General features: G+C 42.3%; 53 protein-coding genes (2 of these 53 running past the window's edge). 15 read left to right on the forward strand and 38 right to left on the reverse strand.

The window, feature by feature from the left end:
* The 4 genes in view from CWC29_RS09600 to CWC29_RS24080 are tightly spaced (at most 2 nt apart) and all read left to right on the forward strand, a layout consistent with a single transcriptional unit that may run on beyond the window.
* Positions 1-2,699, forward strand: partial view of a non-ribosomal peptide synthetase gene (locus tag CWC29_RS09600; RefSeq protein ID WP_138522363.1) — the 3' portion only. Its footprint begins 1,981 nt before the window's first position; the window shows 2,699 of its 4,680 coding nt (coding positions 1,982-4,680); its start codon lies off the left edge, out of view; its stop codon occupies positions 2,697-2,699.
* A gap of 2 nt (positions 2,700-2,701) precedes the next feature.
* On the forward strand, positions 2,702-4,300 hold the full coding sequence (locus CWC29_RS09605; protein WP_138522361.1) for a carbohydrate-binding protein: 1,599 nt from the start codon (positions 2,702-2,704) through the stop codon (positions 4,298-4,300).
* A 1-nt stretch (position 4,301) separates the two neighbouring features.
* Entirely contained in the window at positions 4,302-5,621 is a 1,320-nt protein-coding gene (locus CWC29_RS09610; protein WP_138522359.1) for an MFS transporter, read from the forward strand.
* Positions 5,614-6,252 carry an acyltransferase gene (locus CWC29_RS24080; protein WP_138522357.1) on the forward strand — a complete coding sequence of 213 codons (639 nt, stop codon included), beginning with the start codon at positions 5,614-5,616 and terminating at the stop codon, positions 6,250-6,252. The genes CWC29_RS09610 and CWC29_RS24080 overlap by 8 nt, the downstream gene beginning before the upstream one ends.
* Before the next feature lie 130 nt (positions 6,253-6,382).
* Here CWC29_RS24080 and CWC29_RS09620 read toward each other — a convergent pair whose 3' ends face one another.
* The 6 genes from CWC29_RS09620 to pgi all read right to left on the reverse strand — a co-directional run bounded on the left by CWC29_RS09620 (position 6,383) and on the right by pgi (position 16,914).
* Positions 6,383-7,876 carry a tryptophan halogenase family protein gene (locus tag CWC29_RS09620; RefSeq protein WP_138522355.1) on the reverse strand — a complete coding sequence of 498 codons (1,494 nt, stop codon included), beginning with the start codon at positions 7,874-7,876 and terminating at the stop codon, positions 6,383-6,385.
* Positions 7,877-7,878: 2 nt separating this feature from the next.
* A complete protein-coding gene (locus tag CWC29_RS09625) occupies positions 7,879-9,423 on the reverse strand; it encodes a tryptophan halogenase family protein (RefSeq protein ID WP_138522353.1) in 1,545 nt (514 codons plus the stop codon).
* Positions 9,424-9,517: 94 nt separating this feature from the next.
* Complete coding sequence (locus CWC29_RS09630) at positions 9,518-12,049, reverse strand: TonB-dependent receptor (RefSeq protein ID WP_128725267.1); 2,532 nt, start codon at positions 12,047-12,049, stop codon at positions 9,518-9,520.
* A gap of 808 nt (positions 12,050-12,857) precedes the next feature.
* Positions 12,858-13,568 (reverse strand): 6-phosphogluconolactonase, encoded by a 711-nt coding sequence (gene pgl / locus CWC29_RS09635; RefSeq protein WP_095729954.1) that lies wholly within the window; start codon positions 13,566-13,568, stop codon positions 12,858-12,860.
* Positions 13,568-15,037: a glucose-6-phosphate dehydrogenase gene (gene zwf, locus CWC29_RS09640; RefSeq protein ID WP_128726549.1), complete on the reverse strand. Its 1,470-nt coding sequence runs from the start codon at positions 15,035-15,037 to the stop codon at positions 13,568-13,570. The genes pgl and zwf overlap by 1 nt, the downstream gene beginning before the upstream one ends.
* 230 nt (positions 15,038-15,267) lie before the next feature.
* Positions 15,268-16,914 carry a glucose-6-phosphate isomerase gene (gene pgi, locus CWC29_RS09645; RefSeq protein WP_138524442.1) on the reverse strand — a complete coding sequence of 549 codons (1,647 nt, stop codon included), beginning with the start codon at positions 16,912-16,914 and terminating at the stop codon, positions 15,268-15,270.
* A 381-nt stretch (positions 16,915-17,295) separates the two neighbouring features.
* On the opposite strand from pgi, the gene CWC29_RS09650 reads away from it, so the two are divergent.
* A complete protein-coding gene (locus CWC29_RS09650) occupies positions 17,296-18,333 on the forward strand; it encodes a LacI family DNA-binding transcriptional regulator (protein WP_138524440.1) in 1,038 nt (345 codons plus the stop codon).
* Between the two features lie 54 nt (positions 18,334-18,387).
* On the opposite strand, the gene CWC29_RS09655 is transcribed toward CWC29_RS09650, so the two are convergent.
* On the reverse strand, positions 18,388-18,969 hold the full coding sequence (locus tag CWC29_RS09655) for a nucleoside deaminase (protein WP_128726546.1): 582 nt from the start codon (positions 18,967-18,969) through the stop codon (positions 18,388-18,390).
* A gap of 41 nt (positions 18,970-19,010) precedes the next feature.
* Complete coding sequence (locus CWC29_RS09660; RefSeq protein ID WP_138524438.1) at positions 19,011-20,405, reverse strand: aminotransferase-like domain-containing protein; 1,395 nt, start codon at positions 20,403-20,405, stop codon at positions 19,011-19,013.
* A 95-nt stretch (positions 20,406-20,500) separates the two neighbouring features.
* Here CWC29_RS09660 and CWC29_RS09665 point away from each other — a divergent pair, with 95 nt between their 5' ends.
* Complete coding sequence (locus CWC29_RS09665; protein ID WP_138524436.1) at positions 20,501-21,883, forward strand: pyridoxal phosphate-dependent decarboxylase family protein; 1,383 nt, start codon at positions 20,501-20,503, stop codon at positions 21,881-21,883.
* Between the two features lie 17 nt (positions 21,884-21,900).
* Here CWC29_RS09665 and CWC29_RS09670 read toward each other — a convergent pair whose 3' ends face one another.
* From CWC29_RS09670 to CWC29_RS09710, 9 genes are all read right to left on the reverse strand, one after another.
* Positions 21,901-22,743 carry a hypothetical protein gene (locus CWC29_RS09670; RefSeq protein ID WP_128726543.1) on the reverse strand — a complete coding sequence of 281 codons (843 nt, stop codon included), beginning with the start codon at positions 22,741-22,743 and terminating at the stop codon, positions 21,901-21,903.
* A gap of 15 nt (positions 22,744-22,758) precedes the next feature.
* Positions 22,759-23,580 (reverse strand): hypothetical protein, encoded by an 822-nt coding sequence (locus CWC29_RS09675; RefSeq protein WP_128726542.1) that lies wholly within the window; start codon positions 23,578-23,580, stop codon positions 22,759-22,761.
* 126 nt (positions 23,581-23,706) lie between these two features.
* On the reverse strand, positions 23,707-24,087 hold the full coding sequence (locus tag CWC29_RS09680) for a nuclear transport factor 2 family protein (protein WP_138524434.1): 381 nt from the start codon (positions 24,085-24,087) through the stop codon (positions 23,707-23,709).
* A 9-nt stretch (positions 24,088-24,096) separates the two neighbouring features.
* Positions 24,097-24,504, reverse strand: a complete 408-nt coding sequence (locus CWC29_RS09685; protein ID WP_138524432.1) for a GFA family protein — start codon at positions 24,502-24,504, stop codon at positions 24,097-24,099.
* A gap of 13 nt (positions 24,505-24,517) precedes the next feature.
* Positions 24,518-24,970 carry a GNAT family N-acetyltransferase gene (locus CWC29_RS09690; RefSeq protein WP_138524430.1) on the reverse strand — a complete coding sequence of 151 codons (453 nt, stop codon included), beginning with the start codon at positions 24,968-24,970 and terminating at the stop codon, positions 24,518-24,520.
* Positions 24,971-24,985: 15 nt separating this feature from the next.
* The gene (locus CWC29_RS09695) at positions 24,986-25,273 is read right to left on the reverse strand and encodes a hypothetical protein (RefSeq protein ID WP_128726538.1); all 288 of its coding nucleotides are present in this window, start codon (positions 25,271-25,273) and stop codon (positions 24,986-24,988) included.
* The gene (locus CWC29_RS09700; RefSeq protein WP_128726537.1) at positions 25,274-25,663 is read right to left on the reverse strand and encodes an HIT family protein; all 390 of its coding nucleotides are present in this window, start codon (positions 25,661-25,663) and stop codon (positions 25,274-25,276) included.
* A gap of 205 nt (positions 25,664-25,868) precedes the next feature.
* A complete protein-coding gene (locus CWC29_RS09705) occupies positions 25,869-26,324 on the reverse strand; it encodes a GNAT family N-acetyltransferase (RefSeq protein WP_138524428.1) in 456 nt (151 codons plus the stop codon).
* A 179-nt stretch (positions 26,325-26,503) separates the two neighbouring features.
* Complete coding sequence (locus CWC29_RS09710) at positions 26,504-27,025, reverse strand: DUF7691 family protein (protein ID WP_128726535.1); 522 nt, start codon at positions 27,023-27,025, stop codon at positions 26,504-26,506.
* A gap of 466 nt (positions 27,026-27,491) precedes the next feature.
* On the opposite strand from CWC29_RS09710, the gene CWC29_RS09715 reads away from it, so the two are divergent.
* Positions 27,492-28,193 (forward strand): hypothetical protein, encoded by a 702-nt coding sequence (locus tag CWC29_RS09715; RefSeq protein ID WP_128726534.1) that lies wholly within the window; start codon positions 27,492-27,494, stop codon positions 28,191-28,193.
* 12 nt (positions 28,194-28,205) lie between these two features.
* Here the strand turns inward: CWC29_RS09715 and CWC29_RS09720 are convergent, their stop codons facing one another.
* From CWC29_RS09720 to CWC29_RS09730, 3 genes are all read right to left on the reverse strand, one after another.
* Complete coding sequence (locus tag CWC29_RS09720; protein ID WP_138524426.1) at positions 28,206-29,552, reverse strand: DUF2254 domain-containing protein; 1,347 nt, start codon at positions 29,550-29,552, stop codon at positions 28,206-28,208.
* 134 nt (positions 29,553-29,686) lie between these two features.
* Positions 29,687-31,069, reverse strand: coding sequence for a Na+/H+ antiporter NhaC family protein (locus CWC29_RS09725; protein ID WP_138524424.1), 1,383 nt, complete (start codon positions 31,067-31,069; stop codon positions 29,687-29,689).
* Positions 31,070-31,299: 230 nt separating this feature from the next.
* The gene (locus CWC29_RS09730) at positions 31,300-31,719 is read right to left on the reverse strand and encodes a hypothetical protein (RefSeq protein ID WP_138524423.1); all 420 of its coding nucleotides are present in this window, start codon (positions 31,717-31,719) and stop codon (positions 31,300-31,302) included.
* A gap of 241 nt (positions 31,720-31,960) precedes the next feature.
* Here CWC29_RS09730 and CWC29_RS24085 point away from each other — a divergent pair, with 241 nt between their 5' ends.
* Positions 31,961-32,203 carry a hypothetical protein gene (locus tag CWC29_RS24085; RefSeq protein ID WP_328820801.1) on the forward strand — a complete coding sequence of 81 codons (243 nt, stop codon included), beginning with the start codon at positions 31,961-31,963 and terminating at the stop codon, positions 32,201-32,203.
* On the opposite strand, the gene CWC29_RS09735 is transcribed toward CWC29_RS24085, so the two are convergent.
* From CWC29_RS09735 to CWC29_RS09800, 13 genes are all read right to left on the reverse strand, one after another.
* A complete protein-coding gene (locus tag CWC29_RS09735) occupies positions 32,121-32,513 on the reverse strand; it encodes a GNAT family N-acetyltransferase (RefSeq protein ID WP_235956558.1) in 393 nt (130 codons plus the stop codon). The genes CWC29_RS24085 and CWC29_RS09735 overlap by 83 nt on opposite strands.
* A 31-nt stretch (positions 32,514-32,544) precedes the next feature.
* A complete protein-coding gene (locus tag CWC29_RS09740) occupies positions 32,545-32,919 on the reverse strand; it encodes a GFA family protein (protein WP_138524419.1) in 375 nt (124 codons plus the stop codon).
* Between the two features lie 140 nt (positions 32,920-33,059).
* A complete protein-coding gene (locus tag CWC29_RS09745; protein WP_138524417.1) occupies positions 33,060-33,527 on the reverse strand; it encodes a DUF4265 domain-containing protein in 468 nt (155 codons plus the stop codon).
* A gap of 345 nt (positions 33,528-33,872) precedes the next feature.
* Positions 33,873-34,193: a DMT family transporter gene (locus CWC29_RS09750; protein WP_138524415.1), complete on the reverse strand. Its 321-nt coding sequence runs from the start codon at positions 34,191-34,193 to the stop codon at positions 33,873-33,875.
* Between the two features lie 119 nt (positions 34,194-34,312).
* Entirely contained in the window at positions 34,313-35,521 is a 1,209-nt protein-coding gene (locus CWC29_RS24090; RefSeq protein WP_138524413.1) for a VWA domain-containing protein, read from the reverse strand.
* Entirely contained in the window at positions 35,509-37,794 is a 2,286-nt protein-coding gene (locus CWC29_RS09760) for a DUF5682 family protein (RefSeq protein ID WP_193554561.1), read from the reverse strand. Before CWC29_RS09760 ends, CWC29_RS24090 begins: the two co-directional genes overlap by 13 nt.
* A 9-nt stretch (positions 37,795-37,803) precedes the next feature.
* Positions 37,804-38,883, reverse strand: a complete 1,080-nt coding sequence (locus CWC29_RS09765) for an ATP-binding protein (protein ID WP_128726526.1) — start codon at positions 38,881-38,883, stop codon at positions 37,804-37,806.
* A 106-nt stretch (positions 38,884-38,989) separates the two neighbouring features.
* Entirely contained in the window at positions 38,990-40,501 is a 1,512-nt protein-coding gene (locus CWC29_RS09770; RefSeq protein ID WP_138524411.1) for a DUF5691 domain-containing protein, read from the reverse strand.
* Positions 40,495-41,886 carry an SWIM zinc finger family protein gene (locus CWC29_RS09775; RefSeq protein WP_128726524.1) on the reverse strand — a complete coding sequence of 464 codons (1,392 nt, stop codon included), beginning with the start codon at positions 41,884-41,886 and terminating at the stop codon, positions 40,495-40,497. The genes CWC29_RS09770 and CWC29_RS09775 overlap by 7 nt, the downstream gene beginning before the upstream one ends.
* A 121-nt stretch (positions 41,887-42,007) precedes the next feature.
* The gene (locus CWC29_RS09780) at positions 42,008-42,529 is read right to left on the reverse strand and encodes a P-loop NTPase family protein (RefSeq protein WP_128726523.1); all 522 of its coding nucleotides are present in this window, start codon (positions 42,527-42,529) and stop codon (positions 42,008-42,010) included.
* 380 nt (positions 42,530-42,909) lie between these two features.
* Positions 42,910-43,743: a rhombotarget lipoprotein gene (gene rhlP, locus CWC29_RS09790; RefSeq protein WP_128726522.1), complete on the reverse strand. Its 834-nt coding sequence runs from the start codon at positions 43,741-43,743 to the stop codon at positions 42,910-42,912.
* Between the two features lie 162 nt (positions 43,744-43,905).
* Positions 43,906-44,301 carry a hypothetical protein gene (locus CWC29_RS09795; protein ID WP_138524409.1) on the reverse strand — a complete coding sequence of 132 codons (396 nt, stop codon included), beginning with the start codon at positions 44,299-44,301 and terminating at the stop codon, positions 43,906-43,908.
* A 107-nt stretch (positions 44,302-44,408) separates the two neighbouring features.
* Entirely contained in the window at positions 44,409-44,966 is a 558-nt protein-coding gene (locus CWC29_RS09800) for a hypothetical protein (protein WP_128726520.1), read from the reverse strand.
* Positions 44,967-46,034: 1,068 nt separating this feature from the next.
* Here CWC29_RS09800 and CWC29_RS09805 point away from each other — a divergent pair.
* From CWC29_RS09805 to CWC29_RS09830, 6 genes are read left to right on the forward strand one after another with little or no spacing between them, the layout of a single operon-like run.
* Positions 46,035-46,820, forward strand: a complete 786-nt coding sequence (locus tag CWC29_RS09805; protein WP_128726519.1) for an iron-containing redox enzyme family protein — start codon at positions 46,035-46,037, stop codon at positions 46,818-46,820.
* On the forward strand, positions 46,813-48,084 hold the full coding sequence (locus tag CWC29_RS09810; RefSeq protein ID WP_128726518.1) for a pyridoxal phosphate-dependent aminotransferase: 1,272 nt from the start codon (positions 46,813-46,815) through the stop codon (positions 48,082-48,084). The genes CWC29_RS09805 and CWC29_RS09810 overlap by 8 nt, the downstream gene beginning before the upstream one ends.
* A gap of 45 nt (positions 48,085-48,129) precedes the next feature.
* Positions 48,130-49,869 carry an FAD/NAD(P)-binding protein gene (locus CWC29_RS09815; RefSeq protein WP_138524407.1) on the forward strand — a complete coding sequence of 580 codons (1,740 nt, stop codon included), beginning with the start codon at positions 48,130-48,132 and terminating at the stop codon, positions 49,867-49,869.
* A gap of 24 nt (positions 49,870-49,893) precedes the next feature.
* Positions 49,894-50,424, forward strand: a complete 531-nt coding sequence (locus CWC29_RS09820; protein WP_128726516.1) for a cupin domain-containing protein — start codon at positions 49,894-49,896, stop codon at positions 50,422-50,424.
* Positions 50,424-51,179: a sulfite exporter TauE/SafE family protein gene (locus CWC29_RS09825; RefSeq protein ID WP_128726515.1), complete on the forward strand. Its 756-nt coding sequence runs from the start codon at positions 50,424-50,426 to the stop codon at positions 51,177-51,179. The genes CWC29_RS09820 and CWC29_RS09825 overlap by 1 nt, the downstream gene beginning before the upstream one ends.
* An 18-nt stretch (positions 51,180-51,197) precedes the next feature.
* Entirely contained in the window at positions 51,198-51,794 is a 597-nt protein-coding gene (locus tag CWC29_RS09830; RefSeq protein WP_138524405.1) for an O-methyltransferase, read from the forward strand.
* A gap of 129 nt (positions 51,795-51,923) precedes the next feature.
* Here CWC29_RS09830 and CWC29_RS09835 read toward each other — a convergent pair whose 3' ends face one another.
* From CWC29_RS09835 to CWC29_RS09845, 3 genes are all read right to left on the reverse strand, one after another.
* Complete coding sequence (locus CWC29_RS09835; RefSeq protein ID WP_128726513.1) at positions 51,924-52,751, reverse strand: TolB-like translocation protein; 828 nt, start codon at positions 52,749-52,751, stop codon at positions 51,924-51,926.
* 94 nt (positions 52,752-52,845) lie between these two features.
* Positions 52,846-53,085 carry a hypothetical protein gene (locus CWC29_RS09840; RefSeq protein WP_128726512.1) on the reverse strand — a complete coding sequence of 80 codons (240 nt, stop codon included), beginning with the start codon at positions 53,083-53,085 and terminating at the stop codon, positions 52,846-52,848.
* 391 nt (positions 53,086-53,476) lie between these two features.
* A complete protein-coding gene (locus CWC29_RS09845) occupies positions 53,477-54,427 on the reverse strand; it encodes a TolB family protein (protein ID WP_138524403.1) in 951 nt (316 codons plus the stop codon).
* Between the two features lie 367 nt (positions 54,428-54,794).
* Between CWC29_RS09845 and CWC29_RS09850 the strand changes: the two genes are divergently transcribed.
* Positions 54,795-56,003: a porin gene (locus CWC29_RS09850; protein ID WP_128726510.1), complete on the forward strand. Its 1,209-nt coding sequence runs from the start codon at positions 54,795-54,797 to the stop codon at positions 56,001-56,003.
* A 223-nt stretch (positions 56,004-56,226) separates the two neighbouring features.
* Here CWC29_RS09850 and CWC29_RS09855 read toward each other — a convergent pair.
* A protein-coding gene (locus tag CWC29_RS09855) for an IS3 family transposase (protein ID WP_408004171.1) occupies positions 56,227-57,305 on the reverse strand; the annotation gives its coding sequence in 2 pieces (ribosomal slippage) (positions 56,227-57,053 and positions 57,053-57,305; 1,080 coding nt in all).
* Positions 57,306-57,354: 49 nt separating this feature from the next.
* A protein-coding gene (locus CWC29_RS09860; RefSeq protein ID WP_138524301.1) for a DUF4303 domain-containing protein crosses the window boundary here: on the reverse strand, positions 57,355-57,671 show its 3' portion. Its footprint extends 229 nt past the window's final position; 317 of the gene's 546 nt are visible here — the last part of the coding sequence; its start codon lies beyond the right edge, outside the window — the gene reads right to left on this strand; its stop codon occupies positions 57,355-57,357.

Genomic DNA, 57,671 nt, shown 5'->3' on the forward strand with positions numbered 1-57,671 from the left:
AAGACTTATCGCCTTGTACCGCAATAGATTCACTTGCTTATGTAATTTATACCTCAGGTTCCACGGGTAAACCCAAGGGTGTTACTGTCTCCCATCTTGCATTAAGAAATTTTATAACCGCGATGCAAGAAACATTTGTACTAAGTACCAATACCCGTGCACTAGCAGTGACTTCGATCTCATTTGATATTCATGTATTGGAATTATATCTACCGTTACTCAGTGGCGGCAGGATCCACCTAGCAACCGCGGAGCAAGGCAAAGACCCTCAACAGTTACAATCGCTTATCGATAGAGCAGGTATTAATTTTATTCAGGCAACTCCGACTTCGCTCGGTATGCTTAAGAACTTTAATGTACAATTTAGTGCTAATACCACAGTGCTAAGTGGTGGAGAAGCGCTGCCATTGGAGTTGCAACACTACCTCAACCAACAAAATGTTTCTCTTTGGAATATGTATGGGCCAACTGAAACAACGGTGTGGTCATCAATTGCATTATTAAAGCATGATGATGACATCCATCTAGGGAAGCCCATTGCCAATACTCAATTTTATGTTGTTAATAAGCATCACCAAATATTGCCAAGAGGTGCCACTGGTGAACTGCTCATCACTGGCGATGGGCTAGCTAATGGCTATTTGAATCTCCCCCAGCAAACCGCTGAGAAATTTGTATTACTCAATATCACTGATACCCAAACTAGCGCTTATAAAACTGGCGACTTAGTGAAAATTGATAGTAAGGGACAACTGATTTACCAAGGACGTATAGACCAACAAATTAAGCTAAATGGTTTTAGAATAGAAATTTCTGAAATAGAAAACACTATCTCTCAATACCAAGGTATTGACGCCGTAGCCGTGGTGCTGAATCAGGCTAATATGCTAACTGCCTTTATCGTTACCCAATCGCCCAAAGATATAAATCTCATCGCATTGCGCCAGTATATTGCAGAGCGATTACCACACTTTATGCAACCCGCTGAAATAAGGGTACTTGAACAATTACCGCTTACACCAAATGGCAAAACAGATAAACTCGCACTGTCTAAACGAGCGCAGCTCGAGAACAATACCCAGCATACAGATGGCATGTTGCAAGGCTACTCTAAGACACTGCTTCAACTTTGGCAAAATAAGTTACACCTAACCACTTTTGATCCGTTTAAGTCCTTTTTTGAACTTGGCGGCAACTCAATTCAATTGATCGATCTCGTTGCGACCATCAACCATGAGCTCAATCTATCTATTACAATAAAAGCCTTTGTTAGTAACCCTTGTTTGGATCATATGGCCATGCTTGTGGGCCAAGCTCGGTCTGATGCATTAGACACGATAAACCTGACTGTAGATGAATCTAGTTATGTAGATAGTGACGCAATACAGATACCTAGCCTGCCTAATCGTCAACATCTACTGGCAATGGGTGGTAAAAATCACCTTTGGGTAGTCAATCATACTATGGCACTAAAAGACGAAGATCACACGCTGACTTATGCGTTAGTTTATCGTGCACTTACCCTACTTATCGCTCACCACCCAGCATTCAGAACTACGTTGCATCCCGAGTCGCAAACTGAATATATTCAAAGTGTAAAAACCACCTTATCACAAAAAATATGCTTTGACTTATCCCACTTGGATGTCGACCAAATCGCCCCCTTTATCACCAAAGAGGTGAATACGATTCGTTTAGCATCAAGTTTATTAAGACTCTTTTATATTAAGAAAAATGGCAGTGTGTTCCTTACCTTGTCATTACACCATCTTATTTTTGATGGTTTTAGTATGGAGGTCTTTGCAAGAAACTTAGAGTTAGTTGTCTCAGCATTGAAAGCCGAAGAAACTACATGCAAACTTCAAAAAGACCCTTATATTAACTTTGCCCGTGCATATCAAGACTATTTTAGTCAACCCTTGAGTTCGGGCGTGTGGCAAGAAGACCTTGTGTTTTGGCAACAAGCTGCCAAGCGGCAAAATCAAAGGATGTTTTCCGTAGAGCAAGTTATGAAGGCTAATCAAGGTAAATCCCAACGTCATACAATTACTGCGCTACCACTTCAACTCAGTGATCACATTAAGCAGGTTTCAAAACAGCTTGGTGTTTCACAAGCGAACTTACACACGGCAGCAATCGCCCGCGCACTGCAACAGAGCCTCACACTGAGTACTGTCTCTATCGAGCTCTCTCAGTTTAATCGGTTTAATAGACATATTGATGTTGCTACAGAAGCGATCGTTGGCTATCTCATTTCGCCAATAACTTTGATACTTGGAGAACAGGCATTTACATCACTAGATGCGACTATTTCGTCTGTAGATAGCTTTTTAACATCTGCTCCTCACAATGCCACGGGTTACTATGCATTATCACATTTGAACCCAGATCCTAAGGTTCAACATGCCCTCCCAATATTGCAAACCGCTGACTTTAACTTCAACTACCAAGGTGAGTTAAATACATCGACAAACCAGAATATCGTCACCGAGCTGGAAGACTGGCACATCAAACTAAAGCAGACCATTCCATTCGTTATTTCGGATGAAACAACATCAAGCCCATACAGTTTGTACATTTCAACCTATTTTGAGCAAGGCCAGCAACGAGTGTTTATCGGCTATAGCGCGCAACTGTTTGACGAACAACAAATCACAACTCTGACAGAACAATATATAAATAATCTAAAAGGAATGTAGCAATGAAGTATTTTTATTTAATGGTGTTCATATTTTGCAATTTTGCAATTGCGAATACCAGTAATACGGAGTTTAAACTCAAAGGGTATTACGATTCAGATTTTTATCACCAAAAGTTAGGGCTAACAAAATCGCAGTTTGACTCAATCGCAAATCAACTGTTCCTAGTTGTTGATCAAATGGGTAAAAAATCTGTTGATGAGTTAATCCAAATAGCATATTTGGAAAACCCACAAAGCGAAACAACCACTGCACTTGCAGCAGTAAGATACCTTTCCAGCTCGTTAATGGCCAACAACACACTTACAGCAGAGTCATTAGAGCACAGTATTGTAGCCCTCTATTATCTTGAGCGACTTAATACCATTTCAAAAAAACATGCTTGGGCAAAACAGGTCCGAATAACGCTTGGTAGAGAGGTGAATAAGGTGCTTGAATACGAGGCACTTACCGTGAATGAACAGCTGGAATCGCATGCTCAGTTTCACCATGCTTTCAATGTGCAGCCCGAGCACGGAGTTGCAGCTGGACTTGCTTTGGTGGATAGCTTAATTGCCGATCCTGGAAATGTGATGACCTTAACTTTAGTGACAGGTTCAAGACTTTGGCTAGGCGGTGAAGTGTCATATTCTGATCCAAATACGCTGTATTACTTTATTCTAACGAGTTTCTACAGTACCAGAGCTATTCTTTTATCTCACGAATTAGAGAAACAGGCAAATCAGTCCGCAAGCACAAAGAAGACTATGAGACTTTCTTCAATTCTTGGTGGCTGGACTACCTTACCTAGACGCTGGCTTGCAGAGATACACCACGATCCACTCAGCCAATCACTGATAGAGCAAGAGCATCACCAGTGGTTTTCTATCAACCCAGGGTTTCATTCGATAACGCTCGCCTCTAGTTACTTTAATGAAGATCCTCGATTTTTTTGGGGCTATGGCTACTTGATGCAAGGGTTAGGTATTTGTAATCAAAATCTACTGTTTAGAAGTTGTGCTGACGACCCCCGGTTTTCATTTAATCGACTGGTTTTCTTAACCACAATTATTGACTATTCAATAAAAGCAGGCGATTTTGATACAGCGCAAATGCTATTAGGGGCGAGGTATTGGCCCGAGTTCCATTGGAATGACTGGTCTCAAGGTCATGCTCCATGGCAACTAAGAGAGCAAAATATGCAACTGTTACATGAACAGTGGAATAATGCTGATGCATCAGACGATCTCCCTTTGATCACTACGATGAAAAGGCAATGGGGTGATAATACGATGACCTGCCAAACATGCCACCAAGAACAGAATCGCAGTTGGACAGCTGAAGAAAAAGAGCGAGCACGTACCCCCTCACCTAGTGTTGAGTATTTACAGTTTTGGCCTGAAATATCAACCAGCTGGACCGGAGACCAACACACCACATTAAAATGTGACAATATCAATTCATGGCAAAGTAATACGGTTTACCGAGCGAAACAGCAAGTTGTTTATCAACATGCGTTATTTGAAGCAAAATGGTGGACACGAAATGAGGTACCGTCAAAATCAAAACAGTATGATGTATGGCAGTTTGTTGGGTTTTGCCAGACTGGCAGCGTAAAATAATATGCAGCTACTGTCCAAAAATAGTAAATTTCACCTCCATTGGGTTGGCGTTATGCTAACCCAGATAGGTGCATACTTTACGCTTATCGCCCTTCCTTGGTTGACGCTGTCTGTTGCGAATAATAACCCAACAACACTTGCCATTATCATGGCTTGCTTTGGCATACCTCATAGTATTTTTATTTTGCTAGGTGGCTCGATTGCCGATAAGTACTCTCCGCTTTTCGTTATCAAATTATCACGCTTCGGCTTTGCATGTTGTACGTTGATATTTGCACTCGCGCTTTACTTCATCACCCCAAGCATCTGGCTACTAGTCGGCTTTGCAATCTTCGCAGGTGGATTTTCAGCGCTCGGCTTCCCCGCAAACCAATCGTTTATTCCACGAATTGTGCAACATGACGATATTTTGAAAGCCAATGTACTTACGATGGGAAGTAGCTTTGTAATCCAAGCTTGTGCACCCGTAATGGCGGGATTTTGCTTATTATGGATTAAACTATATTTAGAACGTCATGGATTGGTGAATAGCAATATTGATCATCTTACTTTTGCTTTTCTCCTTGATGCAGCTTTGGTGTTTATAGCGGCCTGTTGCACCTTGAAAATCAATCTAGGAGAAAAGAATGAGACCAAAGCTCTATCAAAAACACATACTTTATTTCAAACAGTGCAAACGAGCTTCCACTATAGTTTTACACATCAAAATCTCAAAATCATTCTGTTGTACTTGATGCTCATTTCAATCCTGATCCATGGCCCACTCTTAATCTTGCTTCCATACCTTGTGAAGGTGACTTTGAATATGGATGAATCAGCACTGAGCTATTTATTGGCAAGCCAAGGAATAGGCACTTTTGTCGGCGCAACTTTAGTCGCAGTTTGTAAGCCGAATATGCAAAATCTCGGAAAATATATCTTATGCTTTGACCTCATTACCGCGATTGTGTTTATTCAACTTGGTTTTCAATCATCTCTCGTTTTGCTATGTCTAAGTTTAGTCACGATTGGATGTGCTGCTGGGTTTACCGTGGTTGCAGGTACTACTTGGTATCAGGTGAATATTCCTATAGAGAAGCTGTCTGGCGCCATAGCATTCGTGCTGTTCGCAATCCACGGATTGATCCCACTTTCTTCCATGCTGATTGGTACTCTGATAGAACTATTTAACGTCGCACAGATCACTACCTTATTTGGTACGTTTACTGCCATCATTTGTTTTGTTGGTTTACTTTCTCCCAAGGTAAGAAATATGGGTAAGGTCCTATCTGTAGATACCGAATCTAAAAATGCACCTCAGGACATAACAAGTAATGCCTAAATACCTTAATCATCCTTTTCCTAACAAATCCAAATCATGGTTGGATCTGTTACAAGGAAACACGCAACTTTTTGCTTCAAAACCAGAAATATTAGGCAAGCCTAAGTTCAATTATGTTGAGGTATACGAAATCGATGACACGCTCCCCCCAAAAGTTAATGTTGAAGCATTTGCAACTTCAATCCGTATAGGAAAAAATGCCTACTTAGACTCTAGCAGCGCAGCCGCATTTCCGAATGATATCGTCAAATTAACCGCTGTAAAAAGGCCTGGTCACCAGCCTGGTAAAATCTCTATTGGTGATAATGCTTGCTTACAAGGAACAGCTATCGTTAGCTATCAAAGCGTCAAGATTGGTGATAATGCTTTATTTGGGCCAAACGTCATCATCATGGACTGCGACGGTCACACCTTGAAAAATAGAAATGCTCCGGATGAAGTATCAAGACTAGTAGCAAGACCTGTATCTATAGGCAATAACGTTTGGATAGGCTATGGCGCGATCATCAATAAAGGCGTAACAATTGGAGACAATGCGGTCATTGGAGCTGGAAGTGTCGTAACAAAAGATGTGCCTGCCAACACGATGTTTGCAGGCAACCCCGCTCGGTTCATTCGGCAGTTAACATAATACCGATGATATTCATCCTTCTGCCGATTTGATTGATGAGCTGTAATATCAGCTCCATTAATAGTTATTAGTAAAATTCATAAGGGGTTAATAAAGCACAAAGTCGGCTACAGTCTCTTTGCTAGATACTTCACTGGGTGTTGTCGCTAGCAAATAGCTCAGCCTGGTCAATAAATAGGTCCGCTGTGTCCTCACAATAAGCTAAGGCTTTTGTTGCAAGCGAGTCCAGTGTTGTTCCGGCCTCAATATCCAAATCGGATAACCCCATTCCACATAAGATGCTATACCATGATGCTTTCGCATATGCCGAATCTCCGAGCAATTCTTTATACGAGGATTCGAAATCACCGGAGGAAGTCCAAGCTTGTAATATCGCATTTAAATTAGCTGAGATACTGTTATTTTCTCTACAGTCTTGCCAATACTTTCCTTCCTTGGAATTTATTTTATAGTGACACACGACGTAATCTCGCACGCTATCAAATTGATCGTTTATTTTTTTGTTAAGTTTTTCTGCGCTATATTCATTTTCGACACCATTAATGTATGACATCACTGTATATTGTACTAGCATAAGTGCTGTTGCTTCTAAAGGCTCAATAAAACCTTGTGATAGCCCAACGGCTAAACAGTTTCCTAAAAAGTGTTCATTAAGCCGGCCAACTCGCATTTTGATATGTCTTGCATGACACCCTTTGCCCTGTTCCGGCAATAAGCTTCTTAACTCATGCTCAGCTTCATCACTAGACAAATATTTACTTGAATAAACATAGCCATTACCATCTCTATTGCGTAACGGTATTTGCCAACGCCAACCACAGCTCATCGCGGCCGAGATAGTTTTACTTTCTAATTGCTCAGTAACTTTTGGTGTTTGAATAGCCACTGCAGCATCGTTAAACAACATATCGCTATAAGAATGAAAGTCTCTTTTTAAAGCTTTATTTACCAAAACCCCAGAAAAGCCTGTGCAATCTACAAATAGTTCCGCCGTAACGGTCTGTTTTGTATCGAGTACTAAAAAGTCAATATTTTTGTCGCTGTGGATTACACTATCGACCGTCGCTTCTTGATAAATTACACCTCGCTCAATGCTTTTTTCTTTGAGGTAATCACCTAGTAATGCAGAATCAAAGTGATAACCATAATCAAGCTCAATGGGCAAAGGCTTCTTTGTTATTATCGCTTTGTGTTTTTTCGCCAGTGATGCTGCTACAAAAAAGTTGTCTGGCAGTACATTAACCCGCTCTCCTTGTCGCCATTTTTTTGCTTGTTTTACAAAAGCTGTGCTTGTTTGGCTATCCAGAGCTGAAAAAAATGGATGAAAGTAACTCTCATAGCCCTGTACTGTTGACCAGTTTGGAAACTGAATGCCGACCTTGTAGGTTGCATTGCACCTTTGCATCCACTCTTTTTCATCGATATTTAGTGATTGAAAAAAATATTTTAATGCAGGTGTTGAGCCTTCGCCTACACCTATTACAGGCACATCAGGTGACTCTATCAATATAACTCTTGTATTAACCCAATGAGACTTAAGTAAAATAGCGCTCATCCAGCCTGCAGTGCCACCACCTATAATCGCGATACTTTTGGGCACACTGTTGCTTATTCTTTCATTCATAATTACACCTTAGGAAACTTGTACTCTTTTAGTTTTTCTATAAGCTCCCTGTGATTAGGCAGTTTTTCCTGCACTAAGGTTCTATATTTATTAACTTCCGCAAACATAGCGCGTGCTTTTTTTGTTTTCTCAGCACTGAGTCTACTCGAATCAACTTCTGTCTTAAAACCCATACCATAAAGTACATATTGGTAACTATCCATGACAAATGGTTCGAAAGCACTAGCAAAATCATACTTACTTAAAGGGTTATTCTGCCAATGGGCTAGTTTACTTCTCAGCTCGTCAGGAATACTGTTAATATTTTTATTATCTAGCCAAAACTGCCCATCAGTTCTTTGAGACAAAACATAATGCATTTTTATAAACTCAATGGTTTTATTCCACCGAAATAAAAAAGATTGATTAAATTGCTTCTCTATAAACTCAAATTCATGCTGTGAATGAGGAAATTTGTCACATAACATATTTACAGCGGCTTCCACTAAAAAAATAGCTGACGCTTCTAATGGCTCTACAAACGCAGCGGAAAGCCCAATAGCGACACAGTTTTTGTGCCAGAATTTTTCTCGATAACCAACTTGAAATTCTAAATGCTTCGCAGAAATGTCGTCGGTATTAATACCTGCGTACTCTCTAATGCGTTGCTCTGCACAACCCTTACTGATATATTTATCACTATAAACAAACCCGATCCCTCGCCTAGATTGCAATCCTATATCCCAAATCCAACCCTCAGGCTGAGCAGTAGAAATCGTTTCACAAGCAATAGGACTGTTGGGGTTTTCATAAGGAACTTGCAAAGCAACAGCTCTATTTACAAATAAAGTATGCGATAGGTCAACGAACGGTACTTTCATTGCGTCACCAAGCAATAAACATTTAAAGCCTGTACAGTCGATGAATAGGTCGGCGTGTAATTTTTCACCCGTGACCGTTTCTACATATTCAATACTACCATCACTCTGAACGCTAACATGTCCAATATCAGCGATAATGTGTCGGACTTTCATTTTGTTTACAGCTTTATCTTTTAATAGATTGGCAAATTTAGCTGCATCAAGGTGATAGGCATACCCTTGTAGCCCTTCATATTGAGGTGTCGTGATATTTTTAGGTGCTTTACCCTGCTCACAGACATCTCCTTGCATACTGACAGCTTCAGAGTATGGTACTTCTCCAGCAATACCGCTCGACCAAAAGGGTGCAAGGTTAAACTCCCAAGGATCGTAAAGTGATGTAAACAAATGGCGGTAATAAATGTCCTCGTTTTCATCAGCCACTTTTTTCCAATTTACAAACTTAGCGCCCTGCTTGAAGGTTGCATCACAGGTATTTAAAAATTCAGTTTCACAGATATCAAGAGTTTTTAGCGTATCTCTGATCGTTGGCCAAGTCCCCTCACCCACACCAATAGTTGGAATATTGGCTGACTCAACAATACTCACTTCTATGTCACTGCCGCTATCAATAAATTGTTTGGCAAGTCTAGCTGCTGTTAACCAACCGGCGGTACCACCTCCAACAATTAATACTTTTTTTACCATGCCACTACTCACTTATTTACCTAATCTACTTTAGCACTATCTATAAAAAAGGAAGGCCTAAGCCTTCCTTCTCTTTTTGGCAAACCTAATTTGCTTAGAAACGGAATGAAGCACCAACGAAGTAGCGTCGACCATTCTCAGCGTTGAATTTAGTATTGTTAGTTATACCTGCTGTGGTGTGCTCAACTTCATTTAAAAGGTTAACGGCTTCAAAAGAAACGTCAATGTTTTCCGTTACATGATAAACAATTGACGCGTCTAAATAGCCTCGAGAACTAGCAACATCTGGAGTACCAAATGTAGAGCCATTGAAGAACTCATCACGCCAGTTATAGGCTAAGCGTGCTGCAATTAGATCGTTTTCGAAATAACCTGAAATGTTGAATGTATTTCTAGAATTACCAACTAAGTCAGCTTTCTTACCATCTTTATCTTCGCCTGAAGCATCTGAGTATGTGTAGTTAGTTACAATACCAAAGCCATTACCAAAGTCCTGCTGATACTGAACTTCAATACCCTCAACATTACCATTACCACCATTTTCTTGAGTTGTTACAGTCCATATTCCCGGATTATCAGCGTCTGGAACAAACTTCTCTACCGTCGCAGGCAGTACGAACGACTCTAATGATTTACTAAAGAATGTAACTGAGAGCATTGAAGACTCGTTAAAATACCATTCAGCACCAAAGTCAAACTGAGACGCTCGGAATGGATCTAGCTCAGGGTTACCCTGGTTCACAAGCTGTAATGTAGGATTGGAGCCTGAGTACGCTGGACTCAAATCAGTATACTTTGGTCGTGCAAGTACTTTTGCGGCAGCGGCGCGGAGAATCACATCTTCTGATAAATTATACGCGATATTTACACTTGGTAGCCAATCGGAGTATTCGCTTTCATGCTCTACTAGTTTAGTTAGAGAAGGGTCATAAGCAATTGCAGTTAAATCAGTTGAAACATGGCGTAGACCTATGTTCCCTCGATAGTTTTCACCACTAAAGTTACCTTGAACATAAAAGGCCAAATGATCTTCTTCTAGCTTGGAGTAACCAGTTCGGTCTTCAAATTCAGAAACACCGGCGTCAGAATACATAAAGTTAAGCAATTTTGCGTGGTCTGGTTTTAAAAACTTATCAACCGTTGCATCAGGTCCTGATTCCGGAAGCATTGATTCTGTCAGACCACCATTAAAATCTGCCACTGTTTTATTGTCAAAAGCACTTTGATTTGTGAAATTTGATGCAATTTTCTTTTGACCAGTTTCATGATCCCTTACTTTAAACCCTGCTTCAATCGAAGTGAAGTCACCAGAGTCTAGGTGATATTTAATATCTGCTTGTAAATACGCTTCTTCATCATACTTGGGGCTTCGACTAAATGAAGGGGCCATAAACTCATCATTTGCTAACTTCAGAGCTGAAGCATCTGTTCCGTCTAGGTTTAACCAACGGTGACCCAACCCTTTTGAAGTAATTTCAAACTCAGCATCTGAATATCCACCCCACTGTGCACCAACTTCTTTATCAGTGCCGCCTGTTGCTTCTGTTTTACCAAACTGTACAGTTAGTGTGTAGGCATCCGTTTCGTAGTTAACCGTAAAGTCTAGTACCTCTGTTTCCATCGTGGCTTCACGATAGTAAGCATCGATCACAGCATCATAATCAGTGGCGCCGTCAGTTCTATGAATACCTTTAACCGGCAGATCATCGTTAGTAGCAGTGACCTCTAAATCCGCACCAGAACGCCCAGGCATAATCAAGTAGTTACTATTTTGGTTGTTTGCCTTTAGCTCTGTAGTGAAATAGTGAGCAACCATATCTAGCGAATCATTAGGTGCCCATTGAGCAGTAATGTCATATGCCGTGCGCTCACGTTCCTGATCAAAATGCGCAACACCATTACCCCAAGTCCAATAGTTCTCACCTTGGTGACGGACAGTATGACGCTCGGCAGAAGAAATAGCTCCTAGAATACCAAAAGTCTCATCTTCATTTTTCCAGCTTGCTAAACCTGAAAAAGCAGGGTCTGTACTCTCTGATAGTTCGGAATACTGTGCTTCAACAGAGCCAAAAAAGCTATTAGATTCCAAATCTAGAGGTTTGCGTGTACGCATGATTATAGTACCGCCCACACCACCTTCATCTAATTTTGCTTGAGGCGTTTTATATACTTCTAGACCTGAAACCATTTCAGATGGCATCAGCTCAAAGTTAAATGAACGACGGGCTGGATCTAAAACGTACCAACCTGTTGACGCAACCGATTGGCCATTTAATTGTGTTTTGGTTAAATCAGGATCAGTACCCCTAATGGAAACTTGAGAACCTTCACCAAAATCTTTGCTAATTTGTACACCAGAGATACGCTGTAGAGAATCAGCGATGTTCTTATCTGGGAAGTCACCAATATCTTCAGCAGTCACCGCATCAACAACGGAGTTGGCAAATCTTTTCGTGTTCATTGACGCTTCTAAAGAGCGGCGAATACCGCGAACTTCAATGACTTCTACGTTTTCTTGTACTTGATTTTGACTTTCTTCTGCAGCAACAACGCCTGAAAAGCCCGCACCTAGTGCGATGCTGACGTTAACTGCAAGTAAGCTTTTTTTGAAATTATTAGCTAACACAGGATTCCCCTTGAATCATTTTGTTGGTTTTTTAAATCACTTCTGCCCAGTGATGATGACAACGCTGTCATCTAATAACAAACCATACACCCTAAATTACATATTCGCTACAATTTTTTTGGCCTGTTATTCAAAAAATATTCATATAGATATATATCTTATTGATAAATATAGACTTAAATATAGCCAAGATATGGTTTGTTACAAAAACGAATGGAGAATAGCACAAAAAATTTTGCTGCTGTAGAGTTTTAAGATGGAATTGTCTCAATAAAGGGACATTTTAATTATCTGAATACACACAAGGGGATGTGTATTCAATTCCCTCATCAAGCTTGGGCAGAAGCTAAAGATGAGAATCAATATCAATGACAACGCTGTCATTATAGATTTATCTGTAAGTACTGTCTAGTTATTTTAAGAGAAATTTTTATGACAAAGGCCTATAAAATCTAAGATCAGCGAGTTAGTTATCACTATCTTTTGCACAAATTTGAATACCCCATTACGGGACTTGTTGATTTTCTCGGGGTCATGCTTTGAATAGGAAAAATTTATTGCCTTTATTCGCAAGAAGTAAGAAGTAAGAAGTAAGAAGTAAGAAGTAAGAAGTAAGAAGTAAGAAGTAAGAAGTAAGAAGTAAGAAGTAAGAAGTAAGAAGTAAGAAGTAAGAAGTAAGAAGTAAGAAGTATTGTCGCTTCGAGCTTAATGTCCAGAGGTATTCAATCAGTTGACTCAAATAATCTAGGTAAGGCTAGCTACCACGCCAACCTTACCTTCTACTATTTCTAGTACCTATGATCTTAGGTTACGGGCACCAGAATACGGTCAAATTAATATCAGGATGATTTAATACAGCACGCAGTGGTACTTCATATTCTGAGCCGGGTTGTTTTGCCGCTTCATACACTGCCTTTTTTTCATCACCTGAAATCAATAAAACTACCGTCTTAGCACTAGCAATCCCCGCAAGAGACAGACTCATACGTTCTGTGATTTCGCCTGTCACTTCGCTTTGATGGGCATTAATTGCGCATACGGTATTTGTGGTCGTTAACGCGTGCTCTAGACCTTTCGCATTTGGGAATAAACTGGCGGTATGGCCATCCGGCCCCATTCCTAAAATAGTAACATCAAATGGCTTTTTTAGCGCCGCATAATCAGACTCACATGCACCAGCTCCCTCTTCTGCCGACTTTGCCGCATTCTTCATTGTCACAAATTGAGCATTCGCCGCTTTGTCTTGCAGTAATGTCGACTTGATAAATGCTTCGTTAGACTTTTCGTGATCCGGTTCGACCCAACGTTCATCAACCATAGCAACCGTAATTTTGTCCCAGCCTAGTTCAACACCAGAAAGGTGACGATACGCTGGAGCCGGTGATGAACCACCAGACACTAACAATACTGCTTCACCGTCTTGCTCAATACCTTGACTGATCCCAGCTTGAAGTAGCTCTGCAAGCGCTGCTGTCATTTCGTCTTTGGAGCTGAAATTTCTTTCTGTCAACTGTGCCATTACGCTTGCTCTCCCGCGTTGAACCAAACATGTTTGTTTTCTTCTAGTAGTTCATCAGCATCTTCAGGACCCCAAGAGCCAGCACGATAAAGTGATGGAGCCCCTTTACTCTGCCAACGCTCAATGATTGGATCAACCCACTGCCACGCTTGGCGCACTTCGTCACGGTGAATAAATAAAGCCGGGTTATTTGCAGCGGCGTCTAGCATTAAGCGCTTATACGCATCTGAATGATAGCCATTGTTATACTTTTCACTCAATGAGATATTTAGCGTCACTGGCTCTAGTTGCATTTCAAGGTTATCTAGACGCTTAGACATTAGCGTTAATTGAATACTTTCTTCAGGCTGTAATCTTATTACCAAACGGTTTGGCTGAATTGGACCTGCCGAGTCACCATAAACATTATGAGAAACTGGCTTGTATTCAACCACAATTTCAGCACAACGCTTTTTCATACGTTTACCTGTCCTTAAATAGAAAGGCACGCCAGACCAACGCCAGTTATCAATGTGAGCACGAATAGCAACAAATGTTTCTGTTTTACTCGACCCTTCACCCAACTCTTCTAAGTAACCAGGCACTAGCTTACCTTCAAGGTCACCTGGCACATATTGACCACGCACAACATTATTATCTACATTCGAGTCAATTAGCGGTCTGAGCGCTTCTAATACTTTAAGCTTTTCAGTGCGAATGCTGTTGGCATTCAGTTTATGTGGTGACTCCATCGCAACCAAGCAAAGTAGTTGCAATAAGTGATTTTGCACCATATCGCGAAGCGCACCTGCTTTGTCGTAAAAACCAGCTCTGCTTTCAAGACCTACCGTTTCAGAGATACTGATCTGAATATTATCTATAGCTTTAGCATCCCATAAATTCTCGAAAAGTGCGTTTGAGAATCTAAGCGCCATCAGGTTTTGAACCGTTTCTTTACCTAAATAATGGTCGATGCGGAAAACTTGCTCTTCCGAGAAGAATTCACCTATTTTTGCATTAATTTCTTCTGCCGATTTACCGCAATAACCAATAGGTTTTTCAACAACTACACGTGATTGTTCGGTAATGAGCCCTTTGATTGAAAGTAGCTCACAACAACGGCCATAAACCGCAGGAGGAAGTGACAAGTAAAAGACACGAGACTTATCTTCGCCATCAGCCAAAATATTCTTTAGCGTATCCCAATGCTCGTCTTCTTCTGTAACATTGACTACCACTGGGACTAAAAACTGTTCAAATTCAGACCAATCTTTCTTGTTATATTCGCCTTTGCCAAGGTGAGTTTGTAATGCGATATGTGCCGTTTCAATAAATTCTTGTTGTTTGTTTTGTTCACGAACGGTCGGTAAGATGCGAGTGCCTTCAGGTAAGTTGCCTTCTTGATATGCACGATACAAAGCAGGTAGGAGTTTGCGAAGTGCTAAATCGCCTCCCCCACCAAAAATTACGATGTCAAAAGGATTAAGCATAGTTCACTCTCATAAGTTAGGCGTGCACTACAAGCACGCAGTGTTTATTCGATTTGGAGCCACTCCAAAGCCTACCAAACTCATTATGTAACGGGTGATGATTTCTATTGCAATGCACTAGTAAATGAGTCTTAGAAACCTGTATTTCCTCTCACAAAAATACAGGTTCTAAGTACTCCAGCGCTACCCGTTCAAAGGTATTCTGTTTACTTCAAGTTCCACTCGAAGTATTAATTCGTTCTCTTTTGCTTGTAATAAGCGATTAGACCCGCCGTTGAGCTATCATGAGGGTTAGTAACACCTTCTTGCGTTAGCTCAGCTTCAATATTTGAAGCAAGCCCTTTACCAAGCTCTACACCCCATTGGTCAAATGAACACACATCCAAAATGATACCTTGGCAGAAAATTTTGTGTTCATACAGGGCAATTAGCCGGCCTACTGCTTTTGCATCTACCTTATCTAAAATAAATGAAGAGGTTGGACGGTTACCTTGGTGTATTTTATGCGGGATCAACTTGTCGATTTCCGCATCCGACTTACCTCTAGCCGTTAAATCTTCACGAACCTGCTGTGCATCTACACCCGCCATCATCGCTTCAGTTTGAGCGAAGAAGTTAGACAATAAAATATCGTGATGCTGACCTACTTTGTTTTGCGGCTCAATGGAAGCGATAAAATCAGCAGGTACAATCACATTACCTTGGTGCAGGCATTGATAAAAAGCATGTTGGCCATTTATCCCTGTCATGCCCCAAATAATCGGCACAGTCGTATAGTTCACCTGTTCTCCAGCAAAGGTAACATGCTTTCCATTACTTTCCATTTCACCTTGTTGTAAATACGCAGGTAGCATATGAAGCGCCTGATCATAAGGTAAAATTGCTTGTGCTTGATATCCCAAAAAGCTGGTATTCCAAACACTTAGCAACGCCATCAACAAAGGAATATTGTCCTCGTTATCTGCTGTTTTAAAGTGCTCATCGACTTCAAATGCACCTTCAAGCACTTCAACAAATTTATCGAAGCCTAAATAGAGTGCGATTGGTAATCCGATTGCACTCCATAGCGAGAAACGACCACCAACCCAGTCCCACATCGTAAACACATTGTCATCGCTAATACCAAACGCTCTGGTTTTCTCCAGGTTGGTACTCACTGCAACAAAGTGCTTGGCAATTGCCGATTTATCATTAGCTGCGTTCAAAAACCACTCAACTGCGGTCTTTGCATTGGTCATAGTTTCTGAGGTCGTGAAAGTTTTTGATGACACAACAAATAAGGTTGTTTCTGCGTCTAAATCTTTCAGCACCGAAGCAATCTGTACGCCATCAACATTCGAAACGTAATGCACTTTTAGCGTGTCATCTGCATACGCGGCAAGCGCATCAGTTACCATTTGCGGACCTAGGTTAGAACCACCAACGCCAATCGCAACCACATCTTTGACGGCTTTGCCTGTATACCCTTGCCATTCGCCCGAACGAACTCTGTTACTAAATGCTTGTAGTTTTTCTAATTCCGCATTGACTTGTTCAGTAACATTTACACCATCCACATAAATAGGTGTATTAGCACGATTACGCAGCGCCGTATGTAAAACAGCTCTGTCCTCAGTGATGTTTATTTTTTCACCAGAGAACATTCTTTCTCGCCAAAGTGCGATGTCACTCTCTTTTGCGAGCTGCATCATCTCAGAGAATATTTGGTCGTCAATGCGTTGCTTGGAAAAGTCGAACAACACACCCGAGATTTGACGAGAGAACTTTTCAAACCTTTGCGCATCGTTTTCAAACATTGTTTTTAAATGCTCTTGCTCTACTCGCTGCGCAGAACTACTGAGCTTTTGCCAACTATCCAAATCTACACGACCACCCATAACACACTCCCCTAAGACGTAAGTGATTGTTAGTTACCTTACTTTTCAGGTAGTAACAACAAAGAAACATGACTAAACAAGCACATTATGCCAAAATGACAACGCTGTCAAATTGCTTCTTTTCAATTTTACACTGCGAATAATAACCTAAAATAAAATTTTTGACACCGGTATCATTCATTTATTTCTGTGAATTGTAGTGCTAAATTCCGTACTTCTTAGATAGACTAAGACAAACAGATGATCCTTTTATTAAGCCAATGGTCGCTTTAGGAGCTAAATATTGTAGAAACTGGGCGCTAGCTTCTGCATACATAAAGCGCTACTATTCCACTGTGCTTAACAATGATCGATACAGACCGTAAATAGAAGAACAACTACATGAAAGTCACTATTAATGATGTTGCCAAGCTAGCTGGCGTATCAATGAAAACCGTATCGCGGGTAATCAATAAAGAACCTTCGGTTAGAAAAAAAACTTACGATCAAGTAATGCAAGCAGTCAAAGAGCTTAATTATCAGCCCAATATTGCTGCAAGAAACTTAGCTGGTACTTCTTCATTTGCGATTGGCTTAGTCTACGACAATCCCAATGCCTATTACGTAATTGATATGCAAAATGGGGTGTTATCTCGTTGTAGAGACGAAGGGTATGAGCTCGTTATCCACCCATGTGAGTCCAACTCGGAAAATATGGCCGAAGAGTTCATCACAATGATCAAGCGCTCGCGTCTCGCGGGTTTAGTCTTGACTCCTCCCCTATCCGAGCAACAAGCTATTATTGATATGCTAGATGAACTTGGCATTCACTACGTACGGCTGCTTTCAGGTCGAGCGCAAGAAGCGAAAAGTAGCGCAAATAACTGTATCTTTGTTGATGATTACGCTGCAGCCTATGAAATTACCGAGCATTTGATCCAACTTGGACACAAAAACATCGCTTTTGTACTTGGGGATGAGGAACACAAATCAACAGCAGAGCGCTTAGCAGGATATCGTGATGCGCTAAAAGCCCACGGTATAACACAGGATGACTCACTGCTTTATCACGGTACTTACTCATTTGAATCTGGGGTAAAGGGCGCTAAGGCATTGCTGGCCGAAGGCAATCCAAACCAAATCACAGCAATTTTAGGTGGTAACGATGAGGTTGCAGCTGGAGCTTTATTTGCTGCGCGGCTGATGAACATAGAGATCCCAGGTCAACTGTCTATCAGTGGCTTCGAAGACTCTCCATTCTCCCGCCAAACTTGGCCTAAGCTTACAACCGCACATCAGGCTAATAACATTATTTCTGAACATGCTGCGCGTTTATTATTTTCTAAAACACGGGGACATCGGAAAAATGATAAAGAGGTCTCACATGTGTTCACACCAAGCATAGTGGTTCGAGAAAGCACAGGTAGAATAACTCAGTAACGGATTAGCTGGTTGTCGGCCCATAGGCCGACCTATCTCAAAAATCAATCTTGCCTAGGCTTTACGAGCGTTAACCGCCGCCAAACCTTGCCAATCTTCTAAATCTTGCTCTGGCTTTTCAGCACGAAATTGTTGATACAATTCAATACCTTGTTCATCTTCTAAAATATCAACCTGTACGCCCTTGCTTTCAAGCAGTGGCTCATTACCTGAAGCATTTGTGATATCCCCAACCACGACTCGCTGAAACCCACGCATGTAGAGTAATGTTGCACATACGTCACAAGGACTTAAGCTGGTGTACAAAGTGGTTTTACTAAAATCAACCCTTCCTGCGTCTCGAATTGCCGAGGTTTCACCGTGGTTATATGGGTGGCTCTCTTGTACTAAAGTGTTGTGTCCTTTACCTACAATTTGATTGCTTTCATTATCAACAATAACCGCACCAATTGGGCACCCGCCCTCTTCATAGCCTTTTTTTGCCAGTAAAACAGCAATGTGCATAAAGTCTTTATCGCAAAGCTTACGCGTAAAGTCGCTATCGAGTAATACGCCAAGACTCTTGGTTGGCATATGTGCAATGGCATTGAGCGCTTCACTATTTACTTGGGTTTGTGCGTTGAGTAATACAGTCATTTTTTAATTCCTTGTCGCTTTTATAGGATCCGAGCTTAACACTATAATTTGGCGTAATTATGAAGTACCCAATCACATAGTTTATCTAACCAAGGTTTTGCCGCTTCAAGTGGCCAACCGCAATTGATCCGAAGATGATCTTGATACAAGTCTCGACTTGTAAATAAGCTGCCTTGGCGAATTTCAACCCCGAGCTCAGCGAGCCGTGAAGCGAGTACATCACAATCAATATTAGGCAGTTTCAGCCATAATGCCATTCCACCCCGTGGGGAAGATATTTTACAGCCCTCCGGTAAACGCGATTTCAAATACATTTGGTAAGCGAAACAGTGTCCAGCTAAAGTGCGATTAAGCGCCCGTAAATGACGCTGATAATGTCCTGTCTCAATAAAGTGTGATACCGCCATTTGTAAACATTGATTTGGCATGCCGTGAAATGCCTGCATGAGCGCTACCACTTGGCTTTGATAACGCCCAGCTTCGCACCATCCAACTTGCAAACCCGGCGCTAATGTCTTAGACACTGAACTGCACCAAATTACATATCCGGCTTTATCCCATGCCTTTATTGGTAAAGGCATTGTTTGATTGTGGCTCAGCTCTCCAAATACGTCGTCTTCGATAATCGCCACTTGATACTGCGCAGCAAAGTCTGCAAGCCATACTTTTTGTTGCACGGACAGACTGTGCCCCGTTGGATTTTGGTGATTTGCCGTAAGCAAACACGCAGATACCCTTTGCGTTGTCACCACCTGCTCTAAGGCTTCTAGATCGAGTCCTTCCGGTGTCGTTGGGATCTCAATCACCTTGAGTTGTAGCGTCGCAAGCAGTTGCAATAAACTTTGATAACATGGTGACGGCACCACCACACAATCCCCCGCTTTTGTGACAGCCTGCAGTCCCGCCATCACGGCTTGAATACAGCCGCTCGTCACCACAAGATTATCAGGGTTAAGCGCCAACCCCTTTTGTTTAAAGTGCTCGGTTAGATTCTCTCTGAGCGACATCAGTCCTATTGCGCTTGGATAATGAAAATGGTGATACTGAGGAGAGTCGAACGCTCGCTTTATAAACTTAGTCAGACGATTTATGGGCATCAACTCGGGCGCTACTTGCACCGTTGATAACATCGTATTGAGCCCTACAACAGAGGAGCTTAACCGTTTTTTAGGAGATTTCACTTCACTTTTAAACTTTGCAAAGTCAATATCGCTATTTTTAGCCGCTGGTTTGCAAATATAAAAACCAGATTTCTCTTGGGAAACTAAAAAGCCATTATCCTGTAATTCCTCATAGGTTCTAATTGCAGTACTCATACTCACGTCATGCTGCTTAGCAAAGATCCTAAGCGAAGTCATTTTTTCACCGCATTGACGTTCACCGGTGTTTATCTCTGCAATCACCTGCTCACTTAATGTAATAAACTTCCTCGCCATCTGTACCCCTAACAACAAAGAACTTTGTATCTGTACTGTATTTTTACCGAAGTTACACTGTAATTCCAGTATTCGTTCACAAATAGGATTGGCACATGACGATGACACACAACCAATGGCAAGTATTACCCCAATTACTCACTGAGTTTTCTAAACTTACCGAGGCATTTATAGAGTCGAGCAATAGTCGCTCAGCCGCAGGTCGCGATATTGCTCCGCCCGACCTAACACTCACAGAGTCTGGAATTGCATTTGAGTCACTGATAGAGATTTTTAGTAAACAAGTGGTACCAAACCTAAGCACAAGTACTGGGCCTAGGTATTGGGGATTCGTCACTGGCGGCGCAACGCCAATCGCTACTTTTGCCGATTGGTTGGTGTCAACCTACGACCAAAATGTCTCAAAGGGTGATGGCTCCATCGCAACCAATATAGAACGCCAGGCTATTCGCTGGCTAACCGAATTATTCGACCTACCAGTAAGCTTTGATGGTCTTTTTACCACTGGGGCAACGGCGGCAAATTACTTAGGTGCAGTCATAGCACGTCAGTTTGCAGGGCACCAACAAGGGATCAATGTGGCAGAGGAAGGGGCCTTCGGTTTGGAAGTCGAGGTTTTTTGCGCGACGCCCCACGCGAGTATGATTAAGGCGCTTGGTCTTGCAGGCCTAGGCCGCAACCAAATCACTAGAGTAACAACGCAAACAGGCAATGAGGCTACGGATACCGCAGCGCTTGAGTCAGCACTTGAAAAAAGTAACGCCAAAGGAAAAATTGTCATCGCCAGTGCCGCCACCGTTACTGGCACTAATTTTGATGATTTAATTCAGATCCGCCGATTATGCGATAAACACCAAGCTTGGCTGCATGTTGATGCTGCATTTGGCATTTTCGAGCGTCTGGTTTCCGGTTCCCAAGGTCGCACTAAGGGGCTTGAGTTAGCCGATAGCATCACCTTAGATGCACACAAGTGGCTTAATGTGCCATACGACTGCGGGATCTTTCTCACTCGTCATTTGCACTACTTGATTGAAAGCTGCGACGTTCCAGCGCCTTACTTAGTCACATCAAAAGCCGACCCCGACTTTTTTTCGATGGGTGTAGAAAACTCTCGTCGATTTAGGGCACTGCCCGTTTGGATGTCGTTACTTGCCTATGGTAAAGACGGGATCCGTCAATGGGTAAGCAAAAATATTGCGCAAACTAAACAACTTGCAGACTGGTTTGCTGATTCTCCAGACTATGATTTAGTTTATTATGGAGAGTTGAATGTAGTGCTTTTCAAGCCAAGTGGTAAAGACGACGACGCGACAACCGCCCTCCTTCATGCCATTAATGCGGACGGCCGTATATTTGTCAGCCCAGGGAGTTGGCAAGGACAGAAGGTGATCCGTGCTGCGCTCAGTAATTGGCAAACGGAGCAAGTTGATTTAGACATAGCAAAAAGCGCATTAACCGAATTAGCTAAGGCGCTTTAAGATTATAATATTTGAAGTTAGCTAACGCTGTGATTAGGAGTGATACTTTGCGCCAATTTGCGACTGTATTCCTCAAAATCGATATTGCTTTGCTCACCAAGTCCAGCCACCGCATGAGAAATAAACTGCGGTGGTACAAATAGATAAGTACGTTTTTTAAATTTCCAATGACGCACGATGTGCTTGGGCTGATGCTTGTCTTCATCTAACCCAGCCAACGAAAATAAGTCTTGCCAGTCACTCTCGGTATCGCCGGTCGACTGGGCAATACTTTGTGGTTCGATACTAAGCAAAATTGCCGACGTTTGTGGCACGCCCATCAACAGCTCACCAATAAAAAAGATGCTTCCACTGCGGCACAGCTGCTGTTGTGCTTCCGTCATCTCAGATTGCTCTGCCATCTTCGCCCTTTGATATTGCATCCCATTAAACATGGACTTGGCAAAAGGCAGCTGCTTTTCAGAAAACTCTCGATTTAGTACATGCTGAAACAGCGCTTTGCCGAGCGTATTACCTACGCCATCATGACTAAAAGTGCCTTCTTCCACATTGGTTTCAATGAAAAGCCCTGACTCTACCAAAATATTTTTCACGGCTTGATAGTTAAATATTGAAAACGGCTTACCCGTCACCGGATTTGTTGTCGACGTCACCGCTTTTGTCATCGCAGCAAAAAACACACTAATATCAACGAATGCACTTTTTAAGTCAGTGTCAAAGCTCTGAATGCTATCCGCCGTGGCACACAACATGATATTACCCGTTTCATTAAACACATAATGTTTAGTAATTGGAGTATATATTGGCTGAGACTGCGGTTTTGACGGTTTATCTTGTTTGCTAAACCAAGTTGAGAACATTATGTACTCCCAACATTAACTGTCCTTTTTAGTCGTTTTACTGGCTGCCGTGGCTTGCGAGGGTGCGGCTATGACACTGCGCATTGATTCAATCAGATTATTAAACTCTGGATCTGACATCGCCTCATTGAGCGATGCCGCTTGCTTGACAAATGCAGGTGGCACAAATAAGTATACTGATTTGCACAGACTTAACTGCACGTCTGTATGCCCGCCTTGTAAACAAGGGCCAGCTTGCCACACCGATTTGACATCATTGGCATCCGCTGAGATAACAATTGGCGCAATAGAAATAGCACCAAGTAAATATTCGCAAACAAAAATAATCGTCCCGACCTTTTTGTCTTGACTGTCGGAACTCGCACTGATACTTACCGAGGCTTGCCCCATACCAGCGATCATATCCATCAATGATTTACCTATGGAGGCTAAATTACCACTGAGCCCCAGTAACGTCTGGATCAATTGGCTTGATAAAGTAACGCCACTTTGCTTACTTTCAAATTGAATATTGCTATCTGTCACTTTGACAAAAAGACCTGAGCTAGAGACTAATTTATTGAGTGCATCGTAGTCGTACAGACTTGTCCCAGCCTCTGCCATCGCTTTTGTAAGCGCGGCAAAAAATACGCTGACTTCACCAAACGCATTTTCAGCTTCTTGCGGCAATACACTTCCACCTGCGGTACTATTTAGCGTACTTGCGATAAATAAGTTGCCGGTAGCATTCACTACAAATTGTTTAGTCGCTGGCACTTCATTGCTGTTTGTTGTCGTTAAATTAGCGGCTCTGGTTTGTGCATTGCTCACTACAGTACCTGGTTGAGGTGTTGGCATACTCGTTCCTTAAATCTTGATGTGGCTTGTCTGTTTCTTATGTCGTTTTAGTGTAGCCGCATTTCTAATTACTTAAAATTTACTTTTGTGATTTTTCACAATCAAATCTATTTCTTAAAAACAACACTAAAATAAATTTGTGGGCGTCCCCTGATGGTGTAACAGCTGCCACTTACCATTTTGCTCAACCCATAAAGATGATCGATAAGCATGCTCTGAAAGCGTGCCATCAGAACTCCGCCATGCAGAACGATAGGTAAGAAGTAAAGCATCACATTTCATATAAACACAGTGAAATTGCTCTACTGCCACCTCCCCATCCGGCCACTCTTCTTCATTCATTAAGCACAGGATCTGGCCCAAATCATACAGGCTCCCAGAGCGTCCAACCTCAATAAATTGAGGATGAAGGAGTTCGTGACACAGCGCCATATTATGCCTATTTTCTTTACGATGAAGCGCACACTCCTTCGCGATGACTTGCTCAATAATTGACGTTGAACACATCAGCGCAAGCTAAGGCTGTTTATCAAATACGGTGACGCCCTCTGGGATGGTATACCAGTCTTGCTTTTCACTAACCCATACATGCGCCGTCGGTTGAATAAAGCGAGTATCGTCCAAATTACTTGGTTTGAGTTTAATTGAATTTGGCTCTGCTGGGTTAAAGTGGTAAATGCGGTTGCCGCAAGTTGGGCAAAACTTAGCTCCGCTAACGTTACCACTATCAGCCGGACGCTGCCATTCTTTCATCAGACCCGAAAACTCAATATCGCCTTTATCAACAATGGCTGTAATGCTAAATGCGCTTGTTGACAGTTTTTGGCAAGCCTTACAGTGACAGGCGACCACCATTTTAGGTGCTGCTTTTAACGTGTAGCTTACTTCACCACATTGGCACGAGCCACTAATTGGAAATGTCATAAAATATCCTTACTTAAGTTCGATCTAACCTCATTGGAATGTATCTAATACCGTTTTTCTGTGCTTCTTGTCCCGTCGCCTGAAAACCTAAAGTAAGATAAAACGATGCTGCATTAAGCGATGAGCACAACGAGATTTGAGCTGCGGATGTACTCGCCAACACAGTATCTAATAACTGCCGACCAACCCCTTTACCTTGAGCTGACTTGGCAACAAATAAATGTGTGAGATAGTTACCATCTCTTAATAAAGCAAATCCAATCAACTCATCGTTTAATAATGCCTTGGCACCAACAAAGCTGGCGTTGCACATTACCTGAGTCACTTCGGGTATTATTTCGTTTAAATAAGTATCTTTTCCAAGCTGCGAAAAATGCGGTAAAACGTCAACCTCGGAGACTTCACGCATTAACCTTTCGATGGCATCCGCATCTTCACCCTGAATCGAATTGATGATAACTTTCACTTATGACCTTTTGATTTATTGCGTGCTTACATTTCTGGCAAACGTTACCCCAAAAAAGAAATGCATTGCAGCTAGGCTAAATATTAACTTACTTAAACTGGCATCGAAAAACCAAATACCAATAGCAAATACGGGATGCATAGCAACCATTATCCACCAGCACACTCGGCCAATTTTGTAGAGTGGGTAGCCATGTTTGTTTTGGAAATTTAATAATCCAAACGCCCAAGGCAACAAAGTCCAGACGAGTGACATACAAAGCAATAGCGTTACAACAACCTTGATTAATACTTCTCCGAGCATCTATAACCCCTCAAGTGAAGTACGCAGAACCTCTTGAGGTTTAATATTGAGCCCATCGCGTCCAAACGCAAAACTATCTCGCTTATAGCGGGGGAAAATATGCAAGTGATAGTGGCTTAATTCGTTAAAGTGTCCGTTGTTTTGCACAAGCGTAATCCCATCTGGGGAGAATTTACGCTCAATTCGCTCATAAAGGTCACGAGCAACGCGGTGGATTTCTGCCAATATGGATTCAGGGACTTGAAGTAGCGTTTCAAAGGGAGATTTGGGGCAAATTAATATATGGCCAAAGTTTATGGGGTCATGATCGGCAAATGCAATCACCTGCCCTGATTCATATACAATAACCGCTTCGATTTCTCTTGCAACTATCTGTTCTACAATCGTCATCAGCTAGCTCTCCTTAACCTGATTCTATTGCGTAATGTACATCAGCAACCAGTATCCTGCCAGTGATATATTCTATTTACTCCTTTGTTAAGTGAATAATTTTCAGGCTTAAATTTACTCACAACACAATTAAACTATATTAGTGTCAGATTTGCTCATTCAAATTGAGCAAGTGTTAAGCTAATGGGTATTGGGATAGAAAGTGCTAGTTAAAGATATTGATCACCAATGCCAATTTCTCAATGCCGTGTGCCGGCAGCCATCGTTTGTATTCAACAAAGCCGTACTTTTGGTAGAGTGCAATAGCAGGCGTGTTTGCCGTCGCTGTTTCTACAAAAACCTTTTCAACGTTAAACTCTGACAACGCAAAACGCAGCAGTTTACCTGCTATACCCTTGCGAAAATAATTGGGATCAACGGTCAGGCTATCTATTTCTAGCGTCTTCTTAACAATGACAAGTTCAATGACTGCGGCAAGATTTTGATTTTCGAAGTATCCGTAAAAGTGGCTTGTTGCACTGCTTATCCCTTCTACAGTGCGAGATAAGGGTGGAAAATAGCTAGCGCCAATTAACATGGCTTCTATTTTGTACGAATTTTGAAAAGTCTGAAAAATCTTCTCAGCAACTAAAACATCGCTATTGTCTAATTGTCGAATCATATTTATGTCTCACATTTTAGTGCAACTAGGCTCGTTGACAGTCGAAGTGAGCTCAACGAACTTAATCTCTATCAATTGGCTACCTAGAAAATAGACGTACCAAGAAGAAGGCACATATTCTAAAGTATGCACCAAGTGTACTATTCTTGATGAGAACGATTAATTCTAACTTTGCGAGATCAATGCAAGAAAATATACAAATGCTGGTTTTTTACTTTAGCCTCACTTAACCAACTTTCGAGCTGCGCGATTTGGGTTTGATCAAGCTCACCATAGTCCGCTTCGTCTGTATTGATGCTGTCAGGTGCAATGCTGAAAATTGCAGGAAAGTCATCTGGGATTGGAAATTTATAAGGCATATTCATCATTGAGGTGAACGGGATATCATAAAGATTATCCATATCGCATGGGTACCACGCACTGTTGTTTAAAAATCGTCCCTTTATCTCGCAAATGGCCTTGAATAAATAACCATAGGCAAAACCTAGTCCAGCTCGGTTTCCCTCACCACTCAGCAGTTCTTTGAGTAAATCTGATGCGCTAACTTGCTCGTTACCACCATCTAAGTGATCTTCTAGCATAGAGTTAATCTCACGCAATTCTCTCGCACATTTTAAATTAACTTCTTCAAAAAGTACTCTTGCTGGTGTGTTTAACAGTGCTTGCGTATCGACTAGATACGCCATAACGCCATAGGACATATTATCTCCTTAATTTAGTCCGTTGCTTACTTAAACGTTTTGCTGATGGTAATCACTAAGCATTCAAATGAACTTGTCGTTATTTGCCGGCCCCGAGGGTACGATAGCATAACGAAACTTAGCCTGGGATTCATCTCGCTTTATACTCAATTAACCGCTATCAAACATGCCGAATAACCAGTTTACCTACCTTCATAGTTTAGCGACGAACACGCTAATATCTTGCCAACACCGAAATAGTTGCCACCTGTGAATAGGGCTAACTTATTCTTATGGTGCTGAACTCACAGCTAAACAGGACTGAGCGCAAGGTAAATACTTAGAATTCTACACAAAATGATGAAAATCAATGGTGCTTCGAGTACACGGAGCCTGTGTTATTTGTAGTGAATTTCAAATTTTTATGATTTTAGGGTATAAATAACTTTCACTAAAAATAATTTACATAAGATCAAGGAAGCGCTTCATGTCGTTAGCTAAACACACACTTGATTTATCATTAACGGATAAAGTGTGGTTCAAATATGTGAGTCTGAAAAACAAAAATGAATTGAACGATAACTCTCAAGTATCACTCAAATCTATAGCCGCACTGGGTATGCTCAGCGGTAGCGCTGAGTTTTTATTTGCATTGTTAGTCTTTGCCTTGGCGATTACAGCGTCGTTTATTGATGGTGAGTACCCACGCTATATCGCTTTTCCTGCTTGTTTAATCGCATTTTTAATTATTTTCTTTACTAAAAGAATCATGCTATACAAAAAATTTGGCTTTGGCTCTCAATGGGTGATGGACGTGTCGAAAAACCAATTAACCATTTCGCCCAAAGCGATAAAAACAAAGGTAACTGGTACGCAAAAAATTGCTAGAGAAGACATTACTGAAATCACCTTTCATTACTTACTGTTGAATGATCGAAAAAGTGTGAGAATAAAAACCACAGCCAATTTAAATTTTGCTGAAATCTTATTAAAAGATGGTACAAAAGTAGAGCTCAATGGCACTCGGATCGGTTTTTTTGACTTACTCTACTTACTTATATTCTTTGACTACCCCTTAGTTTATCGAAATACTTCTGCGGGCGGCAGCTCTGATATTGCTATCATTTTACTCAGGTTACTCTCCCTTTCTGCCATTGCCGCCGGTCTCGCTAAGCTTGCGCTGAATTAAAAAAGTTCGCGCTTATTCTCGTTTAAATTGAGTAATAAGCGCTTCTCCTTTGTCGCCATTAATTTTCTCAATAGCCTCGAGCATTTCAATGATCCGTTGACGATCAAATGGGTTAGTGATGGTATTACGCACATCGTCGATGATGGCTTCTAAGTAATTAAATAAACTCTCCGTCGCTTGTTGATCCGCACTTGAGCGAAACAATATATTTTTAAACGCTTCCAACACATTGACCATGACATAACCATCGGTCTTTGCATAGTTTCTTATCGGAGTAAAATTATCATGTAGTAATTCATCAAAAGACGCTTCGTGAATATATAAAAGCGGCTCATTTTTAGCGTGTTTAAAGGAGTAGTTCACATCGCAAATATCCAACCGCTGGATAAGTAAAATACTCAGCATATCAATCGCCTTTACCGCAGTACCGGGGTCATTAATTCCTGGGCTCATGGCCTTCACTGCAATCTCTGAGATTTGTGTTAAGCCATAGCGATAATGGTCGCTGATGTACTCTTCAACATAAAAAATAAAACAGCTAAGTAACGCATCATGTAGTGCCTCATCTTCGCTAAGATCCTTGTTGCACTTAAGAAACGGGTAGCCTTTAACGGTAAAAAACCCTTGTTTAACTGCAATATATATTTTTAAGTCATGTTGCTCACATAACGCACACAATTTGTCACTGTGTACTCCCTTAAAATACCCCTCTTCTGTGCTGGGTAGGTTATGCCAACTTGAGAAGTCAGGAAAATTATCAAAAGGCTGCTCTTGCTGTTTGATGATAATATTCTTCATCTCATTTTTGGTATTGTTGAACAGGTCATTTAGCACATTATCGACCTGTATGGCACGGGAGATTGAATGGATAAAAAACACAAAAAAGCCTAAAGAGATCAATCCAAACACCAGCGAAAATAAAACCCCTAACGCAGGGATCCCTGTTTCACCATTGCCCACGCCACGAATGTTTATCAGCATAATGATGGCATAAATGATACTCCCGAGATAAAACCCCAATACCAGCTGGTGCGACTTTCTTGTGATAAGGCCCGGCAGTACTCTAGGTGACAACCCTGCACTGGCATTATTCAGCACAATCATCACCATTGAAAAGCTAAATACCGTCAATGAGATGATACTCCCCACGAGCGTGCTTAAAATAGTTCGTGCGTTCTCTTCTCTGTCGACCAGTACAATCGCTATAAGCTCTTTAAAGCTATTGATAGGAGCTGCATATTCAAGTGCCGTGGTTATGAGCGCGAAAACAAAAAATGCAACTGCAAGTAAAGAGGGGTAGAAACCGATACTACTTATCAGTTCGCGATAATTTTCGGCCAACTTGCGAGGTGTGAACATTACTATCCTTACACTTTGAGAGTCTGGTTATATAGCCTAGCAAGGCTAATGCAATAGAGTAAGTAAAACAGCAAGTATTTTGGGAAGTTAACTTTGAAGGGTTAGCAGAACTAACCCTAAAAACCTACTTTCGATTATGCAATGATCAAGAAGCCAACAAAGGCAATTGCAGCCGCAATCAACGCATAAGGTAGCTGAGTGATGGCGTGACTGACTAAGTTACAATCTGAGCCTTGGGCTGCCAATACCGTAGAATCCGAGTAGAAACATGCCTGACTTCCAAATGATGATGCCGACAACAATGCGCCTATCACCAGAGGAATATTAGCATCTACAGCAACGGCCAATGGCATCACGATAGGAATAGTCACGGCGAAGATCCCCCAACTAGAGCCTGTTGCAAAGGCCAAAATAGCCATAGATAAAAACACCATCGCAGGCAGCAAACCGGCCGTCATATAAGGACTCAGTGCGTTTATTACATATTGTGGCAATAGCAGTTGATCGCACACATCCTTAAAGATAAATGCGGCGATAACCGTTCCTATCGCGGGTAGCATGCATTTAAAACCATTGATCATTTGCTCAAGCATGTCTGCAAGCGGCATCAACCTTTGCACCATATAAAATGGCATGGTCACTGCCAAAGTCGCTAACAAGCCTTTCCATACATCAATGTCAAAGTACACCGTAAACGCCACGAGCAAACCAATAGGCACCAAAAAGTTAACTAGTTTACCTTGAGTGTCGGCTTGTTCAAATTCCTGCTCAATGGCTTTTGCAGCATAGTGATCCGGTGTATGTACTTCTTCCAAATCAACCTGTTCAAGCGCAGGTTGTCCTTGTTTAGCTGCAAGCTCTGCTTTTTTCATTGGGCCGAATAGTGGCACAATACCAAGTATCACCAGTGGCACCATAATTACGGCCACCCAAGCATACAGCATATATGGAATTGCCTGAATATAGGTACTGACCCCCTGTCCTTCTCCCGCGACACCGTTATCAACCAACAAACCTCCAAAGAACACCGCCCAAGTCGAAAGCGGTACTAAAACACAGATGGGCGCAGCGGTTGAATCCACTACATAGGCAAGCATTTCCCTAGAAATCTTAAACTTATCGGTAACACGACGCATCGTCTCACCTACCGTCAGCGCATTAAGATAGTCATCAATAAAAATGATCACACCTAAAAAATAGGTCATAAGCAAAGACGACCTTGGCCCTTTTGCCATTTTCAATGCATTACGTCCAAATGCTAAGGCACCGCCCGTGTGCACCAACAGCGCTATCAAAGCACCAAACGTACCACATACCAGAATAAGCCAGCCGATAGTTTCATCGCCCATCACTTTTAGCGAAGCATCAGCAAAATTTGCCAATATGGTAGCAGGGTCTAACAATGCGAGTCCTACAAGCGCCCCTAAAATAAGGGACAAGATAGGACGACGTAAGATAATTGCAAGCGTCAATACGACGACTGGGGGAATGATGCTAATTGCACTTGGCTCAGCCATGCGAACTTCCCAAATCAAAGGAATTTGAGCAGCGGAAAAAAGGGACGCAACGTCAGCTATAAACAGCGATTGATGCAGTCTTATCCATTTCCCAAATTCAGAACAAAAGGTTAAAATCACAGGCACTTAATGCATGTGAGGATCTGCCTAATATTGGGTTGACGAGTTGACTGTATGGCCCTCATTGAAACATCGCGGAGAAAATATACAGAATTTGACTTTGCGTCAATTTATTTTTTGTCTAATGCTAGTTTTGCCATGTGCTTATTTACTTGCTCTATCTCTTCAGCGGTCAATTCGGCGTAGCGTCTAGGATAAGACCACCCGTACCCCCAACGAAATGGCGTAGGCAAATAAGGCAACCCACCAAGTCGCACACCCGCTAGCATCAAGGTTCCCACTTCTTCTTGACCTACCGCAGCAACACACTTTTGCAAGGCAATGTCGGCATTTTCGCGCTCTATAGCGGTACCACCTTTCCAGTAGGCAAGGTCGTGTGCAGTGCAACAACTCAACCACAGTTCATTTTGCGCCAAAGTACCATCAGGAAATGCACTACAGCCATCGCTTGTGAATGGCTTTAATTCATCGGCACTGCCGTGACTAGATGCAAACAGCAGCGAGAATATAATTACTATTTTTTTAATCATCGTAAATTACCATATGGCTACTTTTATGACTTCCAACCTTAGCTGGCGCACCTTACACTTTCATCTCCATCAGCTGCGCATCTTCACCATAACTTTTGCATATCTTAACTGGCTTTGGGACAAAGCCTAGGGCCTGTTGATCTTTCAAGTTTGTTTTTGCAGCAGTTTGACTGGCATTTATACAAGGCAGAGCCTGCGTAGCATAGTCACTCTATGTAAGTCTGGCGATAACACAGTAGAAATGCCAATCAAGCGCTGCCCTTTGGGTTCACCTGAGTGCGCTTTGTTCATTGTTGCTCAACTTTTGCCTAGATTACTAGGCGGCAAGTCGAGCGCCGCGACCAAAACACACTCAGAAGAACAAAAATCAAACAGCAAAGGTCTACAGGCCCTAGTTTCAATCAAAACCCTACGCTATTTTGTACAGCCACGAGCCGAATGCGACAGTACCCCATTTGGGTCGCCAACTCAACTAAGCGTTTAATCATCAAGGCTCCAATTCCCTGCCCAGATACGGCTTGTGAAACAGCTAGGTCATGTAGAAACAACGACGAACTAGCCGGTTGTTCAGGAAGTAATGTAAACAAACTCGGCGGCCTTTCATCGTACCAAGGGTGCGCCAGTAAATAGGCATTCACGGCTCGATGTTGTTTAAAAATAAAACAACTCTTTGGCGAGCACATCCATTTACTTTTTAGGATATCCACAGTTTCTGGCGCAACATCATGATACGCCTGACTTTGTAGCGTTAGGATCTCAGGCCACAACGCATCTTCGATAGCGTAATAAGTCATAATTTACTCACATACGACGCTTAGGTTAACTTCACCCTATACGCCACCACTTTGGCCTTCTTGAAATATAAGAGTGGGATTTGGGTTCTAGGGTTTTACGGCTATTGGCATCAAAAACGCCGAGCATTAGTGCAATGATAGGCGCGTCATCTATTGCACCTAATGTGCTACCACACTCAGGGCAAAAAGCGCGCGATGAATAATCCGATGAACGCCACACCTTAGGCGCACCGCCAGGCCCATCCCAGCTTACCTCTTCACTTGCGAACTCTACCCAAGCGACAGTTAACGCACCACTGTGCCGTTGGCACATTTTACAGGAGCAAGTATGGGGGTTATGAGGTACTCCGGTTGCAGTAAAACGGATATGCCCACATAAACACCCTCCAACAAAATTGACAGCCATCCTTGTGTTTCCTTAGCATTTAACAGTTTTTATAAATTAAGTACGAAAGTAAACTATCGTGCTTATTAGGGTTCCAAGTGAAACATAAAACTGAACACTAAGCCACTGAATTTGTGAAGCATTAGTTAGGTATCTCGTAGTTACGCACGGTTACCTTCAAAGCTATCGTGAGGCTCGCCGGCAAGTTCATACTTCAACACTCCAAGCTCCTGATAATAATGCAGAATATCGATAAAAGATTCGTATTCTCTTTGCGGTGAAACCGTCAACGCAAAGCGCCCATTATCAAATTGCTCGCTCTCCACGCCAGATAGAGTAAGCTCTTGAAGCAACTCTATGTTTTTGGCAGTTTCTAACTCGTTTGTAAAGCGGATCCGCAAAGAGTGGTACTCACTTCGAGCCACTATATCGATAACTTCTAAAGAACCTTTGGTATCTGGTGCAACCAAAACGTGGTCGTCATAGTTAACACCAAAAGCAAAAAGCGGAGCGCCTTTTATCTGATAAATGTTATCGCCTACTGCCATAGCAACAATAAATTCTTCAGCACATCCTTGGGGATGGTTTTTAAAAGTAAACCGTACTTTGTCAGTAACTACATCATTCATATGGATACAAACCGCCTTTACATGGACTGATCTCGTTTTATCTAACCGACCGTAAGTCCAACAAATAAAAGTTACCCACAATTACAATGTGTTACTTGTATATGGGCTTAGATTACCAACATGATGCAGCAGCTAAACTGAAGAGAAAATTAAGCTGTAGCCTATAGAAAATAAATTAACCTGAATTAAATTGTTAATTGAAAGCTTGCGAAACGACAGAGACTGGGGCAAATGTAATGGCGAGCTCAGATTAAATGCGCAAATTTACCGTTTTCGATGGGCAGGGCTAACTAGATTTCTTCACAATATAGCAAGTACCCCGCCCGATCCTGGGTGTGAATAGCGCTAACTCTGCGAGAATAGTTTTAGGCCGATAATCCCCATCACTATCAACAGTAAACTGAGTAGCTTAAATAATGACAAAGGCTCTTTAAAATAGACAATGCCCACAATAATCGACCCTACCATGCCAATACCAACCCAGACGGAATAAGCAACGCTAAGAGGTAAAGTTCGAAGTGCAATACTGAGGAAGTAGAAACTTGCGGCCATCGCCACTAATGTAATAATCGAGGGAACAGGCTTAGTAAAACCGCCGGTAAATTTCAAACCAATAGCCCAAGCGACTTCCAATAAACCTGCAAAAACAAGTAGCAACCAGCTCATGACAACTCCAAAATGGGGTCGTCCCCGCCAGTAAAAGAAAGCTCTGCTCTGGAGGTCGTCCACCAGAGCGAGAGAAAATTAGCACGCCCGAGAAGTTAATTCAAGCTTCTACACACAGCTTATATTTCAGGTGCGCGTACCGTTTTAATATCTTGGTTTGCAGCCCAAGCCAATACATCTTCACGTTTCAGTGCTGTAGCCATCAATTCAGGAAACTGATCCGGGGTACAGGCAAAAACAGGTGAACCAATTGCAGCGAAGTCAGCTGCCATTGTACTGTCATAAGCAGGTTTGCCATCGTCACTAAGCGCCAGCAAAGTGATAACGTTCACATCTTGCCTGATCAAATTTGCGACACGAGCCTTGAGCGCTTTTTCATCACCGCCTTCGAACAGATCAGTAATTAAGATCAAGTGCGTTTTTGATGGTCTTTCTATCTTTTCTTCGCAGTATGCAACTGCTTGATTGATATCCGTTCCACCACCTAACTGTACACCAAACAGCACGCTAACAGGGTCTTGCAGCTCCTCGGTCATATCTATGACTGCCGTATCGAAGCACACTAGTTGTGTTTTTACAGCAGGGATGGAGGCCATCACTGCTGCAAAAATCGAACTATACACAACTGAGGTAGCCATAGAGCCTGATTGGTCAACGCATAAAATCACTTCATCTAAATCTGTGATACGGCGCTGCTGGCGCATAAAACCCACCAGTTTTTCGGGCACTATGGTGTTATAGTCTCGCTGGTAATGACGTAAATTGGCATGAATGGTACGGTGCCAATCGATATCATTAAAACGAGGTCTAAACGTCTTCTTAGACTTGTTAATTGCGCCTCGTATGGATTCCGATGTCTTTTGCTCTAATCGCTGCATCAGTTCATCAACCACTTTTTGGATCACTTGCCGTGCGGTATCCACCGTTTTTTCTGGCATTACTGAGCGAAGGCTCACAAGGTCAGCAACTAAATGCACATCCGCTTCTATGGCTGAAAGAAACTCGGGCTCCATTAGCATTTGCTTCAATCCCAGTCGCTCAAATGCATCTTTTTGTACTACCTGTACAACACTCGTTGGAAAAAAACTGCGAATATCGCCAAGCCATTGGGAAACTTTGGGTGCTGAGCGCGATAAACTACCCCGGCCTTTCGCACTTTCACTACTACCATAAACTGCACTTAAAGCTGCATTTAAACGTTTATCTGACTCCGACAGTCCATCATTTTCTTCAGGATCTGCACCAAGCACCAACCGCCAGCGACGATCTTTTTCAGCCTCAGATTCGGTGCTAGATTGCGATACGGACGCTTGCTTTACATCTGCCACTGCTTACCCCCATTCAATAATGTTGAAATGCTAGCCAAGTGTTGAGGCCAGCTCTGTAGCGCACGCTCATTGATGGTAAATTCAACGCTCACCTTTTCTCTACCTAGCAACACTCTATCTATCAAACGTTTGCGCTCCATCGCATCAAGCGAAGCAAATATCCGCCTAAATAAGGGTAAACATTCAACAAAAGCGGTTTCATCTAATCCCACTAGCCAATGCTCTATTGCGCTAAGCAGTATGTCGTCATACAAAAGTCGGTCAACCGCATCAGAGAAAAAGCCATCAAAATATCTGGCAGCATCTGCGGGTATCACTGCAGCTGAGAGCATTTTTCCAAGCAGCAGCTCAAGTTCAGAAGTCGCCATTTTGTCCGCTTGATACATGAGCCTTGCAGCAAGCCCAGCGAGCTGCAAACTAGTTTGACCACTCTCAACCAAGGTATTTAGTGCTTTCCACCACTGGCTTTCAACCGCTCCATTCCAGTCCGTCACAAGTAAGGCATGGTGGCTTGCACTCAATGCTCTGTGGTAGTGCGACGCCTCATCATCATCCAAATTGCGACAAGCGTAAGGAATTGAAATTGCGGCTTGAACGGTCAATCTTTCAATCAGTTCTTCTATATGACCAAGCGATATCTTACGGGCAGTACCGTAACGGCTCACATCAATTAAAGGCGGAATACTCTCCAACAATTCAATACAATCACTAGATTGTGCAGCCCGTTTTTCGAGCAGTGTTATTCCGATACTAGCCGCCTGATCGAGCTGAGCCTCTAGGCACCCACTAACGTAGCTTGCAAGCTTACTCAAACTCCTCTGCGTACGCATTTGCTCAGTCATTTTAGTGTTTGCAGCTTGCGCAATGGTGCTACCGTACACAAGGTGCTCAACCAGTTTCACTGCATATTCAGGCTGCCAAGTTAACCGCCAGTTTTCACGAAATGTGCCTCGACTCTTGCCGCTATCACTGAGCCCCCCCCAAGGAATATCGAGAATGTTTAAACGGTGCAATAGAACAGACTTTCCTTCTCCCGCTTCACTACGTAAGTCAAGAGAGAGATCTCGTGGCAATGCTTCTGGTTTAAGTTTGAGCTTCTTTTGTTGCTGTTGTAAATCTTCAATCAGTGGGATCAAAGGCGCATCAGCTGGGATCTCACCAACCTCGGCGCCCAACAACACCTTGGCTTCAATTTGCTGCCAAATCTTAGCTTCACCGAAGCATAAACACGCAATGACAGCCTCTCGGATTTCTTCAAAACCAACAGATGGTCGGCCGCGCACCGCAGCCAACGTTTGACATAAGCGTGTCGCTTCAATGACCGAAGCAGTCGACACAACTTGGCCAATTAAGCGCATTTGCTCTGTGACTTTTACTAACCAATGGGTCACCAAGTTGGCGTTGTTTTGTTGTTGCCATAAATGTTGATACCACATCGGTGCTGTTACCCCGGCACCATACCCAGAGGCACTAGACAAACGGGCGGAAGTCCAAGGCACCCAAGTTGCCTTTAGTTTTTTTGCAGAGAGCTTTGCAGGCAATGTTTTAATTAACTCTCGGTCGCTTTTTGCAGTGTGCTTTTCTTGTAAAGCGGGAACATGCCACGCGCCACATACAACGGCGATAGGACCTGAACAATGCTTTTTCGCTTTGGCTATTTCAAGTCGCATGTAAGCTTCACGCACTAGGTCACGCTGTATGGCTGGATGAGCAGGATTTATGCTTTCACGCAGAGCCGCCATTGCCGAGCTCACCGCGTTAAACACTTCAAGGTCATTTCCGTGACTTTGCTCTATTAAGTCATTCCACCATGCTTCACCATCTTCATAACCAGCTAAGTTTGCCAACACAGCGATCGGATCTGAGGTCAGTGCACGCGTTTCGCCATGCCCTTCCCTAGTTTTATCCTCCTCGGCTTGCGTCTGCTCGGCTTCATCACTTGCTTGTGCTTGTGATGCCAATTGGATGTTTACAGGCACATCAATAAAGGCCAACTCAGTGCTGTGCTTGATGGCGTACAAAGTCGCCTGATATTCTGGTGAATACTCAGCAAAAGGATAAAACACACTTTGTGTTGCATCTCCAGCGGCATAAGCTAGCAAGGCAACGGGTGGACGCGTATCGTTTGCCGCCAACATTGGTAATAGCGCGGAGCAATCTGCTGGCCCCTCTACCAATATGCACTGGGGCTGCAATGCCTGTAATGCGGCCATGAGTCGTTGGCTTGACCCAGGTCCATGGTGGCGAATGCCAAAGTAATGGACGTTCGACATAGCACGTCCTTACAATACTTCGTTGATTATCTTGTAATAGTCCGAATAGGCTGGGCGTTTCTTAAGCACCGTTTCCAAGTATTCTTCAAGCACCGCTTTGTCTTGCACGGGGTCTTTTACAATAGCGCCAACCAAATTGCTGCTGAGGTTTTCAGCATCTAATCTACCATTGCCAAACCAATTTGCTTGACTCAGTCCACCAACCATCACAGCAATTGCTTCCGCTGTTGAAAGGTTTCCTGTCGGCGTTTTGAGTGTTACTTTACCATCAAGGGTTTCACCGCCACGTAATTCTCTAAACATAGTGACTACTTTTTCAATTTCACTTTGTGCATCCAGTGGCATCGGTAATTCTAAGCTCGCGCTCATTTCTGCGACGCGTTTTGAGATGATTGATATTTCCTGCGCCATATCATCCGGTAGGGGCAGCACCACAACATTAAAGCGGCGTTTTAATGCAGCCGACAGTTCGTTCACGCCTTTATCACGATTATTTGCTGTCGCAATGATATTAAAGCCTCGTTGGGCATAGACGGCTTCATTCAACTCCGGGATTGGTAACATTTTTTCTGACAATACCGTGATCAACGTATCTTGCACGTCCGAACCCATGCGCGTTAACTCTTCAAGGCGGCAAAGCGTCCCTGATTCCATTGCACGATATAAAGGTGTTGGCACGAGCGCTTCACGGCTTGGCCCATTTGCCAAAAGCTGTGCATAGTTCCAACCGTAGCGGATCTGGTTTTCGTCTGTGCCTGCTGTACATTGAATAACCTGAGTACTGTTACCACAGATCCCCGCAGCAAGGTGTTCAGACACCCAAGACTTAGCCGTGCCCGGCACACCGAGTAACAATAAAGCGCGATCGGTTGCAAGTGTTGCTACCGCGGTTTCAATTAATCGGCGATTACCTATGTACTTTGGACTTATTTCAACACCGCTTTTAGTTTTACCACCCAGCAAATACGTTACCACTGCCTGCGGCGATAACGCCCAATTTTCAGGTTTATTGCCTACGTCCTCGGCTTTTAGTGCATCTAGTTCTGTTTGATAAGTGATTTCTGCCGGTTGGCGAAGGATGCCACTCATAGTTAGTTCCTTTTTGTATTAACCCTGATCTGCAATCAGGCCAATTTGTCTTAGTACTTACTCAATTTGAAGGAGCAAATCTGACGCTAACTGCGTTTAAAATTTTTTAATTAGAATAAATTGGTTTCAGATCCGATAATTGAATATTAAATTTAAGCATATCGAGCATGGGATCTACATTCACCACACCGAGTGCGAGTATTTGACTTAACGCCTCGCGTGCGCAACTTGCTGGCAGCAATAAACCAAGTGCCATCAATTCCCGAGTTATGGTGTATTCGTCAATATGGTTAGTTTCTTTTATCTGCTTGCTTATCAATACACTTAACGCCTGCCAAGCCTGAGTCTTACACACCAATTGCCAGTCCAGTTCCAATTGTGGCTGGCTCACGTAGTCCATACAATCAGCAAAACTTAATTGGACTTTGTGGTTAGTCAGTAAGTCAAACATGATTTTGCTGCGGTAGGTTTGATCCATCCTTGGCAGAAATAAAGCCAGCAAGCTCAACCCATCCGGATAATCAGGTAGTGACGCCAATAATTGCTCAATCATAAGATGAATGTATTCATCAGATAGGTTAGCAACCGCGTTACCGACAAAGCACTCGTTATCATGTTGTCGGTTCTGACTAAATTGCCAATGCTTAACAAGAATCGATAACTCTATTCCGAGCGCTTGGGCAAATGCCGACAGCGATACCACTTGTAGCCACTCAGAGCGCAATGCTTGTTGCTTTTTACTTTTCAGTAAAGCGGGAACGACCTCAATTTTCTTGATTAGCAGTCCTGACTTTTTGACTTCAAACCACTGTGCCAGCTCTGGTGCAAGTTGAGACTGCTCTACGCCCTCGACCTTGGCACTCCCAACGCCCAGTCTGGCCAACAATTGTTGAGACAAGGTGACAATCTTTTTTGCACGATCGTTTATTAAACTTTCTAAATAAGGCTGATCGTCAGCTTGTAAGTTAATTCCTAAAACTTCGATGATATTTAGTCGCTTATCCGCAGCTTCTTTGTGTGCACAAGCAGCGATGAGCTCCCTAGCTTCAGCAGCATTACTGCGTCGTAATGCCCGAAGCAGTGCCAAACGCTGCGCAGGGAAAAAATCGTCCCAGTTTTCCTTCGTCAACGGTTCACCCTGTAGGTTCGACGCGCTGTGATGTTGATTTGCCACCCATTCACACCAAGGCCAATAAATAGCAGGGACCTCGTCATTTACCTGCGGAAGCCAATCTGCAGGATGCGCGCAATACCCTCTATCTAAAAGCAAATTTAACAAATGCTTAGTTGATGCAAAATATTGCTTCTTAAGATGAGCAAGGGAAGTACGAAAGCTCGGTCTCAGTGAGTCGATTAGACAAGGCAACGTAAGTGAGGGTAATGCAGACTTTGCTTGTAAATTAGATGGTGGAGCTTGACGTAATAACCATTCACGCTGTTGCACAGCCAAAATGAGTGCCATTCTGCGTTGCTGTATCTCGGTCCGCTCACCGTCTTTACACGCCCAACTAGATGGTAAACATTGCGCTGTTAATGTCGCTGCATTACCGCCTACTAACCAACGTTTATAAAGTGCGTCGATTTTTAATAGCTCATCCCTAGCAACGTTGCTTAGCATGCAATAACCCCCCAATTTTTTGTTGTTACGCTCAGAAGCGTCCCCTTAGAGCCCGAAGAGACGACAAATGCCCGCTCAAGTTCGCTACCTAATATCACGGGATTGACTTCATTGTTGCTCAGCACCAGCGTCTGCGTACCGTCACTTGAACACCACCAAAACGTCCCTTTTCCATCGTCTAGCACTCGACCTGCACCTAATATCGCAGGAAACTCTTCTATCCAAGGCGTCGCACTTAAATGACGCTGAAATTGCAATTGATGATCCATAACAGCGAGCTCAGCTTCATCATACTTCCCCTCAAACGCTTTATATTCACCTAACAAAGCGCGTTGCAAAATTTTAGCTGGGTAAAAAATGAGCTCACCCTCAATTTTCCTGCCAATGCTATTACTCACCGTTTTTCGCCCTGTTGCTGCAGGGTAAAAATCAAGCAACAAGGCCGGTTCAACATGAGGTTCTGTTATGTTTATCAACCATTTTGAATGGGCGATTAGACCATCTTTACGGGTTTCAATACGCTCTCCAACGGTTTCCCAAATACCCTTAACTCGGACTGAGTGCGGGTTGGATAGCACTTGCTCCCGTGTTTCCCCCGTTACAATGGCTCTGCGAACATCAATATTGTCACAATCAACAAACCAAGCTTCACTCAGTAGTGCCAATTTACCGAGCTCTTGATAAACCGCTTGTGGCTGTAAGGTAGAACACAGAGGCATGATTTTTGCGGGCAACTCGTCAATGCGAGCCGCAAAATTAGTGGCTTTTGCATCAACCAAACGTGCAGCAATTCGGCGACAACGTTCTGTTATTTCCTTTATGAGCTGGCTAATACCATTCACTAATTGGTCATCTAACCACTGCTGAAACTCAATTAAACCGTCACTTACGCAGGCCTCTGTTTTTGCTTTACTTTGCGCAGCGCGCTGTTTCTGCTGTGCTTCTTTTTTAGCCAACTCTTCTGCGCTTAATGTTTCACTAGCCTCAGCGGTGGCATTAATGTCTTTGCTCGGGGTTGTTTTTGTCTCTTGCGTTTGATTGTTTGTAGGGGCTCGCCGGCGCCGACCCAACCAATCAGTAACCCATTGTGGTACCTCAGCTTCAGTAAAGCTTGAGCCTGCATCGGAAAATTGCCACAACAGCGCTAATACGTGTTTACAAGGAAATTTTCGAGATGGACAGGTACATTTATAGCCATGATCGACCACATCAGCGACAGTGTAATACGGCTTTGAGCCTGACCCCTGACATTCTCCCCAAATCGTATTGATCTCAGAAGCTTGTCCAAGTACTGGCCATTTTGCTGGTTTTAACAAACCTTTTGCGGCTTTTAGAGAAGCTTGATCGGGCGCAAGCTCCTGAATTGTTTCAAGTGAGATTTCCATATTTCCAATGTGTCACACTACGTCCATATTTGTTCCCATTATATGGCGAGATGGTTTTTAGATCTACGCCTAATACCAAATCCCGAGTAATAGACGTATTGATAAGACTGCTGAATCGGTGTTATTTACGCTCACTATGTTGGTGTACAAAACTATCGAGCGCCGCAACCGACTTAATCACATAGAGCGTTTTGGTTTGCGCGCTTTGCTCTAACTGCGATAAGAATTCTTCATTCCAAAATTGCGGGCAACGCCTTAACGTTTTAATACTGGCAATCGTCCCTTTAAACACTGAGCTACCATCAGGCCAGCCTTCTGGCTTAGTAACTATGCTTTTTAACAGACGTTTTATCACAAACCAATAACTCACTCGATATGGTAAGTCGATGTAGACTAAGGTATCTGCTGCATCTAAGCGCTGTTTAAACGCATCTAGCGGACCAAAGCCATCAATGATCCACGCATCAGTATTCAATATGTTTTGATGTGCTTTATCAAAAGCGGCTCTGTCAACAAACTCGCCATTTGCTTGGTAGAGCATCGAGTCTAATTGATATAACGGAATATATATTGCCGCGGCCAGTCCTTTACTCACCGTAGACTTGCCGCTTCCCGGTTTACCAAAAACTGCTATTTTCTTCATGTAACCTCCTTGCTGTGGCCCCACAAGGCAGATACAAAAAAACCCACCTTACTTTGGTGGGTTCATTAAAAAAGCACACAAAACCACCACTCCTAAGGAATGGTAATAATTCGTGTACTTGTGAGAAATAGTTCTATATTCATAACGATACTTTCACGTAATGATTAGTTATTGTCAAGCACGCACAAGGCCCGATGAGTGAATTGAGAAATAGCATCACTTTGTGGTCAAGCGAATCACTAACTTTGGCATCGCTATTGTCAACTCAACACTAAGTTGCCGCCAGATAGCACTATAAGTGAAGCACATGCTCGATTAAAACGTTTAACCAGTTTAGGTTTGCTAAACCACCGCCTTAGATACAGCTCACGACCAAAGACTTATTTAGTTAACGAGTGCGGCCTCGCTCTAAAGAACACAGTGAGCACTAATAAAGCAAGCATAAATAAACTTATCGAGCCACTACTGCCGTTTCTATGCTCAACTTTAGCGACTTTTTCTTCCTTTATTCGCTTTTTGAAGTTTGAGAGTTCAGCCTCCAAGTTAGGTATCATATCTTCGACGGCCAAGCTAAAGCCCTCTAAAGATTTTTCAGTGATCACCGAGTCTACTCCAACTGCTGTCGTTCTTTTTTCTAGCTTGCTTAATCCCGGCGCCCTAAATAACATCTTTTTGCTCTTGATATCGAAAACGGCTGTATCGACAAATGTTTGAATCGTGTTTTCATTCCCAGGCACTATGTACATTCCCACGATGGTCCAATAGAGAAACGCTGCATTATTTTCTAAAGACTGGGTTACTTGATCGTACGAAATCAGTGCCATGACATCAACGTCATACAACCTTCCCACTTGCTCTAGAGTCGTAAATCCCTCACCTCCTTGTAGGTAGCTGCTCGGTATCACTTCGATACGATCGATATATTCATACTGAGCAAAGGCGCGCTTTACTTTCTCGAGCAACTCAACCTGACCTTTGTTGTGGATACCAGCATGTTGCCACTGTGAAGATGGCACAAACGACACTCCAACCCTCACTGGCAATGTTAACACTGGTATTTCTGGTTGACGCACTGTCCGGCTACTTTCATTTGGGTATAAAAAGGTCATTAAGCTGCTAGATTGCGTTTTTGTGCCTGTATTTTGGCTGACAAGCGCACTGCATGATGTGAGCAAAAGCATACACATAGAGATAATCAAACCTTTAAAAATCATAAACTTCCTTACCGCGTGTTGTTATAGGTATAAACTAAATATGTTACCGTTTGTATTAGCCCGCATCACTTAATCGCAACAGCGGTTCTGTATTTTTATAACTCAGCAAATAACGAAAACAAGTTCGAAAAATAATAAGCTGATTGTTTATATGCTACTAGTTTATAACGTTGCCAAATGAATAACGGCATCGTTAAAATCGGGGAATTCTTCGTCTTCCCCGAAACTCACATTGCTCACATCTCCAATGCAAAAACACGCTTTTTCTGCCGACCAACGTAAAACGTAAAAATCTTTGGAGCCTAACCACAGCTCTTTATCGCCCCACCACTCAAAAATAATGGGGTCGTCACAATGATGCACGACAAGGGAATCTAAACATGGCACTTCAGCGAGATGAGCATAGAAGCTAACTAATTGCGCTATCACTTCGTTGGGTACTAATTGCACTGTTGCTTTCGCTGTAAAAATCACCAAAGACTCAGCTGAAGCGGGTTTAATTTCATGATCAGACATCAGCTCAGGCAATGTCGCCTGTACCCATTCCATCAGGTTCATTTTAATTACTTCCTTATCACTTAAATCTAAGAGTTAATTCCATTGAAATCTAATATACGCTTGTTTGCTTATCCATCCTCGACATACCTAATCGCCTAGCTGGTTTATTAATCAGCCAATGACATGGATCCAATGATTTCACCTTGTTCTAATAAAAATAATCTATCCGCGATTTGTGCATTACCATAGCTATCATCGTTCCACGCATCTTTATGTAAATAGATAAACTTATCGAGCAGATCGTCCGATGCGTCCCTTGCGATGACCATTAGTCCTGTTCTTCTTGCAATTGATACCAACAACTGTTCAGCATTCAACATTTGGTGCGCCTTAAGCATTTGTGTTTTAGATAAAATGGCCTCACTGCTAAAGGACTTACCACTAGCTGTTAACACTTTATTATCAAGCACTTGTGACGGTGTAAAGAGCACATCTAACGCATCAATATTATGAAATGCCTGTTGCACTATGGTATTTAAATCAGCCGCCTCGCCATCTTGATGTGTGAGAAAAACGAAGTTTTCAGGTGTATCGTAACCAAAACCAATCACGACTTCAGGTGCTTCTTCAGGCCCGATTAAAATTGAATACAGCGCACCATATTGCATACCAGTCCAATTGCCAGCTTTGATAATGGGATAAATGGTTCTGTCCTTTAAATTCATAGATCTCTCCTGCTTCAAATTTCCTGATAAAACAGTGGCCGGTCTTGTTTATCACAGCATTCTGTCATGACGAAATTCTCAGTCGTAACGCGAACTTCATAAGAGACTCGTCGCATCGAGTGCTAATTTGGAAAATGCTATGGCCGTGAATTATTGTAGAAAGGGTCAAATTTTGAATGGCTTTCTCAGCAACCCCTGTGAGTATTTATGCTTTTTATTAAATCATCTCAACCCCTTTTTACAAGACTTTTTATTACGCCTAAATAGAGAGAACGGTTTCAAAAGTACACTGACAAGCGGGTTATCTACCGATTGTAATTAACTGTATCGTTTAGTTTCAACGTTGCAATCGTTTTTGCATCCACCAAATTAGATTTGCCAACCCAGTAATTAACACTGACTGTTCTTTGCAATTCATTTCGACCAGCAAATTTAGATTAATTCCACTCTCTTATTTTTTATTCAATTTAAAAACCAGCTCTGGCTAAAGTTTAGCGCTGCTCTTACGCTAGGGAAAACCTAGTCGAGGGCCATACAGCTTTATCAAGAGATATGCAACAAAAAATAGACAAAGTCACATGTGCAATAATTACTCATATTTTATTTTTTTATAAAAAGTTCAGCCTTATTACAAACCCTAATTAGTAACAATTGGTGATCATTAAAAAATGCTCAATATTTGTACTCAACACCATTCATGGAATTAACTACAAAGCTTTAAAATTAACCATAAATATACATTTATTTAACCAAAACACCATTTCATTCTTTTCAAAAAATAAATACGAAAGCAAATCAATCTTAATTTTTATTATGCTTTTTCAATAGACTAGTCCATAACACTTAGACATTCGTCTAATGTTTTGCGTCAACGAAACTGCCCAATACTTTTTTACACAGCCGGACGTTGTATGACAGCTGCTAACTCAAGTGATACCAATTTGCTTATTGGAGTGACAGCGCTTTAGGCGAGAAAAGTTTGGCTCAGTGAGCATCAAACTTTCTCCCATCGTTTGAGCAGATAACAGGGTGAATTGGTATTGTTAATAACCAAAAAAGGAATTACGTATGACCGCAAACAACGTTAATCATCAAGCAGAGCTCGATAAATTCTTGACAGCTTTAGAACATCACAAGATTTTCCAAAATAAATACTTTTTATATTTAGCAAAAAATAAATGGACGCCAGAAAGTTACGCATTGTTTAGAGCTAATTTCTTTTATCGAACGGAGCTGACGGTAAAAGGGATTGCACACGTATGTGCAAGATCAGCTGAGGTTAATGATATGGATACCCTAATCTTGTTTTCGTATATCTTGGGTGAAGAAACGGGGATGGGCAACAAAGCGCATTGTCATGAAATATTTATGGAGAATGCACTAAATCTATTTGGCGCGATGGAGTTTGATTTAGCACCACTCAAGGTTGTTGACGCAAAAAACAGCCGTTACATTTTACCAGAAACACTGGCTTACAGAGAACGAGTCACTTCTCTTCTTTCAAATAGTTACCAACGTATGCTCGGGGTTGCCATGGCGCTTGAAACACATGCCGACCACATGCTCACGGCATTTAGAGAAGGTTTTCGCTTAACACGTCAAAATTTAGATAAAGAGCAGTATCAAAATAAAGTAGAAATCTATTTCAATGCTCATGTTGATAACGGCGTGGAAGAGCGACATGCCGAGGACGCTCGTCAATGTGTCATTAACAACTGCCTGTCCCAGAGTGATCTGAACGAGATCATGTTTGGTGCCAATGAAATGCTCAAAGTTCAGGAACGAATGTGGCAAGCAATGTATAGAAAAACAGTGCAACTTGAGACACAAAATGAAGGTGAAGTATATGCGTAATTCAGTATTTTCAGATTCAGCATTAGCGCTTCGAGACTCGATTACGCACGGTACCAAAGCAAAAATAGCTGCAATTAACGCAAGCTCGAACCAACAGGTCATCGACTTGAGTATCGGCACATTAGACGATACGGCAGACACCCGTATTGACCAAGCAGTCATTAACTTCATCAATGAAAATGCGCGTGCAATTCACGAGTTTGCTCCCGTCACTGGCTTTGAGTTTTTACGAGATGCAATCAGTGATAGAGTCTTTAGACTGCGCGGTTTACGATATGCTGCTGCAGATGAAGTTATGGTCACACCCGGCGGTATAAAAGGCGCTATCACTGTCGCATTTCATACCTTATTAAATCCGGATGATGAAGTGATAGTACCACTACCTAACTGGCCTCATTATGCCGACATGATAGCGTTACACGGAGCAAAAATGGTTCCGGTATTAGTCGAAGAGTTTTATGAAAAAGGCTTACAACCCGCTCAGTTGGAGGCCGCCATTAACGACAACACTAAAATGGTGATTTTAGGAGACTGCGTTAACCCATCAGGTAAAATTTATTCTTATAAAGAACAGTGTAAATTAGCCGATGTTATCGCTAAACATAATATTGAGCGTGCAAAGTGCGCCAAACCAGCGATTCAAATATTGTTTGACTGTCCTTACGAATCCCATATTCTTGATGGCCCTGACACAATTTCTGCCTACACCTTTACTGATAAAGATCATACGCAATATAGCTTAAGAGATTGCACCACTTTCGTGACAGGCCCGGGCAAAACCTATGGTATGCACGGCGACCGAGCTGGCTATATTTGCGCGCCGGCAAACTTAATCAATATGATGGCTCGAGTACAAGTTAACCTAAACTCTTTTGCCGCAACTTATGCCCAAATCGCCACAAATGAAGCAATGCAGGCTTATATGGATGATGTAGCACACCAACGCGCAGTCAACTCAAGAGCAAATTTACAAAATTACACTGATCTTTTAAATGCCATAGACGGGGTTGTGGCGCCCGTCCCTCAAGGTGGGTTCTTTATCTTCGTTGATTTGTCCGCTTATGGCGAAAAGATCCAAGCCGCTGGGTACGATACTGCCGCAGCATTCTTGTTAGAAAAAGCCAAGGTAGCTTCTATTGGTGGAATGCACTTTGCTGAAGGCAGCGAAGCACTTCGTCATTTTGTTCGTATGAACTGTGGACGAGCGAGAGAAACCTTAGAGCAGGCAGCACAGCGGATCCAACAAGCGCTGGAGTCGTTGTAGTCAGGATGGCCCAGCATGATTGGGCCGCAATAAGGAAATATAACTATGCATAGTAATAACATAAGCAGGTTTGGTATTGTAGGTACTGGCTTTTCAGGTACAGCTACATTAGTGCACTTAGTTAAGCAATTAGTGGCTTCAAAACTCGATTGTCGTAACATTGAAATTGTGACTTTTGAGCAACGTGGTGACAATGGTCCCGGCCACCCATACTGTAGCGAAGAACTGCTACCTACCCATTTGTGTAACAACCAAACTTATATGATGGCACTGTTCGACAATGACTTCTTTGATTGGCTCTGTGAACGGCAACACTGGCTTGCCCAGCGATTTCCCCACCTTATAAAAGTAACACATCCAGCACTTGAAGATATCACTGTGTGGCAGCCCGATCAGGATGCCTTTTATCCTAGAGCGTTGTTTGGTGTCTATTTAAAAGAACGATTTAACCAGTATTGCCAACTAGCCAAAGAAAATGGGGTTAAGATACATCATTATAACAACTGTAAGGTGTTGGATGGTTTACCCACTAAAAGTGGCTTTGAACTCCATTTTTGTCAGCATGAACACAGTGCTGTAAAACAACTCGAATTCGATAAAGTGCTGCTTGCAACAGGCCATTGGAATAGCCTTAATAAAGCACAGTATGACGAAAGAGTACTGATGTCGCCCTACCCCCATTCGGCATTAAAAAACTGGTTTTCACAGCAGCTAGAAACACAGCCTGCATATGGCAAACGAATTGCTATCAAAGGAATGGGGCCAAGTGGCATTGATGCCATTTTATCGCTAGTGGATAGCGGTAAGTTTGAACAAGACCCCCAAGGAAATGTCGTTGCGTTTACGCCTGATAAAAGTACTCGTTCACTCAACGTGTATGCGATAAGTCGCTGTGGTTTTTTTCCGGCGGTACGAGACAGGCGCATTGAGCATAGCTTTAACTACTTAACAGAAGACACCTTTTTTGATTTAGAAAAAAAGCTAGGCAAACGCCTTGCACTAGACGATATTTTACATTTGATCGATGAAGAACTTAAAGATGCATCACAAGGCCGCATAGGGTGGCAAGAAGTTGCGGTCCCACCTTTCGAGTCTGCGCTAGAGAAGCTGAAATTTGACGCAACTTTACCTCAAGACAATGCGCTTATTCATGCGGTCTTGCTTCGAGTCAGAAGGATGAAGTTTTACCGCTATTTAAGCGCGGACGAAAAGCAGCGCTACGACGCTAACTTAGATACACACTTTATTCGCACTGCCGTTCCTATTCCACTGCTAAATGCACAAAAGTTGATAGCATTATTTAACGCGGGCATATTGACTAGCTGCCAACTTGGTTATGGTAATAAGCAGGGGGTTACTATCAGCGCAAATCAAATTTCTATATCATGCAATCAGGTTTGCGAACCACTCATTGCCGATGGCCTCATTATGGCGGCAGGTCAAAGCTTTGATTTAAAACTGCACCCAGATCCATTTATACAAGCTTTGATCAAACGAGGTGAATTACAGCCACATCAAGAAGTTAACTACCAAACCGGTGGTATTCGATTGCAAGGACATGAATCCTACAAGGTGATGCGATGGGACCCCATAACTCAGCAGCATCAGGTTTCACCTTACTTGTCGTCATTTGGTGTATTGACGCGCTATTGGCAAAACGAACGTAACTTTGCTGCAGCGTTTGTTGAAGCCGCACAAAGTGTTGCCCATAATTGGGTCGACTATATTTATAAAAAAACTACCGCACAACAAAGAAACACAGACCAGACTAAAGTCCACGCTTAATAACAGTATGACAAGGAGCAAACCATGGAAATGAAAGAGTTTTACTATGAAAATGGCATTCGTGTTAGCCTTTTTAATCTAGATCACAGAGCGGTTCCATACCATTTTCATCAATCGGTATGCGATATGATTTATTGTGCTAAGGGCGCTATCAATATTGAGCTTCCAGACAGGCAGCAGATTTACCATGTACCTTTAGGTGAAGTATTCCAAATTCCATCTAAACTTAAGCACCGGTTCGCCAACGCCATGGAGCCGGGTAAGGCGAGTCGTTATGTGCTCATGCAACTCGGTGAATTTAATATAGAGTTTGTGAAGAACAATAAGAAAATGGATGCGCAACTAGTTGATGCGACGTATTTTGATTATCAACAAACAGATGTATACATTGAGGACCGCAAGAAAGATATATTGGCACTAGTGGATCATTTTTCGCAAAACAAGCCCGAAGTCCTAGATGATGAGGAGCTGAGCGATGTGCTAACCGCACTTAATGCGTTTGCAACCCAAGGTATAGAGGCGTCGTATCCAGAGCATGCACTAGAGAGCGCATAATGGAATACTCAGCAGTAACCATCGCCATCATTTTAGGTGTATTTGGTTTTGCAGGACTCATAAAAGGAGTGGTGGGTCTTGGCCTACCACCGATTGTGCTGGGACTACTCACCGCTATCATCGGGATCCATCCTGCGATGGCGTTGGTAGCATTGCCTGCATTTATAACCAATATCGTACAAGCCGTTTCAGGCGCGCACTGGAAGACTCTTTGGCTCACCCAACGTTTATTCTTTTTTTTCGCAACAATCTCCATTGCAGCCGGCTGCTTACTGACTCAGTTTGTTAATCAAGCCCACATGTCTTTGTTATTAGGTGTATTGCTGATGTGTTATGGCAGCTTAGGGATCTTAAAGTTTAAACCACATATCGATGTTCAATGGCGACCTCATGCGGGCGTTGTGCTAGGAATGTGCAATGGCGTTTTTACCGGATTAACTGGATCCTCTGCAGTGCCTGGCGTATTTTATTTACAGGCAATTGGTCTACCAAAGGAAAAGTTGATCCAGGCAATGGGCATTTTATTCACTTGCTCATCACTCGGGCTTAGCTTGGGGTTAATTTGGCAAGGTGTGTTAACACCATCAGCAAGTGCTTTGTCCGTAGTCGCCTTGATCCCAGCTACCATATGTATGTATTTTGGGGCAAAGTTACGAAAGCACATTTCTATCATTATGTTTGAGCGTATTTTTTATGGTGCGCTTACCCTGCTTGGCTTATATGTGATTTTCAAAAATAAAACACTACTTGTCTGATTTTAAAGGAATATTATCATGGTGAATATTGAATATAACGCCTTACTTAGCGAAGTCGCTGAGTTAGGGCTGAAAAATGATATGAACGCAAAAAGTAAACAAGATAAATACTTAAATATCACCAAAGACACTGGTGAGTTTTTAGCTTTCCTCACTAAAGCGAGTAATGTAACTCGTATCTTAGAGCTTGGCACGTCTAACGGTTATTCTACATTGTGGTTTGCCGGTGCATTACCTGAAAATGGAGAAATCACCACAATCGAAAGATGTGTACACAAATATCAACAAGCGCTAGCAAATATTGACCGAGCAAGACTAAAGTGTAGGATTAATGCTTTCAACGGCGAGATATCGACAATTTTACCTAAGTTACAGCAAGGCTTTGACTTGATATTTTTCGACGCTGACAGAAGTATCTATATGGATATTCTGCCACTGGCCGAAAAACTGCTCGCGCCAAATGGTATTATTGTGTGTGATAACGCAACGTCGCATGCCCATGAGTTAACCGCGTTTATGCAGTATTTCTCAGATAGTCAAAGATACACAACAGCCTTAGTACCAGTAGGTAAAGGGGAATTTGTCGCTTACCGTAACACGCATTGCTACGAATAAAGCACTCTACTTTGCCACACGATTGAGAGGAACTGTGACCCTTTAAAATTCGCAGATATTGAAAAAGGCATGCTTGCATGCCATCTTACCGAGGTTTTTAAGGGGAGTATAACCAAGAATAACTGAGCACTAGCGAGTAGGTCTCAGTGTTTCAATGATATTCGCATCCATCCAGTATGGATTGCCTTCCCAGTAACTGGTGCCGTCCTTTCTGACTTTTTTGTCACCTCGCCAAAAAAATAAATATTTCCCGTCTGGTGATACTTTAGGACGTTGCTCGTACGCAGCCGTATTAATCGTATCTCCCATATTTATTGCGTTTGTCCATGTACCATCTTGGTTACGAAAACTAATGTAAATATCAGGCGTGTTTTCACCTTCCTGTTCAGCATCCCACATAATGTAAGACTCATCTGGCGCGATGTAGGGGTGAGCAATGTACTTTCCTTGATTAATTGCCTTACTCATTTTGTGCGGTGTTTCATATTTACCATCAACAAGCCGTGAATAACTCAAATGCCCACTGCCGTCTTTCAAATCTAAGACATAAAAGTAGAGTGTCCCTTTTGCTGAGGTGGTATAGCCTCTGATTGGAATACCTTTAAAAGACTCGATGTTTTGTATGTGTGAAACTGGTGGACTAAATTTATCCTGATATGCTTTTCTGTCTGCTTCAGGTATTGATTTTTCAATCCATTGATTGTGCTTAAATTGCATCACAATCCATGTCGGTTTTTGGTATTCTCCACCAGCGCGAGTAAAAGAAAGCTCAGACATATCTGGCAAAAATAACACTTCAGTCTCGCGGTGTTCATCCGTAGAAACCACACCTGGAGCAAATAATTCGGGCGTTAATCCCGGTGGCTTTTGTCCTAAATCATACTTGTTTTGGCCATAACTTTTATCGCAAATTATTAAACTGCAAAACAAAGCAATTAGAATGCTCATCTGCTTCATAAACTGTCCTTTTATTAGAGCCTGTTTACTTTTCAAGTAAATATAATTGCACTAAGTAACAGCATAATCCAAGCACCTTTACAAAGCCTGACAATTACACCGCAAAGCCTCGCCATTGCGGCATCAAAAGACCTGCAATAAACCAAGGAACTTGTAGTACGAGTATACACAGCGCATACAGACGCAACTGCTCAGCAGTCCATAGCGCAGCAAACCAGCCAATGATAAAGAACGACCTCCACCCTTCTATCTTTGCCGCTCCACCAAAATTTAAAATCCAAAGCCAAAACGCCACCAACGTGGCATGAGAGAGTATCCATGCAAGTAAACTCATACCTAAATCCTTGTCTCTAAGTTCGTACCCGATCCTACTTTCGCTTCAGAAAGTAAGCTAATGAAGCCGAGCCTATTAACACTATTCCAACGCGTTTGTCTTGGCAATATAGTAAAACCATAACGCTCACTTAATCGGTCGTAATAGCTATCAATATTTTGCAGACCAAAGTGACTTCGGGTACTTTATTTCTATCACATCCAACATCGTTATTAACAATGCATCATAATATCCCTCGTTATCATAAGTTTTGAGGATGAATGCTAACTTTTTATACACTTAAGGCTTCTCTTAAGCTTATTCACATTGCTTTGATACTTCTTTTCCTTTTACAGATCGTCTCCAACAGCAGTAAAATTAATGACCTAGAAATGCGGTCAGTGTTTTAGGCCTACTGACGCTCATTTGTATTCATTAACTTTTTTAGTGCTTCTTGGTCAAGACCCGGTACAACAGTCGCTTGCGAGCTGTTTTGAAGTATTCTTTTGATAGACGTGCCATCCACATTTACAGAAAAGACATCATAAAAGCCATACACATTCTCTGAAGCGAAATACACCTTTGTGCCGTCTGGAGACCAAGATGGATCCCACTCTTGAATGTCATTGCGGGTCAGCCGCTTGTTATTAGTTCCATCAATATCCATGACATATACTTCCTGATTACCATCTCTATTAGATAAATAGGCTATTTTTGTGCCATCTGGAGAAATTTGAGGAGACATGTTATCAGTATCATCTTGAGTGAGTTGAATAACCTCACCACCATCTAAACTGGCAATGCTAATTTGGCTTGGGCTGGCTTTAGATTGATAGAGTAATCGCCCATCTGGCATAAATTCTGGAGCGCGACCCGCCAGATTTTTAATTTGGCGCTGTTCACTACCATCAGCATTCATTAACCAAATTTCTTCTTGCCAAACGCCTTCCTTATTTTCATATTCTCTAGCAAACGCTATCGTCATTCCATCCAAAGACCACGCGGGTGCACTATCCCAGACATATTTTTTCCTCGTTAATCTTTTCAGATTGCGGCCAGTAATATCAACGGTGTGGATTGACCATGTTTTAAAGTTATCGTATTTACCGTAAAAGGTTACTTTGTCTTTTGATGGTGAGACAGCAGGATAGCCGTCACTCGATGTGGCTTTCACGATTCTAACTGGCGATCTACCACCTTGATCACTTAAGTAAATCGCTTTGCTATTACCGTCTTTAAAGCTATAAATAATACCATACGACTCAGCTGATAGTTCGCTATATGATTGAACTTCATGAATAAAAAATAACATTATGCTGTAAAAACAAGCCCGCTTTGAGATGCCAATTTCTTTAACAAGCATTACTCAGTCTCCCTTGATAGTTGTGTATAATAGGAGAACACTACAGCAGTTTACCTACGAAAAACATGATGTTTTATTGACTTTTCGCTGAATTGCACCTAAATGTGTTATCTTCTTGCTGATAACAGAACCCTGATAGTGCTATAGCCCCTTCCATTTATTGCACAAAACCAATCAATAATTACGAAAAACACCTCTTCATAACTCATTGATATTTATGAACAATGAACATAAAATGAATAAATTTACCAGAAACCACGTTATTTTCTTGATATTTTTTCACTTTTGCCTGTATTTTAGCTTTGATAATCTGCATTTTTTAGCTAACTTAACCCTATTTAGCAACAACATTGAAACAAGGTAATTCATGAAAAGAACACTTGCTGCCACCCTAATCGCTAGCGTGACTACAATTCCAACAGTGAACGCTATCGAGATATTCAAAGATGAAAAGAATAGTGTCACGGTTGGCGGCTTTATCGATGCTCGAGTTATTAATACTCAAGGCGAGACTGAGTTGGTAAACGGCGCATCGCGTATTAACTTTGACTTTAAACGCCAATTAAAAAACAACTGGCAGGCTTTTGCACTACTAGAATGGGGCGTAAACCCAGTTGGTAGTAGTGATATTGTTTACAGCAATCGCTTCGAATCAATACAAGATGAGTTTTTATATAACCGATTAGGTTATGTTGGCGTTAAGCACGATGAATACGGCCAAATTACCCTAGGAAAACAATGGGGAGCATGGTACGACGTAGTATACAGCACCAACTATAGCCTAGTTTGGGATGGTAATGCCGCAGGTGTTTACACCTATAACAAAGACGACGGCGCTATCAATGGTACTGGTCGTGGTGATAAAGTGCTGCAATACCGTAATCAATTTGGCAAGCTGAGCTTTGCTGTACAAGCCCAGTTCAAATCTGATGATTTTTATACTTGTGATGTCGTTGACATTTCGAGCAGCTCATGTGAAACCCTGTTCAATCAAGGGAATAACGCGGCACAAATGGTAGAGTTTAATTCAACCTATGGCGCTTCACTGACCTATGCAGCCACTGAGAACCTGACCCTCACAGCGGGCGTTAACCGTGGCGAGTTTGATATAGTGTATGCTGCTGGTCGAAATCAATCGGTTAAAGATTTAATTTATGGCGTCGGTATTACCTATGGCGATTTCTATAAGCCTGGTTGGTATGCTGCTGCAAACATCAATAAAAACGAAAACCACGATACCGACAACTTAGGTCGCTTAATCAAGGATGCCGTTGGGTTAGAGTCGCTTATCAGCTACCGTTTTGATAATGACGTGCGTACATTTATCGCTTACAACGTATTTGACGCGGGCGATGACTATGTTATCCAACCAAACTTCAATGCCGATCCTAATGATGTCTTTAAGCGTCAATTTGCCGTGATAGGCGCGCACTACTTTATGTCTGAAGACACCATTTTGTACATTGAAGCGCGTAAAGATTTTAGTGACTTCTCAAGTGCCGATGCTGCGCAGGAAGCACAAATGTCACAAACCGAAGACGACGGTATCGCCATCGGTTTCCATTACACGCTCTAGTATTAAACGCTATAGTGTCAACCCAAGCGCATCAAAATGCATGAGCTTTGATGCGCTAAACACTGACCAACCACCTAGCTTCTGGGATGACACAGTGAGTCTACTCATCGTCGCAGTATTAGTATGTTTAACGACGCAATTAAAGCCTATATTAGTCGCTAGTACGCATTTGTTAAGCCTTGCTGTAACTCCACCCAATTTAGTACAGCTATTTCGTAGAATTTTATGCAGCCTCAAGATAACCAATTGGTGTCATATCGCCTAGTGAATCATGAGGTCGCTCATAATTATAAATATCTAACCACTCATCAGTGATTTCACGTACTTCTTGCAGTGACTCAAACAAGTATAAATCTAGCACTTCTTCACGGTAACTCCGATTAAACCTTTCCACAAAACCATTTTGGTAAGGACTGCCTGGCTCTATAAATTCCAACTTGATGTCATTTTTCATTGCCCAATCTTCGAGTGCCGTTGAAGTAAATTCTGGGCCATTGTCCACTCTAATCTGCTTTGGTTTTCCTCGCCAAGCAATAATTTGTTGTAGCGTTCTAATAACTCGTTCAGAAGTTAAGCTTGTATCGACCTCAATCGCCAGTGCTTGTCGGTTGAAATCATCCAGCACATTCAGTGTTCTAAAACGATGTCCATAGCTTAATGCGTCACTCATAAAGTCCATTGACCACGATTCATTATGTTGTGTCGGTGCACTTAATGGTTCAGGTGTTCTTGTTGGAATACGGCGCTTCCCCTTACGTCTCAAGTTTAGTTTTAGCATGTTGTAAACGCGTTCAACACGCTTTTTATTCCACGGCTTACCCTTATTGCGAAGCCTTTTGAATAGCTTAGGCAGCCCCCACCTAGGATGGCGCTCTACCAGCGCAAGTAATGCGTCGATAACTTCATCATCTGACGGCCGTTTATGTTTGTAATAAAAAACTGAGCGGCTTAGCCCTGCCACTTCACAAGCAAATGCGACGCTGACGTTAAATTGAGCTCTTAAATGCTCTACCCAAGCTCTGCGCCTACTTGTTTTTACAGCTTTTTTGCGATGATATCCTCAAGCATCGAGTGCTTTAGGCTAAGCGTTGCAAACATATCTTTTAGCTTACGGTTTTCTTCTTCAAGCTCTTTAAGTCGCTTAACGTCTGAAGCTTCCATCCCGCCATATTTTGAGCGCCATTTATAAAACGTACTTTGGCCGATACCATGTTTGCGGCAGATTTCTGGCACAGGAATACCTGATTCAGCTTCCTTGATCATGCTGACAATTTGGGTTTCGGTGAACTTGCTTTTTCTCATCGTAAATTTTCCTATTTTAGTTAATGGAAAATTCTACTTATGAACTGTTTCATTTTTTGGGGGAGTTACATTGCTGCCACGCTAGAAACTTATTCGTTACCCTATCTGTATTCAATTTACTCACCCAGCTTGGGAGATGTGTCGTGAAGGTTTCAGAGTCGCTGAGACAAAAGGCAAGATATAAACGGTTTCTTTCCTCTTCCGTCCCAAAAAAACCTTGCCTGACTAATATTTCTAAACCCTGCACAGTTGCTTCAAATACATCCTCTCTGAATTTTTCATGCCAGTCAGGGTCTATTTCATAGTCTCCTTCATCATAGGCTTTAATTAGTTCATTATTAACGCTCGCAAACGCGGTACCATTGT

Origin of the sequence: Pseudoalteromonas galatheae (assembly GCF_005886105.2) — a bacterium.
GTDB classification, from domain to species: Bacteria; Pseudomonadota; Gammaproteobacteria; order Enterobacterales; family Alteromonadaceae; genus Pseudoalteromonas; species Pseudoalteromonas galatheae.

Excerpts from the sequence above, each read along its gene's own strand:
- CWC29_RS09605 (WP_138522361.1), top strand. The coding sequence starts at position 2,702 with ATGAAGTATTTTTATTTAATGGTGTTCATATTTTGCAATTTTGCAATT.
- CWC29_RS09610 (WP_138522359.1), top strand. The coding sequence starts at position 4,302 with ATGCAGCTACTGTCCAAAAATAGTAAATTTCACCTCCATTGGGTTGGC.
- CWC29_RS24080 (WP_138522357.1), top strand. The coding sequence starts at position 5,614 with ATGCCTAAATACCTTAATCATCCTTTTCCTAACAAATCCAAATCATGG.
- CWC29_RS09620 (WP_138522355.1), bottom strand. The coding sequence starts at position 7,876 with ATGAATGAAAGAATAAGCAACAGTGTGCCCAAAAGTATCGCGATTATA.
- CWC29_RS09625 (WP_138522353.1), bottom strand. The coding sequence starts at position 9,423 with ATGGTAAAAAAAGTATTAATTGTTGGAGGTGGTACCGCCGGTTGGTTA.
- pgl (WP_095729954.1), bottom strand. The coding sequence starts at position 13,568 with ATGGCACAGTTGACAGAAAGAAATTTCAGCTCCAAAGACGAAATGACA.
- zwf (WP_128726549.1), bottom strand. The coding sequence starts at position 15,037 with ATGCTTAATCCTTTTGACATCGTAATTTTTGGTGGGGGAGGCGATTTA.
- pgi (WP_138524442.1), bottom strand. The coding sequence starts at position 16,914 with ATGGGTGGTCGTGTAGATTTGGATAGTTGGCAAAAGCTCAGTAGTTCT.
- CWC29_RS09650 (WP_138524440.1), top strand. The coding sequence starts at position 17,296 with ATGAAAGTCACTATTAATGATGTTGCCAAGCTAGCTGGCGTATCAATG.
- CWC29_RS09655 (WP_128726546.1), bottom strand. The coding sequence starts at position 18,969 with ATGACTGTATTACTCAACGCACAAACCCAAGTAAATAGTGAAGCGCTC.
- CWC29_RS09660 (WP_138524438.1), bottom strand. The coding sequence starts at position 20,405 with ATGGCGAGGAAGTTTATTACATTAAGTGAGCAGGTGATTGCAGAGATA.
- CWC29_RS09665 (WP_138524436.1), top strand. The coding sequence starts at position 20,501 with ATGACGATGACACACAACCAATGGCAAGTATTACCCCAATTACTCACT.
- CWC29_RS09670 (WP_128726543.1), bottom strand. The coding sequence starts at position 22,743 with ATGTTCTCAACTTGGTTTAGCAAACAAGATAAACCGTCAAAACCGCAG.
- CWC29_RS09675 (WP_128726542.1), bottom strand. The coding sequence starts at position 23,580 with ATGCCAACACCTCAACCAGGTACTGTAGTGAGCAATGCACAAACCAGA.
- CWC29_RS09680 (WP_138524434.1), bottom strand. The coding sequence starts at position 24,087 with ATGTGTTCAACGTCAATTATTGAGCAAGTCATCGCGAAGGAGTGTGCG.
- CWC29_RS09685 (WP_138524432.1), bottom strand. The coding sequence starts at position 24,504 with ATGACATTTCCAATTAGTGGCTCGTGCCAATGTGGTGAAGTAAGCTAC.
- CWC29_RS09695 (WP_128726538.1), bottom strand. The coding sequence starts at position 25,273 with ATGCTCGGAGAAGTATTAATCAAGGTTGTTGTAACGCTATTGCTTTGT.
- CWC29_RS09700 (WP_128726537.1), bottom strand. The coding sequence starts at position 25,663 with ATGACGATTGTAGAACAGATAGTTGCAAGAGAAATCGAAGCGGTTATT.
- CWC29_RS09705 (WP_138524428.1), bottom strand. The coding sequence starts at position 26,324 with ATGATTCGACAATTAGACAATAGCGATGTTTTAGTTGCTGAGAAGATT.
- CWC29_RS09710 (WP_128726535.1), bottom strand. The coding sequence starts at position 27,025 with ATGTCCTATGGCGTTATGGCGTATCTAGTCGATACGCAAGCACTGTTA.
- CWC29_RS09715 (WP_128726534.1), top strand. The coding sequence starts at position 27,492 with ATGTCGTTAGCTAAACACACACTTGATTTATCATTAACGGATAAAGTG.
- CWC29_RS09720 (WP_138524426.1), bottom strand. The coding sequence starts at position 29,552 with ATGTTCACACCTCGCAAGTTGGCCGAAAATTATCGCGAACTGATAAGT.
- CWC29_RS09725 (WP_138524424.1), bottom strand. The coding sequence starts at position 31,069 with ATGGCTGAGCCAAGTGCAATTAGCATCATTCCCCCAGTCGTCGTATTG.
- CWC29_RS09730 (WP_138524423.1), bottom strand. The coding sequence starts at position 31,719 with ATGATTAAAAAAATAGTAATTATATTCTCGCTGCTGTTTGCATCTAGT.
- CWC29_RS24085 (WP_328820801.1), top strand. The coding sequence starts at position 31,961 with ATGCCAATCAAGCGCTGCCCTTTGGGTTCACCTGAGTGCGCTTTGTTC.
- CWC29_RS09735 (WP_235956558.1), bottom strand. The coding sequence starts at position 32,513 with ATGACTTATTACGCTATCGAAGATGCGTTGTGGCCTGAGATCCTAACG.
- CWC29_RS09740 (WP_138524419.1), bottom strand. The coding sequence starts at position 32,919 with ATGGCTGTCAATTTTGTTGGAGGGTGTTTATGTGGGCATATCCGTTTT.
- CWC29_RS09745 (WP_138524417.1), bottom strand. The coding sequence starts at position 33,527 with ATGAATGATGTAGTTACTGACAAAGTACGGTTTACTTTTAAAAACCAT.
- CWC29_RS09750 (WP_138524415.1), bottom strand. The coding sequence starts at position 34,193 with ATGAGCTGGTTGCTACTTGTTTTTGCAGGTTTATTGGAAGTCGCTTGG.
- CWC29_RS09760 (WP_193554561.1), bottom strand. The coding sequence starts at position 37,794 with ATGTCGAACGTCCATTACTTTGGCATTCGCCACCATGGACCTGGGTCA.
- CWC29_RS09765 (WP_128726526.1), bottom strand. The coding sequence starts at position 38,883 with ATGAGTGGCATCCTTCGCCAACCGGCAGAAATCACTTATCAAACAGAA.
- CWC29_RS09770 (WP_138524411.1), bottom strand. The coding sequence starts at position 40,501 with ATGCTAAGCAACGTTGCTAGGGATGAGCTATTAAAAATCGACGCACTT.
- CWC29_RS09775 (WP_128726524.1), bottom strand. The coding sequence starts at position 41,886 with ATGGAAATCTCACTTGAAACAATTCAGGAGCTTGCGCCCGATCAAGCT.
- CWC29_RS09780 (WP_128726523.1), bottom strand. The coding sequence starts at position 42,529 with ATGAAGAAAATAGCAGTTTTTGGTAAACCGGGAAGCGGCAAGTCTACG.
- rhlP (WP_128726522.1), bottom strand. The coding sequence starts at position 43,743 with ATGATTTTTAAAGGTTTGATTATCTCTATGTGTATGCTTTTGCTCACA.
- CWC29_RS09795 (WP_138524409.1), bottom strand. The coding sequence starts at position 44,301 with ATGAACCTGATGGAATGGGTACAGGCGACATTGCCTGAGCTGATGTCT.
- CWC29_RS09800 (WP_128726520.1), bottom strand. The coding sequence starts at position 44,966 with ATGAATTTAAAGGACAGAACCATTTATCCCATTATCAAAGCTGGCAAT.
- CWC29_RS09805 (WP_128726519.1), top strand. The coding sequence starts at position 46,035 with ATGACCGCAAACAACGTTAATCATCAAGCAGAGCTCGATAAATTCTTG.
- CWC29_RS09810 (WP_128726518.1), top strand. The coding sequence starts at position 46,813 with ATGCGTAATTCAGTATTTTCAGATTCAGCATTAGCGCTTCGAGACTCG.
- CWC29_RS09815 (WP_138524407.1), top strand. The coding sequence starts at position 48,130 with ATGCATAGTAATAACATAAGCAGGTTTGGTATTGTAGGTACTGGCTTT.
- CWC29_RS09820 (WP_128726516.1), top strand. The coding sequence starts at position 49,894 with ATGGAAATGAAAGAGTTTTACTATGAAAATGGCATTCGTGTTAGCCTT.
- CWC29_RS09825 (WP_128726515.1), top strand. The coding sequence starts at position 50,424 with ATGGAATACTCAGCAGTAACCATCGCCATCATTTTAGGTGTATTTGGT.
- CWC29_RS09830 (WP_138524405.1), top strand. The coding sequence starts at position 51,198 with ATGGTGAATATTGAATATAACGCCTTACTTAGCGAAGTCGCTGAGTTA.
- CWC29_RS09835 (WP_128726513.1), bottom strand. The coding sequence starts at position 52,751 with ATGAAGCAGATGAGCATTCTAATTGCTTTGTTTTGCAGTTTAATAATT.
- CWC29_RS09840 (WP_128726512.1), bottom strand. The coding sequence starts at position 53,085 with ATGAGTTTACTTGCATGGATACTCTCTCATGCCACGTTGGTGGCGTTT.
- CWC29_RS09845 (WP_138524403.1), bottom strand. The coding sequence starts at position 54,427 with ATGCTTGTTAAAGAAATTGGCATCTCAAAGCGGGCTTGTTTTTACAGC.
- CWC29_RS09850 (WP_128726510.1), top strand. The coding sequence starts at position 54,795 with ATGAAAAGAACACTTGCTGCCACCCTAATCGCTAGCGTGACTACAATT.